The organism is Periweissella fabalis, assembly GCF_012396505.1.
Taxonomy (GTDB): Bacteria; Bacillota; Bacilli; order Lactobacillales; family Lactobacillaceae; genus Periweissella; species Periweissella fabalis.
Genome location: NZ_JAAXPN010000010.1, coordinates 1 through 57,671, shown reverse-complemented (window position 1 = coordinate 57,671; position 57,671 = coordinate 1). Strand labels below are relative to the sequence as shown.

Here is a 57,671-nt window from a genome sequence, read left to right as displayed (position 1 = left end):
ATTACGACTTACTAGCTAAATTGGCATCATCGTTTTTGACTTCCTTAGTAACTAATTCACCAAAATCCATAATAAATTCTAAAATGTCTTCAGCTCTTTCCGTCCCGAAAACATCAATCCAACCATTAAAGCGATCACGCATCCGCTTACTAATAACACGCTCAGCTTCTTTCCCATCAGTAGTTAAGTGTAAAAACATCCGCCGACGGTCATGAACATCTGCTTCTTGAAAAATATAATTGCGTTTTAAAAGCACTTTAATTTGGCGTGAAACTGCAGCTCGTGTTACATTACGTTCGTCAACAATGTCTGTTAATGTAACTTTTTCACGACGCGCAATTTCACGAATAATTAAGTATTGTTCAAATGAAAGATTAAATCGCGCTGCAGAATGTGCAATAATATCGCCCAAATACTTTAAATATACCAAATATGCATCTATGTATTGTTCCAATAGTTCAGTTTTCATCTGCGCCTCCCTTCTTTAAAACACTACCATTAGTTAAAATACCATGAATGTGGTTAATATACTATACTAATTTCTTAACCAACTTTATTTTCAGCTAAAATTGCCTGGATTTCTTGTTCCATTTGCTGATCTTTAGGCCATTCATCCCACGAGGTCATTTCCCACGTTGGCATTTGATGGCGTTGGTTAACTAATTGCTCATATAATTCAACGTGCTTTGAATGCGGAATATTTAACTTTAAGATTCGCACCTCTTTAATGAATCCCTTCTCAGCGGCAGCTTCAGCTCGACCATTATGCGTTAAATTACCAATCTCAATATACTTGGTATTATCTAATCGTGTAATTTCTTCAATTAAATCTAATACTTCATTCAAGCTACTATCCTCCGTATTATACTCATTTATTATTATACCACGACAACACAAAAACCTTCCGTCAAAAGACGAAAGGTCGGCATAAGAGAGAAAGAGAATTGATTAGAAGGTAAGAATTACTTCTTACTGCTATTATAATACAAAATTATGAAAGCGCTGTCAATACTTATTCAATAACATTTTATAATCATTATTTAAGCTAGTAAACTTGCTGCGTCTTCATCAACAATTACTATCACATTATCATGCTTTTGGAGAACTGATGCAGGTACATCCTCAGTAATTGGTCCTTCAATCATTTTCTTAACCGCAGCGGCTTTATTTTTACCAAAAGCCTCAACGATAATTTGCTTTGATTTTAAGATTTCAGCAATTCCCATACTAATTGCTTGTGCTGGAACTTCATCACGACTTGCAAAAAAACGTGAATTAGCTTCAATTGTTGAATCTGTTAAATCAACAACATGTGTATTAGCCTCAAATGATGTCCCTGGTTCATTAAAGCCAATATGACCATTTTGACCAATTCCTAAAATTTGTAAATCAATGGGATGCTTTTCAATAATTTCGTGATATTGCTTAACAAAAGTGTCTAAATCAGGAGCCAAACCATCGGGTAAGAATGTTTGTGCAAAAGGTTTCTTACTAAATAGATGTTTGTTCATAAAGTAATGGTAGCTTTGATCATGATCAGCCGCTAATCCAACATATTCATCTAAATTGATTGATGTTGACTTTGAAAAATCAAGATCACTAGCAACAATTTCAGCATATGTTGTAACTGGTGTACTACCAGTCGCTAACCCAAACGTTGTTGCACCATTTGCTAATGCCTCTTTAAAAATTTCAAAACCAGCTTTCCCACCAGCTTGTTGATCAGTTACTTTAATAATTTTCATGATTGGTACTCCTTCTTTATTGGTATATACCAATAATACAATAAAAGTTAATATCCAGCAAGTGGTATAGACCAAAATTTTAGAATCTTGTAATTATTTAGTTAAATAGATATATTAAGACCGCACACGATAAAAGTCGTCTGCTATTAAGAAACACTACCAAAAATCCCAGGAAAGAATCTTTCCTGGGATTTTTGTATATATTCGAATACATTGGACTTTGGAAACATATTTTAGTAGCAATTTACTGTCACTAAATATTTATATGCTCGCCTATTTAATATTAATATGTTAATTTATATCAAAATTTTTAATACTATTGAACCGTAACTGATTTAGCTAAATTACGTGGTCGATCAACATCAAGACCGCGTCCTAATGATGTGTAATATGATAATAATTGTACGGGAATTGTCGCCAATAAAATTGCTAATTGATCAACTACCACACTATCATCATTAGCACTATCAACAGATGGTAAAACAATCTGATCTTCTGGATGTGCTACTTGATCGGCTGCAATTATTAGGGTATGGGCTCCACGTGCTTGAGTTTCTGCCAAGTTTGAGCGAGTTAATTCAGCTGTTTTAGGTTGCGTAATTAACCCAATAACAGGTGTATTATCTTCAATTAACGCAAGTGTACCGTGCTTTAATTCACCAGCAGCAAAGCCTTCTGTATGAACATATGAAATTTCTTTAAGTTTCAATGCTGCCTCTAAAGCTAATTCAGCATCATTTGCACGACCAATATAGAATGCACTTGAAGCATCTACTAAGTAATCTTGTGCTAAAGCTTCGTAATGGTCTTTATCTTGCAAAATTGCTTCCATTGCAACTGCAATTGCTGCTAATGGGTGTGCTACTGAAACCTTGTTGTCAGCCATAGCCTGTGCTAGGAAAGCCAAAACAGTAATTTGTGCAGTATACGCTTTTGTTGATGCTACCGCAATTTCAGGGCCAGCCAATAGTGGTAAAGCATATGTTGCTTCTCGAGCTAACGTTGAGTTAGGAACATTGGTTAGTGTTAATGACTTAAATCCCTTTGCTGCAATCATTTGTAACACTTCACGTGAATCGGCAGTTTCACCAGATTGAGAAAGGAATACAAAGAACGGATTAGTTTCAGGAATATAGCTATCATAAGCAAACTCTGAAGCAATTTCAACTTGGGTTGGACGATTAGCAATTTTTTCAAACATTCGCTTACCGATTAGCGAAGCATGATATGAAGTACCCGCAGCGACAATATAAATCCGATCGGCATTTTTTAACTCAGCGATAATTTGATCATCAATTTTGGCTTGATTTTTATCATCCAAGTATTGCTTCATTAACGTCCGAATAACATTTGGTTGTTCTTCAATTTCTTTTAGCATGTAGTATGGATAAATACCTTTATCAGTTTCTGCTGCATCAATTTCGATTGTAAAAGGCTCATGTTCAATTTTTTGACCATCAGGATTTACAACTTCAATGTCAGTCCCCTTAATGATTGCCATTTCACCATCATCAAGTGACATAAAGTCGTGTGTGTATTCCAACATTGCAGCTGCATCAGAAGTTACAACTGTAAAGTCTTCACCAAGCCCTAATAACAATGGGCTCTTATTACGAGCAACATACAATACATCAGGATTTTGATTATCAATCAATACAAAGGCATATGATCCAGCACCAATTAATGTTAAAACTTTGCGGAAAGCCTCTGCAACCGTCAAACCATCTTGTTCCACAAGTTTTGCGACTAATTGTACTGCTACTTCAGTATCTGTTTCTGATTTAAATTCAACGCCTTGAAGATATGTTTCTTTTAGTTCACGGAAATTTTCAATTACTCCATTATGAACTAAAAAGAATCGACCAGATGCTGAGACGTGCGGGTGAGAATTATGCGCACTTGGAATCCCATGAGTTGCCCAACGTGTATGTGCAATCCCTGTATTTCCATGAATATCTTTATCTGCTACTAATGCTTCTAATTGTTCAACACGACCCTTCTCTTTGAAAAAAAATTCTTGTTTAGCTGCACTATCATTTACATACACGCCAGCTGAATCATAGCCTCGATATTCAAGCTTTTGTAAGCCACGTAATAGAACAGGTAAGGCCACACGTTTTCCAGTAATTCCGACAATTCCACACATAATTTCACCTCTTGTTTTAATGGTATAGGTAGATAATACACTCACACAAAAGGGTTTGTCAAACTTTTTATAAATTGGTATAGATGTTTAATAGGATGTATTCATTTGTTAACTTCGCTATATTCCAAGTTTTAAAATAAATACAGCAAAACGAATTGTGACATGCCTCTTCTCTAGTAGTAATACGCTAATGGCAGCATATCTCAAAAGTCAGATAATTTTATAAAATACAAAAAGAGCTGTGACCGAAGTCGGGCGATATCGAGAAATACACTAAAAATCCTCTATGAAGAAAATTCTTCATAGAGGATTTTGTCGTATTTCGAATATATCAGACTTCTGGAGTGCGTTTTGGTAGTAATTTAGTACTCGAAAGGCGTTATGTCACAACCCCTTTATTAGTGTTATTAATTATCTGGGGGCATTTCTCACACGCCCATTTATGTTGGATCTTATAAAAAGAATTTTAATAGCAAATTACACTATAAAATAGCTATACAGCTTTTTAATTTTATTATTTAATTCCAACCTCAGCTTCAACAACAGCTACAATACGAGCAACGTATTCCTTTACTGCCTCTTCTGTCTTAGCTTCTGCCATAACACGCAGTAGATTTTCTGTCCCACTTGGTCGAACTAACACACGTCCCTCACCACGCATTTCAGCTTCAACTTGAGCAATTACATTTTGAATTGCTTGGTTTTCAAGCGCACTTTTTTTATCAGTAACGCGCACATTAACTAACTGTTGTGGATACTCTGTTACTTCGGCAGCAAGGACAGAAAGCTTCTTGCCACTTTCTTTTAAAATGTGTAATAACTGGATTGCCGTTAGCATACCATCCCCAGTTGTATTCCAATCCAAGAAGACAATATGTCCTGATTGTTCACCACCAACATTGTAACCATTCTTTAGCATTTCTTCTACTACATAGCGGTCACCGACAGCCGTTTTAACTGATTTCATATCATTTTCTTCAAGTGCTTTATACATCCCGATATTTGACATCACTGTAGTAACAACGGTATTTTTCTTCAAGCGGCCATGCTCGTTCATATATTTACCAGTAATAAACATAATTTTGTCACCGTTAACAATATTACCAAGTTCATCAACGGCAATTAAACGATCACCATCACCATCAAAGGCAATCCCAACATCAGCACCTTTTTCTTGAACAAAGGCTGCTAAAGCTTCTGGATGCGTTGACCCAACCCCATCATTTATATTAGTTCCATTTGGGCTAGTTGCCATTGTGACAAAATCAGTTCCTAAGTCAGCAAATAAATGTGATACCAAGCCTGAAGTTGCTCCATTAGCAGCATCAATTGCTACATTCAAGCCTGCTAAATCATCGGGAATTGTATCTTGTAAAAATTTAGTGTACTTTAAGGCTCCTTCAGGATATTCGGATACTGATCCTAAACCAACCGCAGCTGGCCGTGGCAATGTATCAGTATCAGCATCTAGTAATTGTTCGATTTCAAATTCAAGTTCATCTGATAATTTAAAACCATCATTTCCAAAGAACTTAATTCCATTATCTTGGGCTGGGTTATGTGAAGCGGTAATCATTACCCCCGCATCAGCTGATTGTGCCCGTACTAAATACGCAACTCCAGGCGTCGTCATTACACCTAAGCGTAATACTTCAATCCCAACAGATAATAGACCAGCAACAAGTGCGTGCTCAAGCATTTGACCAGAAATCCGAGTGTCGCGTGCTACTAAAACACGGGGTTGTCGGTCTTGTACTTGTGCATGTTGAGTCAAGACATAACCACCTGTTCGACCAAGCTGAAAAGCTAACTCGGGTGTAAGTGTTTGATTAGCAATTCCACGGACGCCATCAGTTCCAAAATATTTTAAATTAATTTCTGACATATTTATATTCCTTATTTGTTGTTTTTAGTCGTTACTTGTGCCGAGTCATTACTGACATTTTCATCATGACTAACGGCACTTTTACCATCAATGCTTGAGGTACTACTTTTATTATTTATACTACTTGAACTGCTTGCACTACTTGCACTACTTGTACTACTTGTACTACTGTCTGTGCTAGTCTGTGTTGCTTTTGGTTGAATGTTAACCATTATTGTTGTGGGCTCAAATTGCTTAACACCTTCAAAACTTTGAATATCAACTTTTTTAGTAGTATTAGTAGTTATTCCTGACACATCAACTTGAACGATCACTTGTTTAATAGTATTTAATACTTGTTGTTTACCAAATAAGCTAACCTCATTAACATTAGCAGTTAAGGTATAACCATTAGCATTAGAGCCAATTGCTTTTAGTTGCACCGGCACTGATTTCTTACCATTTCCGGGTGTAATCGGCAAGGTAACATTAGTAATTTGTGGTGTCATCACAACATCTACTAAATTACCATTAGAATCCAATGCTTGCAACTGAACACGTTGATTTATTGTTTTTTTAGTATTATTTGGAATTGCTAATTGGGCAACGACTTGCTGAACACGCGCAACTTGTTCAGCAGCCCCTGTAATCTGCACCGTCTGAATTGATGACTTAGCATTCCCAATGTCATAACCATCTGCAATATTTTCAGTATTATATTGAACTTTTACCGGAATATTACGCGTTGCCCGTTGTGCTAAGTTAATTGAAATTTTACTTGGAATAATTTGAAATGAAATATCTTTACTCAACCCACGAACCTTTAACGCCACAGTATGATTTCCTAAGGTCAAATCACGCAGGTTAGCGTAAACCTCAAAATTTTTAGTATTAACCGCGGCTGTTACTAATGCACTTGGTCCACTAAGTTGCACAGTTACACTTTCAGGGGCCCCAGTTACAAAATACCGAATATCATTAACATCTAGTTGTAATGGCAAGTTAACTTTCGCTTTACGTTGTGATGCTAACGACGATAGAAAATTACCTGAATTATTTTGCTGCTGGATTTGATTATTTTGTGATCCCTGGTTAGTTGATGAGACATACACAAACAAAGAAATTGATAAAACCAATGATCCAATTAAATACAAGCCTTGATTTCTTAAAAATTTAACTAATCGCATTATTTATGCCCTCCTTGAAATAACTTTTCAAAGAAAGTAATAAAAGGCGCCTGTTTGATTGGGTCCTTACTTACCAATTGCTTTCTGAGCATATTTAAATAATCATCGCGCTCTAAATCACGAATTAACTCATTATTTAAAGTAAATGAAACTTCACCTGTCTCTTCAGAGATAACAATCGTTAATGCATCGGTGACTTCACTAATTCCCACAGCGGCCCGGTGACGTGTTCCAAGTTCTTTTGGGATAGTACTACTTTCAGAAAGTGGTAAGTATGCTGCTGCAACAGCAATACGATTACCTTCAATAATCACTGCCCCATCATGTAAAGGTGTATTGGGAATAAAGGTATTAATTAAAAGTTGTCCGGTTACATAAGCATCCATTTTAATTCCTGTTTCAACAAATTCCTCTAAACCAGTATTGCGTTCAATCGCAATTAGTGCTCCTATTCGTCGTTTAGCCATATATTGAATTGCAAAATCCAATGACTCAACGACGTGTTCTGCTGCCTCAGTTTCTTTATTAGTCCGTGTAAACACAGAACCACGTCCAAGGTGCTCGAGTCCACGCCGAATTTCTGGTTGAAAAATTACAACTAATGCAATAACTCCCCAGTTAATAATTTGATTCATAATCCATGAAACAGTATTAAATCCAACCCAAGCACTAAATAATTTGATAATAATAACAATTGCTACCCCACGCATTAATTGCACCGCACGTGTTCCTCGCAGCAAAAGCATTAATCGGTAAATTACAAACCAAACGACTAATATATCAATTAAATTAATCGCATTTCGGAACGTTATTAAATTTTCGATTGCCACATTCAATCCTCGATTCCCAAAATTTTGATATCAACATTATATCACGATTGTAACGTTTAATAAGTACTGACTCCAAGCAACATTGCTAGCAAACTTACTAATTAATGCAAAGTAAAAGGCAGTAAATACAAAAAACGAGTGAAATTAACCCCTCACTCGTTTTCATATGCTTATTAAGTATTATAAATCTGCTGATGAGGCCATCACCTTATCAACTAGCCCATATGCCAATGTTTCTTCAGCATCCATCCAGTAGTCACGCTCGATATCTGCTTCAACCTTTTCAAGACTTTGATTTGAGTTATCAGCCAATACTTGTGCCAATTTGCGACGAGTTTTGGTGATTTGTTGGTATGCAATTTCAATTTCTGTTTGTTGACCTTGCGCACCCCCCATTGGTTGGTGAATCAAGTATTCAGCATTAGGCAAAATAAAGCGTTTACCTTTTGTTCCTGAAGATGCAATAATTGTTGCCATCGAAGCAGCCAATCCAATAACAACAGTTTGAATGTTTGACTTGATGAAGTTCATCGTATCAACAATTGCCATACCTGCTGTTACTACACCACCAGGTGAGTTAATATACATATAAATATCTTTTTCTGAATCTTGAGCGTCTAAGAAGAGGAGTTGCGCTACAATGGCATTAGCCATCCCATCTTCAATTTGACCACTAACCATAATAATCCGGTCTTTTAAAAGCCGTGAGTAAATATCGTAAGCACGTTCACCACGGGCTGACGTTTCAATAACTGTAGGTACTGGATACATAATTGATCCTCCTTAAATAATTCTAGCAATCAAATATTATGACTGCTAATATACTGTTTAATATTACCGCAAAGGTCAAAACAGGTCAAACAATAATCTTAGATTAATTTATCGCTTTTTTGAACCTGGTAAAGGTAGGCCTTCACGAATTGCTTGAGCGTATTCATTAATTTTTCGAAGACGATGATTAACCCCTGACTTTGAAATTGGTCCATCTAGCACAAAATTACCTAGTTCACCCAGACTAACATCTGGATGATTTAAGCGTGCTTCAGCAATTTGACGTAACTTTACCGGTAAGGCCATCAAACCAATTTGATCATTAATTAGATTAATATTATCAATTTGGCGAGCACTCGCATCAGCAACCTTATTGGCATTTGCTTCTTCAGCATTAGTTAGCCGATTAACAGAATTTTTAATATCTCGCATAATTCGGACATCTTCAAATTGAAGCATACTATTCGTTGCTCCAATTAATTGTAGGAAATCAGCAATTTTCTCAGCTTCTTTTAAGTACACAATGTACCCTGAGCGCCGTTCTGTTGTTTTTGCATTTAATCGGTATTCATTCATTAAATCTGCTAATTGCTCATTATGTGCTTGATATAGCGAATAAATTTCTAAATGATATCGACTTTTCTCTGGGTTGTTTACTGATCCCGCTGCTAAAAAAGCTCCGCGTAAATATGAACGGCGTTCTGAATCACGTTTTAATAACGCCTTGGGCATATCTTCATTAATCTCAAAACCTTTCATAATCTGTAAGTCATCTAAGATTTGTTGGACTTGATATTTCAATCGTACAATATATACATTATTTTTTTTTAGTTTCATTTGACGACGAATAACTACTTCCGCCTCTACCCTGTAGAATTGCTGTAATAAACTATAAATTCGTCGAGCAGTTGCCGCATTTTCTGTTTGAACATTTAAAATAAATTGTCGATTACTTAACCCTAAAGCACCATTCATACGAATTAAAGCAGACAGCTCTGCTTTACCATTACGTTCATGAACTTCTAAGCTCGTCAGCTCTTTTTTCACGTCACTTGCATATGACATTACGTATTTCCTTTCATTACTTTTGTGCAAGAATTTTCATTAATTCTTGCACTACTAATTCACCATTATGAAAAGCACCATTATCGCGTAATTCAAGTAAATTAGCTCGTATCTCTTGCGCCTTCATCCCAATAAATTCGCAACTATCATGCCTAACCTGTTGGGAAACTTCATTCCAACGTTGCCAATCAATATAATCATCTGGAACCTCGGTCCCATTAACGATAACATGCGTAATTAAATCACCACCTAAATGTTGATTTAATACTTTAACATGATCAGCATCTGAAAAATTATCAGTTTCGCCTTTTTGTGTCATAATATTTGAAATATAAACAATATCTGCACGTGTCGCACGTAATGCAAGTGCGACATCTGGAATAGTCAAGTTAGGTAAAATACTCGTATAAAGCGATCCTGGGCCTAAAATGACTTGATCAGCTTGTGCAATGGCTGTAATAACTTGTGGCACCGCTTGTGCAATTTTATTCTGTGATGATTCCAGTGGTTCGACCCATACTTTTTTGATAACTTTATGAGCTTCCGTTATTTCTGCTTCTCCTACCAAAGATGTCCCATCCGTAAATTCAGCATGGAGCTCCAATGGTTCGTTAGCAACCGGATAAACATGTCCTCGAATCGCCATCATTTTGCTTAATTTTTGCACAGCTTCAAAAATATTTAAATTCATCTCTTGCATCGCTGCAATAATTAAATTACCAATGCTATGGCCTGCAAAGAAATCATCCTCCGACTTAAATCGGTATTGAAAAACATTGATAAAATTTTCATCTAATGTTGACATCACAGCCATCACGTTGCGAATATCCCCCGGTGGCACAACGTTAATATAATTACGTAAAATACCTGACGAACCACCGTCATCAGCAACTGTTACCACTGCAGTAATATCTACTTGTTGTTTGCGTAAAGCTCGTAGGACTACTGGTAATCCTGAGCCTCCCCCTATTATTACGACTTTTTTCATGACTTAACACTCGATTCCTTCCGCAATTCGATATCTCGATGAGTAACTCGAACTTGATAATTAGCTTCAAGAGTACGCCCAATCCGTTCTGCAAAGGCCACTGACCGATGTTGCCCCCCCGTACAACCAATCGCGATTACTAAGGATGTTTTACCTTCGGCGATATAGCGTGGAATAGTTAATTTTAGCAACTTCATATAGCTGTTAAAGAATTCTTCAGCACCATCAGTTTGCATCACATAATCATAAACTGGTTGATCTAAACCTGTTAAATCACGTAACTTTGGATCATAAAATGGATTGGTTAAAAACCGTACATCCCAAACTAAGTCTGCATCAAGAGGCAACCCATATTTAAAACCAAAAGACATAACTTGGACGTTAAATGGTGCCCGATGATTTCCATCACTAAATTTAGTAAATAACATCTTTCGTAACTGGCGTGTTGATAAATCATCAGTATTAATTAGCATATCTGCATGATTTTTAATTTCTTCTAAAACACGCCGTTCTTTTTCAATTCCTTCCAACACTCGTCCCGACGGTGCTAAAGGATGTTGTCGACGAGACTCCTTATAGCGTGCAACTAATTCTTGGTTGTTAGCATCTAAAAACAAAATTTTCGTTGTTGTTTGCCTATTACGCCACATTTCATCGATACTACCAACTAATTCAATCGAACGCGCATCTACAACTAATGCGACTTTTTGAACTGATGTATTAGCTTCTAACATTTTAAAAAATTGCCCTAATAATGCAATTGGAAGATTATCTGTTGTTAAAAAACCCATATCTTCAAATGCTTGCATAGCAATAGTCTTACCCGCACCACTCATTCCTGTGATAATTACAATTTCTTGCTCATTTGTCATTGCTTTAACCTCCAGTCATCAACCTTTTTCATTTTACTTATATAGATAATTAAAATCCGATAGCTTAACTTATCGCTGCTACCGGATTTATATGTTCGTCTACGCTTAAAGTTCGTAGTCTATTATATCAAATTATTTAACTAAAATGTTCTTATTTAAATGTTGATCCCGCAAGGTTTTCATAAAATACTGTACGCGTCATATTAATATATGGCATTACCCAAAACCATGCGAGGCCTAAAGTTACAAAAACCAAAATATACCAACCAATAAAGCTAACTTCTAACCAAAATAATTGGGCTTTGTGACCTTGCATTAACCGCCGACTAGCTGTAACATACCATGCCCAACTAGTTGGTACATTATCCTTACCATGTTTATCAACCATATCTTTGTAAATGAATAACGTTTGTGAGTATGAAAATACTTTAATACACCCCGGAATAATAAATAAGCACGTCCATAGAATTTTGAACAGTGTCATCACTAAAATTAACATAAAGTTAGCTAAAATATTGCGGCTATTAAAACCATCAAAAGCATCAATAAATTTAACAGTTTCTTTTTTACCACGTAACCAATCAAGTGACGTCCAGTAAATACCTGTTGAAACCATTGCAATAATAATTGACATCAATACTGAACTCAATTCGTTACCATAAGATCCCATAAAAGTAGAATTAGCACCCTGATTAGCAGATACTTCTACACTTGATTTAATCGCATTGTTCACTTCACTATTTGCCTGAGTATTTCCAAATGCAATTATAAGGATTGTAATTACCCCTATTATTAGTAAAGCGGCCAATATTGTTCCAACAAACTTTAAGGCTGCCGGAAAAGCATTTAAGCGGATTGCAGCTCCCCAATTTCCTTGTAACTTTTGACGTGCTTGTCGTTTATAGTCACCAATTGTCATTGTTTGCATCGTTTCCCTCACTTTATTTATGTAATTATTAAATTGTATCATAATATAATCAATTTTTGCGATTTCCCTATTATCTAACCGAAAAAGTGAATACGACAAAAGACGTCCAGATAAGGAATATAACTAAAAAAGACTGAATTTTTTACAAATTCAGTCTTTTTGGTATTTTAGAAAATTATTTATCTTCTTACAACACATCTAGTAACAAATTACTACTAAAAATGGATCTATCACAAACCCTAAAAATTAAATATATTGAATGATTGTCATTAAAATTGGTACAACAATAATGAACAAGACTGTTGAAGTTGTAACAATATTAGTTGCAAATTTAACATCACCATGTGCTTCAGCTGCTAAGATTGGTAAAACAGCCAACATTGGCGTTGCTGATTGTACAATCAAGGTTTTTTGTAAGACTGGTGCTAAGTTCACGCCATGACGTGCTGTGAAATACACAATTGCAATCATAATAACTGGTGATAGTACAAACCGGCCAAGCAATGCAACAATCGTATCACGATCAAAAGTAATACTCTTTAAACCAGCATCCGCTAATACAATCCCGATATAAATAAGTGATAATGGTGTTACCAAACTACCAACATAATTCATGCTTTGTTGTAAAAATGTGATCTTTAAAATTGGAATATTTAATAATAAAAATACTAATGCAACCACGAATCCAACTAAAGGCATTGGAATAACTTGCTTCCAATTGATTTTTTTCTTTTCACCAGTGTTGGCAGTCTTAGTTGGATCATCGTTACTAATTAAGAAAACCCCAAAGGCCCAAGTTGAAACGGTATTAACAATATAATAAACCAAGAAATACGTTAAACTATCGTTACCAAACAAAGCAATATTTAAAGGTAACCCAATAAATATAGTGTTAGCATTAACGATTGCATTAACCATGATTCCACGACGGCCAGGTCGAACTTTTAATACTTTAACTAAAATAAATGCAATTACATAACCAATAATTACGGCCAAGAATCCCCAAATTAAGTAACTTGAAAATGATACCAATGTACCACGAGTCAAACGTTGTAATACTGAAACAAAAATTGATGCTGGCAAAGCAATATTTTTAATAAATTTAGAAATATTCTTACCAAAACTATCTGCAAACCAACCTTTAACTCGTAAAATGTAACCAAGTGCCATAATGATTACGACAACCAAAACACTTTGTATGGAACTCCATAAAACTGCCATTATTCCTACCTCAAAATTTCTAAAACTTAAAATTCCTGTATATATATTTGAAAATATCTTTAAATAATTAAGTCACCAAAACATCCCCACCTAATTAATTTTTATCTCTGTTTGCCGTGTCCTTATACGTGTCAACTAAAATCAATGGTACAATATAAGTAATTAAAATTTTATTGACAGCGTAATTGTCACTGTACTCAGAGTGATAAAAACAATTAAATGTTTTTAAAGATGCAACAAATTTTTAAACATATTTTCTTATATAACTATTCATTGTCATCTAATATAATGCTTTTATAATGGTATAGTCAAATTAAATATGAGCTATAAATGATTTTTATATCATCATTTAAATAACAGTCATAGCAAGGAGTAACCATGTATATTCGTGACCTAGAATATTATCAGCAATTAATCTTGCAAAAAAACTTTTCAAAAGTTGCCGCTTTTTTTAATGTTAGTCAACCAACCATCAGTGCTGCTATTAAACGTTTAGAAGAGGAACTTTCAACCCAATTAGTTATACGCGACCATTCACATAACGATCTTTATATTACTTTGGCTGGTGAACAATTAAATAAACATGCCAATCAGATATTAAATGAATGGTTAGTAACTAAAGATGAAATAAGTCGCCTAAATAATGATCAAATTACATTAGGCCTACCACCAATTATTCGCAACTACTATTTTACGAAAATTGCTAGCCAACTCAGTTCGTTAGATTTATTGCACAATATTCAAACAATTGAAAGTGGTTCAAATGATTTACGTAAAGCATTATTGCACGGTAAAATTGATATTGCCTTACTTGGTTCAGATGAGCCATTATCATATAAATCATTAATTACCCAAGAATTCGATCGCCATCCTTTCCAAATATTTGTCGCAAAAAATCACCCTCTAGCTAATAGGCAGGCCATTCATTTTGCAGATTTAAAAGGCTTACCTTTTATATTACTAAGTGAAGGATTTGTCCATACTCAAGCAATAAATAAACTCGCCAATCGTAATCATATGCGCTTAAACCCTATTTTCCGCTCCACAGATGTTAATTTAGTCCTTAACATGGTTGCAGCTAACTTAGGCATTTCTTTTTTAGCTAGTATTACTAATGATCAAAGAAATGATATTGTCGCTCTTGATTTACTAGATGATGATCAACCTGAGTTTATAACTAGTATTGCATATCGTACGGCACATGTCTTAACTCCGGCTCAGAAAAATATTTTAATCCTCTTAAACAAAAATTTAAGAGGTATTTAATGCAATTGAATGGTATTGTAGCAGATGTCACTACCAAGTAGAATTTCGCGAAAAAAGATAGTGTGACAAAAGACTCATCGATAAGGTATAAAACTAGAAAATCCCGACTAAATTTTAAAAATTCAGTCGGGATTTTCTAGTTTTATGCTAGCATCTGCCTTTTGTCAGACATTCTATAAGTGAACTACTACTAATTTTTAGTTATACCACAGCTACTTTTAGTGTACATTTAGAATATATTTGACCTTTTTAAGCGTGTTTTAGTAAATTAATCATGAACGCGTCCTAAGAAATACTTCTTCTTACCACGCCGAACAATCACAAATTTACCATCATACATTGCACTCGGATCAATCATTGCTGCAACATCCGTAATTTGTTGCCCATTAATTCGAATTGCTCCATTGGTTACATCTTCACGTGCTTGACGTTTTGAACTATCAACACCAGCATCAACAATGAAGTCTACGATATTTTTAACTTCACTAGTTAATTCAAATGATGGCATATTAGCAAATCCTTGGGCAATTTCAGTTGCTGTTAAATCTTGAACATCACCTGAGAATAACGCTGCTGAAATTCGTTCAGCTTCATCAACGGCTGCTTGTGAATGTACAAAGCGAGTCACTTCTTGAGCAAGCTTACGTTGTGCTGCCCGAGCACGCGGATTTTCTTTAGTTGCTACTTCGAGTGTTTCAATTTCTTCTTTTGATAAGAATGTAAAGTATTTCAAATATTTAATAACATCTGCGTCTTCTTGATTAAACCAGAACTGATAGAATTCATATGGTGATGTCTTTTTAGCATCTAACCATACTGCACCACCAACAGTTTTACCAAATTTAGTTCCATCAGATTTAAGCATTAATGGAATTGTTAAACCATAGGCCTTCGCATCATTACCTTCCATCCGGTGAATCAAGTCAATTCCGGCAGTGATGTTACCCCATTGGTCAGCACCACCAACTTGTAATTGGACTTCTTCTCGTTTGAATAGTTCAAGGAAATCAACTGATTGCAAGATTTGGTAAGTAAATTCTGTAAATGAAATTCCAGTTTCTAAACGTGAAGCCACGACATCTTTGGCTAACATCGTATTAACTGAAAATAACTTACCGTAAATACGCAAGAAATCAAGCAAACTAATCTTACCTAACCAATCACGGTTATTTACCACACGGAAGTTTTCTGTACCAAATAAGTGTACCATTTGAGCAGTCAAAGCTTCCTCATTATGCATAACTTGTTCCATCGTCTGTAAAACCCGTTCTGAGTTTCGGCCTGATGGATCACCAATTGAACCGGTTCCACCACCAATTACAATCACTGGTTTGTGACCAGCTAATTGGAAACGTTTTAACACCATAAAGGGGATTAAGTGCCCAATATGCATTGAATCTGCAGTTGGGTCAATCCCCGCGTACATACCGACTTGTTTTTCATTTAAAAGCTCTTGTAAGCCTTCTTCATCTGTTAATTGGTTAATGGCCCCGCGCCATTTTAAATCAGCAAAAATTTCCATTTGAGTTCTCCTTTTTTCCATAAAAAAAGTCCTCAAGTGTATGAAGAATATACACTTAAGGACGAATTAATTCCGTGGTACCACCTTAATTTACTACGCTTATGTAGCCTTAGGCGTCGATAACGAGACGAATCGTTTGTGCTCCATAGATGTAACTTCGTTAAATAAATACTGGTTAGTTCACAACAACCACTAACTTTCTGAATCAGATATCTATTCACTACTTTGTCTATATCATTGCTTAAATTATTTTAACATGTTAGTTAGTACTTGAGTAGCCATTTTGATAGTTAATATTTACGCCCGATTGAACATTAAAGATGTACAAGTTAAAACGAATTGTTTGACTACCAATTGATTCAGCTTGCATTTGAACTCCACGTGGGACCAATTCTTGAGCTCGATAATAAGGAGTGACTTGATAACGAACATAATCATTTGGGTGACTCTTTAGGTAACTTGCAACCATATTTTCATAATAAGACATTCCCGGATCATTTAATGATCGCGTCCCAGTCACTAAGTTTTGTAAGTTATTATTTTGACCAGTAAACTGATAACCAATTAAATGTGACCGATTATATAACCATTCAATATGCCCATTAATTGGTACTTTACGATTTTTAAATCCTGTTGGATTAACAGTTAATCGTTGTCGCTTAGCATGCGGCATCAAACTTTTATTTAATAATGCGCTTGCCCCAGTTGCTCTTCCTAAATTATCCAATGGCTGATAAGTTGCCCACGCACCATGTGTCGTGTTTAATTGTTCTGCCGTAAAGTTCGGTTGGCCATTGTTAACTTGAATAATTTGTTGGCCATTAAAATTTAGTTGTGCTAACCCAGTTTGTGCTTGATTAGTATCTGGTTGGCCTTTTTGGGATGCTGTAGTTGCCGGCTGTGATACCGAATGTTGACTATCTCGAATAGCTTTTGATGTTGCCGTATTAGCATTATATTGCTGGTGTTTATTACTAGTGGAACTACCTGTAAACCAACTTGCTGCCAATGCCACTAAGATAATTAAGCCAATAATTGATATAAAGCCCGATTGAGGTACTTGCTTTTTTGAGGCCATTTGATTCTCCTATTTAATCAATCGTAAAAACACTTCGTTGGATGCGGCCTTTAATTTGGCGCCGCCGTGCTTCACGATAATAATAAAAAAATTTTTGTTTTGCTAATGCAGTCTGTGCTTGAATTAACCGACCATCGTAATTGCTTTCCGTCATAGCTTGTTCAGAAGCTTTAGCTAAATTCCAGTCGATTTTTGCTTCATCAACTTGATCCATTAGCATACCATCGTATGCCAAATGAGTTAACGGTTCTCTTTTCTTACTTAGACGCTTCATAGCTCAGTTCTCCCCTCAACAGCCTTAATCAAGGTCATTTCATCGGCATAATCAATATCACTTCCCACTGCTAAGCCATGTGCTAATCGAGTTACTTTAATTCCTGCCGGCTTTAACATTCTTGCCAGATACATTGCCGTAGCTTCACCCTCGGCATTCGCGTTAGTTGCCACAATTACTTCAGTAATGACTTCATTTTCTTGGAGCCGTTTGATTAAGCTAGCAATGTTAATATCATCCGGTCCCTTACCATCCATCGGTGAAAGGACACCATGTAAAACATGATACAATCCGTGATATTCACGAGTATTTTCCATTGACATGACATCTTTAGATTGTTCAACTACTAAAATAGTAGTTTGATCTCGACTAGGATCTTGACAGATAACGCATGGATCAGCTTCTGTGATATTACCACATACACTGCAAAACTGTAAATCACGCTTGGCAGCAATGAGAGCTTGGGCAAAACCAGTCACATCCTCCTCATCCATACCAAGGGTATAAAATGCTAGGCGAGTGGCTGATTTTTGTCCAATCCCCGGCAATTTCATATAGCTTTCTATTAATTGGGCGATTGGTTCTGGATATTGCATCAAACTCTCCTTTAAAAAATTATTTAAAATCCTAAACCACGGGTATATTTACCCATAGTTTGTGCAGTTTGTTCGTCAATTTTTGTCATAGCGTCATTAATAGCAACTACTAACATATCTTGTAACGTATCAACATCCTCTGGGTCAACAATTGCTGGGGCTACCACAACGTCTTTTAACTTTCGATCACCTGTAAAAGTAACTTTTACTAGATCACTTGGTGCAACTCCTACAAATTCAGTTGCTTCCAACTCTGCTTGCTCTGCTTGCATTTGCTTTTGCATCTTTTGCATTTGCTTCATCATGCCTTGCATATTTCCACCCATCATATTATCATTCCTCGTTCTTTCATTAATTAATTATTTTCAATTGTTACAATATCACCAAATAAAGCTTTGGCTTGTGTAATCAGCTCAGGTTCATCTATTTTTACAGGTTCACTTGGTATCTCAACTGCCATACTTACTGGTTTATCAACAGGTGGTTGGGTTTCCACTGCTAATTCTGAAAGTTGTGGTACAGTCATATCTGTAAACGCAATCTTTTCTTTGTACTGATTTACATAGCTATTTCGTAGCTGATTCCATTGATCATCAGTAATCAAAACCACCATTGGTGTCTCACCAGTTAGCCGATTTAAATTCTGCAAAATATTATTTTGGAGCGTTTCATCTTGCTGTGCTAACCGATGAATATATGGTTGATTAAAAGCCAATACAATTCCATTAGGACTAGCAGCTACTGGCTTAGCTTGATTTAATTTTGCCATTTCAACTACACTTAGCATATTAAGCAAATCCGCATAGTTATCTTCGATTGCTCTTAAAGCAGCTTTTGTTGCCACATGTAAAATATCAAAAACACTTTGCCCGTCAAAGGCTACTTTCCCAGTCAAAGTGTTTTTAGCTACTGGTGCAATCGGACCGCTACTAATCGGAATATTACGAGCAGCTTCGATTGGCGGTGCCACTAATGGTTGACTATCAGCTGTTTTAGCAGCTGATACGTGTTGCTTATTAGCTGTAATTGCCGCTTCATCACTAGGTTGCTCTATTTTGGCTGCCACTGCAGTGGATATGTTTGGCTTATCCACTTGCGGTTTTGTTTTAGTCGATGCTGGTACTACTAGCGTGTCTGTTTGCAGATTAAGACTTGCTAACTTTACAGTCAATACTTCTAAATAGACATCCGGATGTGTTGTAAATCTTAATTGTTGTTGGACATCATTTAGTACATTAATTACATTATATGCATAATCAGGTGTTACTTGCTTACTAAGTGTTACAAAAACTTCATCCGGTGTAACTGTCACCATATCTGGTGCTTGATTAGCTAATAATAAATCACGAATATAACTAATCAAATCCTCAATAAAGCGATGTGCATCTTTTCCTTCTTGTAAAATTGATTCTAATACTTGTAAGCTAGTTGGTACATCTTCAGCTAATACTGCTGTGACATACTCATTTAATAAGCTTTGCTTCACTGCCCCAGTCACTAACAAAGCATTAGCTAATGTTACTTGATCATCCCCAAACGATAACGTTTGATCCAAAATACTTAAAGCATCGCGCATTCCACCTTCAGCGGCATTGGCAATCACCTTTAAGGCTGGAGCTTCATATTGGTAGCCTTTTTGCTCCAAAATATACTCCATACGCGTAATACTACCAGTGGTTCCAATTCGACGAAAATCAAAACGTTGCGTACGTGAGATAATCGTCAATGGTATTTTATGTGGTTCAGTTGTTGCCAGAATAAAAACGACTTGTGTAGGTGGCTCTTCTAATGTTTTTAATAAAGCATTAAAGGCCCCTGTTGATAACATATGCACCTCATCAATGATATAGACCTTAAATGGTGCTTGAGTTGGAGCATATTTAACTTTATCACGAATATCACGAATTTCTTCAACTCCATTATTTGAAGCAGCATCAATCTCAATTACATCATTTAAAGATCCATTATTAATCGCTTGGCAATTGATACATTCGTTACATGGTTCACCATCTTGCAAATTCAAACAATTTAACGCCTTCGCAAAAATTTTAGCCGCCGATGTTTTACCTGTCCCACGTGGCCCAGTAAACAAATACGCATGGCTCGTTTGTCCCGTAATAATGGCATTTTTCAATGTTTTAGTGATAATTTCCTGTCCTACCATATCGCTAAATTTCTGTGGACGCCACACCCGATATAGTGCTTGATAAGCCATTTGTTTACCTCCCGCTGATTTCATAATACTCTATCAATATTACCACATTAAAAACACCTATCGCTGATTTATAACCACAATTTTAGATAAAAAAAACGAGGCCATTTCTGACCTCGTTTCCTAAGCTATGTATGTAAAGCACAAATTGCAGCATTCTTAGGGCTGCTTCCTTCCAGACCTGACCCGGTTCGAAGTACAACCTTGCCTTACAGGTTATAATTATACATGTTATAACAATAAACTTCAAGCATCTTTTGTCTGTTGTGCTTTAATTGCTTTTTTACGAGCTTTTTGTTGTGCTCGAATATCACGGAAAAACTTTTGTAACAATTCACCCGATTCCTTAGCTAGTACTCGTTCATGAACTTCAACTTGATGATTAAAACGTTCATCAGTTAACAAGTTATGTAAACTTCCTACGACCCCTGCTTTAGGATCACGTGCTCCAAAATAAAGTTGTGGAATTCGTGAGTTAATAATGGCACCAGCACACATTGGACAAGGTTCTAATGTCACAAACATCTGGCAATCCTCTAAGCGCCATGACTTTAAGCGCCGATTAGCTTCTTGAATTGCCATAATTTCAGCATGGACGGTTGCATCTTGTGTATGTTCGCGCAAGTTAAAGCCCCGACCAATAATCTCACCGTTATGAACAATTACAGCCCCGATGGGTACTTCGCCAATTGCCTTAGCTTTACTCGCTTCTTTTAAGGCCGCTCGCATATAATTTTGCTGTTCTTCAATTGTTAATTCTTGCATGCTATTTATCCTCTAGGCTTTAACGGCTTCTAAAATATAGTAGCCCTTATCTTTACGAATAATTTCGCAATTACCAAAAACTTCTTCCATTAATTTTTTGGCTGATGGTGCACCTTGCTTTTTTTGTAAGACAACGGTTAAAGTCCCACCAACTACTAAATATTGTATTGATTTGGCAATCATTGCTTGGACAACTTCTTTACCTGCTCGTACAGGTGGATTGGTTAAAATAGCAGCATATTGATCAGTTACGTCTTCATACACATTAGAATGAAATACTTTAACTTGTTCCGTAACTTGATTCGTTGTTGCATTACGTTGTGCTAAACTTAAAGCTAAGTTGTTGACATCAACCATATCAACTTTACGGTTTGGATATGCTAAGGCTAGTGCGATTCCTACTGGTCCATAACCAGTACCTAAATCAAGAATTTTTCCAGCCGGAGCGTGGTCTTCACGAAATGCTTCGAGCATAACACGTGTCCCATAATCAACCGTTTGCTTTGAAAAGACACCATTATCCGTGGTAAACTTAATCTCGTTATTTAATAAAATAAATGGCCACGTTTTTTCATCGTGGACAATATCTGGGTTCTCAGTGTAGTAGTGATTATTCATGGGCATGGCCCCCTTCATTTTGCTTCTCTATAATAATAACTGTTAAGTAAAAACTTTTACACCCTTTTATAAATTTTTTCTCTTTGCTACTCTAAGGCAAATAAACAATTTATTTCCCACAGTACACTATATATAGTTTTTTTTATTGCACCGGCCACTACATATTGTTATACTAATCGATGAAATAAAAAGGGACAGGGGTATTATAATATGAATAAATTAACTGTATTTACTAAAGATAACTGCATCCAATGCAAGATGACAAAACGTTTCTTAGAAGCTCGTGGCATCGCATTTGAAGAAAAAAATGTCAGCACAAACCCAGAATATGTCGACTATTTAAAAGCTCAAGGCTTTCAATCAGTACCTGTTGTTGAAGGTGCTAATATTGATTCAATCGCTGGCTTCCGTCCAGATGCTTTGCAACAATTAGCCTAATTATTCAATTAAAAGTCGCGTGCTAAGGCAACATCTTGTTTCAAAAAACAACAGGGTGTTGTTTTTTATTTTTAAAGTACATACACGCTAGCTTAATCGTCATCTAAAAATTTAAGGGGAGCCTACACATGAGTTTAAAAGACTTAAAAGACGTCACATATTTTGATTTAAATAATCAAATTAATATTCCAAAAAATAATCGAATCCAATTAGAAAAGGATCACGAAGCTTTAGTAGCTTTTTTTGCTGAAAATGTTGAACCAAATACCATGAAGTTTGCAACCCTTCGTGACCGTTTTGACTACTTACTTGACAACGATTTCCTTGAACCAGGATTTGTTGCTAAATATGATTTTAGTTTCATCGAGAAATTATATGATTATCTTTTAGAGCAAGATTTTCAATTCAAGTCATTTATGGCCGCTTACAAATTCTATGCCCAATATGCTTTAAAAACAAATGATAATACAACTTATCTAGAAAGTTATACTGATCGAGTGGCCATTAATGCGCTTTTTTATGGTGATGGAAACGAAGAATTGGCTATGCACTTAGCTGACGAAATGATTCACCAACGCTACCAACCTGCTACCCCTTCATTTTTAAATGCCGGTAAGTCACGCCGTGGAGAACTAGTTTCATGTTTTGTTATTCAATCAACTGATGATATGAATTCAATTGGTCGAGTTATTAATTCAGCACTTCAACTTTCACGAATTGGTGGTGGTGTTGGAATGAATCTTTCTAACTTACGTGAAGCTGGTGCGCCCATTAAAGGAATCGCTAATGCCGCCTCTGGGGTTGTACCTGTCATGAAATTGCTGGAAGATTCATTTTCTTACTCAAATCAACTTGGCCAACGTCAAGGGGCTGGAGTTGTTTATTTAAATGTCTTCCACCCTGATATTATGAGTTTCTTGGCAACTAAGAAAGAAAATGCTGATGAAAAGATTCGTGTTAAAACTCTTTCATTAGGTTTAACAATTCCTGATAAATTTTATGAATTAGCTAAGGCTAACGAACCAATGTATACTTTCTCACCATATGATGTTGAGCGTGCATACGGTACCCCATTTAACTATGTTGATATTACAGCTGAATATGATAATTTAGTTGCTAATCCTGAAATTACTAAATACAAGATTAATGCACGTGATCTTGAAACTGAAATTTCTAAATTACAACAAGAATCAGGTTACCCATACATTATCAACATTGATATGGCTAATCGTGATAGCGCAGTAGCTGGTAAAATTGTTTCGTCTAATTTGTGTTCTGAAATTCTTCAAATTCAAGAGCCATCAAAAATTAATGATAAACAAATGTATGATCATCTTGGAACTGATGTTTCATGTAACTTAGGTTCTATTAATATTGCCAATATGATGGAAACCACAGATTTTGGTCAATCAATTGACAGCATGATGCGGGCACTTTCATTTGTTTCAGATATGTCAAAACTTGACATCGTCCCATCAATTCGTAAGGGTAACGATGAAGCACATGCAGTTGGTCTAGGTGCCATGGGCCTTCACGGATACTTGGCTAAGAGTCATATAATGTATGGTGATGAAGATTCAATGGACTTCACAAACGTTTTCTTTATGATGGTTAACTACTATACTTTAGTATCATCAAACAAGATTGCTCGTGAACGAAAAGAAACCTTTAAGGATTTTGAATTATCAAAATACGCTGATGGGTCATACTTTGAGAAATATATTAATGGCGATTGGCAACCTAAATCAGAAAAAGTTGCCGCACTTTTTGCCAATCATCATATTCCAACGGCCGAGGATTGGCGTCAACTTGCTGCTGACGTTAAGCAATATGGTCTATATAACCGTAATCGTATGGCAGTTGCCCCTACCGGATCAATTTCATACATTAACGATGCAACTTCATCATTGCACCCAATTGTAAACCGTATTGAAGAACGTCAAGAAAAGAAAATTGGTAAGATTTACTATCCAGCTCCATACTTGGCTGATGATACTATTCCTTACTATGTTTCTGCTTACGATACTGACATGCGTAAAGTTATTGATATCTACGCAACAGCACAACAACATATTGACCAAGGAATGGCATTAACGCTCTTTATGCGTGCTACTTTACCTGAAGGTTTATATGAATGGAAGAACGGTCGGACTGATAAGATGACAACTCGTGATTTAAATATCTTACGTAACTATGCTTATAAGCGTGGTTGTAAATCAGTTTACTATGTTCGAACATTTACCGACGATGACACTGAAGCTGGTGTTAATGAATGTGTAAGCTGTTCAATTTAATTGCATAACTCAAAGATGAAGATATGAATTGCGATAAATTCGTAATTCATATCTTTTTTGTAACACCTCACTTATTTTCTTAAATTTTGGTGCGGTTGACATTGTCTAAAACCCGGGCTAAAATTTAGTGAATCAATTAACAACGGAGAAGAATATCTAATGGCAAAAGAATACATCGCAATTAATTGGAATAACATTGAAGATGCTATCGATAAAGCAACTTGGGAAAAATTAACTGAACAATTTTGGTTAGATACCCGAATTCCATTATCAAATGATCTCGACGATTGGCGTCAAATGGATCAACAAGAAAAAGATCTTGTTGGCTTAGTTTTTGGTGGTTTAACGCTGCTTGATACCGTTCAATCGCAAGACGGAATGTCAGCACTTAAAGAAGATATTCGTACTCAACATGAAGAAGCTGTTTTAAATAATATTGAATTTATGGAATCAGTACATGCTAAATCATATTCTTCAATCTTTGAAACATTGAATGCCCCTAAAGAAATTGAAGCAATATTTGAATGGACTAATACTAACGAGTTTTTACAATACAAGGCCCAACGTATTAATAATATTTATCAAACAGGTACCCCATTACAAAAGAAAATTGCATCAGTATTCTTAGAAACATTCCTATTCTATTCTGGTTTCTATACGCCACTCTATTATTTAGGCCACAATAAACTAATTAATGTGGCAGAAATTATTAAATTAATTTTGCGTGATGAATCTGTTCATGGCACATATATTGGTTACAAATTCCAAGTAGCATTTAATGAATTAAACGCTGATGAGCAAGCGGAAATTAAAGCTTGGATGTATGATTTATTGTATGAATTATATGAAAACGAAGAAAAATACACACATGAATTATATGATGGTGTTGGTTGGACTGATTCAGTGCTCACTTTCTTACGTTATAATGCTAATAAAGCCTTGATGAACTTAGGACAAGATCCATTGTTCCCAGATACAGCAGATGATGTTAGTCCTGTTGTTATGAATGGTATTTCAACTTCAACTTCAAATCATGACTTCTTCTCACAAGTCGGTAATGGTTACCGCCTTGGTCAAGTTGAAGTTATGGATGATAATGATTATGACATTTAAAGATAATTAGCTAAAAAGAGCTGTCATAGAAGTTCTATTTTAATATGCACCCCAAAAGTTGACCTTTTTTGGTCTAACTTTTGGGGTGTTTTATTATACAGGTATATCTTTAAATAATGCATAGCCGCCTCTATTAGAAGCTATTTGCACAGTTTAAGTACAATAACTTAGATTATTATTTTAATTAGTATAAACAAGCTTATAAAGAGCAGATAGCTTGTATCATTTGATTATACCCAATTCGAAGTGCACAAAAAAAGAGTTAGCAAGGATAACCTTACTAACTCTTTTATACTTTGTAATTTAAAATTACTTAGCAGCTGCAGATGCACCAGCTTCTTCAAGCTTAGCAACTAATTCAGCAGCATCGGCTTCTGACAAGCCTTCCTTAACGATTGATGGAGCACCATCAACCAAGTCCTTAGCTTCTTTCAAGCCAAGACCAGTTGCTTCACGAACTGCCTTGATAACCTTGATCTTAGCTGAACCAGCTGAAGTCAATTCAACATCAAATTCAGTCTTAGCAGCAGCATCGGCACCAGCAGCACCAGCAGCAGCTACAGGAGCAGCAGCAGAAACACCAAATTCTTCTTCGATTGCTGAAACAAGGTCAGCAAGTTCCAAGATAGTAGCGTTTTTAAGTTCTTCGATAATAACGTCTTTGTTTAAAGCCATTGTAAAATCCTCCAAAATTTTTGTTTTTAATTTAAATTAATTAAGCAGCAGGTTCTTCGTCTTTTGCATCTGAAACTGCTTTAACAGCGTATGCAAAGTTACGAACAGGTGCTTGTAATGTTGAAAGCAACATTGACAACAAGCCTTCACGACTTGGCAATGCAGCAAACTTGTTGATTTCTTCAACAGAAGCAATGTTACCTTCGATAACACCACCCTTGATTTCAAGGGCTTCAACTGAATCAGCAAACTTCTTCAAGATACGCGCTGGGGCGATAACATCTTCCTTAGAAAAGGCAACAGCTGATGGTCCAACAAAAAGGTCGTTTAAACCTCCAAGGTCGGCTGATTCGGCTGCGCGTGTCAAGATCTTGTTCTTGATAACCTTCAATTCAATGTTTTCTTCACGAAGTTGCTTACGTAATTCAGTTGATTGTTCAACAGTTAAACCACGAACGTCAACGACAACAGCAGATACTGATTCGTTAAACTTAGCGGCAACTGCTTCAACTTCAGCCGCTTTAGCGGCGATGGTTGCTTCACTCATGTTTTTTACCTCCTTATTTATTTTGATTTCTCAAAAGAAAATCCCTCGTCTAAACCGAAGTTTAACCGAGGGAAATAAAGTCGTTGTAAACTTCCTCGGCAGGATTTAACTATTAAGGCTGATGCCTCCTGAGTCTTAGGTAGAAATCGTATTTAATTAACTACAATATGATACCAATAATCCTGCCAAAGGTCAATCAATTATTTAAAATAATTGATTACAATGAGTCAACAGCAACGTTAACTGATGGACCAAAAGTAGAAGCGATTGATACGTGCTTCACGTAAGTTCCCTTAACAGCTGCTGGACGAGCACGTACAACAGTTTCAGCAATAGTCTTCAAGTTTCCTACAAGAGCAGCATCATCAAATGATACTTTACCAACAGGAACAGAAACGTTACCGTCACGGTCAGTACGGTAAGTTACCTTACCAGCTTTTGATTCTTGAACGGCTTTAGTAACGTCCATAGTAACCGTACCAGTCTTAGGGTTTGGCATCAAACCTTTAGGACCAAGGGCACGACCAATACGACCAACTTGAGCCATCATGTCTGGCGTAGCAATTGCTACGTCAAAGTCCAACCAACCATCTTGGATACGTTGGATTAAGTCCATGTCACCAACAACATCAGCACCGGCAGCTTCGGCTTCCTTAGCTTTGTCACCCTTGGCGAACACAACTACAGTTTGATCTTTACCAGTACCATTAGGTAAAACTACGGCACCACGTAATTGTTGATCAGCTTGACGAGTATCAACGTTCAAGTTGAAAGCAATTTCAACTGTTGCGTCGAAACCAGCAAAATCGATTTCTTTAACTAATGCAACCGCTTCTGATAAAGTGTAGTCCTTAGTTTGGTCTACCTTTTCAAGAGCAGCAACATATTTCTTACCATGTTTCTTAGCCATTTTTAGCTATTCCTCCTTGCAAATGCGGTCAAACGGCGTCGCCACCTCCCGCTTGATCTTGCGTATTTTCATACGCGATCCGACTGTTCGTTATAGATTAATCTTCAACAACGAATCCCATTGAACGTGCAGTACCTTCAACCATGCGCATTGCTGCTTCAATAGAAGCGGCGTTTAGGTCTTGCATCTTAGTTTCAGCGATTTCTTGGACTTGTGCCTTAGTAACCGTTGCAACCTTCTTAGTGTTAGGTTCTCCTGAACCCTTTTCAACACCAGCAGCCTTCTTAAGAAGAACTGCAGCTGGTGGAGTCTTAGTGATGAAGTCAAATGAACGATCTTCATATACTGAGATAACAACAGGGATGATCATACCTGCTTGATCAGCAGTACGAGCATTAAATTCTTTTGCGAACCCCATAATATTGATACCAGCTTGACCAAGGGCAGGACCCACTGGTGGAGCTGGAGTTGCCTTAGCGGCAGGAATTTGTAACTTAACAACTGTTACGACTTTTTTAGCCACGATACATTACCTCCGTTTCGTGTTGTGGTATGAATGGAGATAAGATTTCTCCTCCCACATATACTATAACAAGCATACTATGGTATAGTACCACCACATAATTTTAATTTCAAGTATAAAATTTGATTTATTTAAATTTATTATGCTGTATGCTTCATTAGATTTAATTTTCTTAGTTCACTAATGAATTTTACACATGGCCAAAGCATAATTAACACCGATGCTGTCCAAGCAAGAGGATTAGCAAGCATTGCTCCAAAATAACCCCAATGTGGTGCTAATACTAAACCAGCAAAGACACGGGCAATTAATTCCCCAATTCCGGCTAAGGTTGGAACTAAACTATTTCCTGACCCTTGTAAAACATTTCGAACAACAAATAATACGGCCAATATCATGTAGGTAGTTCCAACTACTTGGAAGTAATTACGAGCCATTGCAAAAATCTCTTCATTTCCTTTAGGATCGATAAACCAGCCAATCATTGGATCGGCAAAAATAATTTCAATTGCTCCAAATACTATTGCTGACACTAACCCAGCAATCATAATATATTTAGTACCATCTAAGATACGTTTAAACTCTTTGGCCCCGTAGTTTTGTGCTGTATATGTGGCCATCGTTGTTCCTAGTGAGATAAATATTAGAACGGCAAATTGATCGATCTTTGAAGCGGCAGTTGTAGCTGTAACTGCTTTAGGTCCTAAAATATTAAGTGACATTTGTAAAATAACTGAACCAATCGCAATAATTGATGTCTGGAATGCTACTGGATAAGCAATGCGCGCATGTTCAACAAAATCAAATTTAGTAAGTTTAAAATCAGCTTTTGTTAAAGCCAACTCTGGTAAATGACGAGGAATCCACATAATTAATAAAATTGCTGATGCTAATTGTGCAATGCCAGTTGCATATCCCGCACCGGCTACCCCCATATGAAAGCCTAAGATAAACCAAAGTTCGAGAATAACATTTAAAACTTGTCCAAAAATCAAAAATACTAATGGAATAACTGAATTACCGACCGCTCGATAAATATTTGCAAGTAAATTGTATGCCATTTGTGTAAAAATACCTGCAAAAATTACAAAAATAAACGCATATGTATCGTCATATAATACTTTAGGTGTTTGCATTAAGTGTAAAATTTGTGGTAAAAAGCCTAAAGCTAAGATAGTTACTACAACTGAGGTTGCTGCGGTAATTAAAATACTCATCGCAAAACTGCGTTTAACACCGGCAATATCCTTAGCACCAAACTTTTGAGCCGTTATAATTGCCAGTCCGACTGTTAAACCGTTAGCAAAACCTAAAACTAAAAATTGTAAACTACCAGTAGATCCTACTGCACCTAGAGCATTTTCACCTAGTGTTCGTCCAACAACTAATGTATCTGAGAAACTATACATTTGTTGAAAAAAATTCCCAATTAACAAAGGAATTGTAAAAAGCATAATTTTTTTTAATGATGATCCGTTTGTTAAATCCATCTATTTATCCTCTATATGTTAAATATAACCATAAAACTACAAAATAATATAAAAAAGATCAGCAAATTCAACGAATCTACCGACCTTTATTGGTTGTTGCAACTACTTTAATTTATTAAAGTACTACTTCGTAAATAATAAATTAAACTTCTTCAAGTTTATCTACGTCATCATAGGCAAGTTCAGTTGGTGTTTCACGACCAAACAATTCTACATTAACGCTTAACTGTTGCTTTTCTTCATCCAATGCGGTTACGATTCCTTGCATGCCTGCAAATGGACCAGCAACAATGTTAATTGTTTCGCCGAGTTCAAGCTCAAGCTTTTCTTCACGGCGGGCTGTAATACCCATACGACTCATCAAGTTCTCAACTTCATCTGGCAATAATGGTGTTGGTTTTGAACCACCACCGTGTGAACCAACGAAACCAGTTACTCCAGGAGTGTTACGAACAACGAACCAAGCTTCATCACTCATAACCATTTCAACTAAAACGTATCCTGGAAAATCATTTTCGATAATTGTTTTTTCTTCACCATCTTTAACAGTGGTAACTTCGTTTTCAGGCACGACTACACGGTAAATATAGTCTGTCATATTCATTGTTTCAGTACGTGATTCAAGATTATTTTTAACCTTATTTTCATATCCTGAATACGTATGTAATACGTACCATTGTTTTTCAATTGAATCCATTGTTTTCTCCTCGTAGCGGTCGGTATAAATTTTTCAACAAAAAAAACTTCGTTGCAAACGAAGTTTTCTGTAACTGTACTAATTATAGCAAATCATGTTTCCATGAGCCAATGAAATTTACTTAGATAATAATGCTAAACCAGTTTGAATCAACCAGTCGATGCCACCTAAGAAAAGGGCAAAGAAAATTGCAGTGGCGATAACAGTAATTGAGTCACGCCGATTTTCTTTTGCGGTTGGCCAAGTAACGATTTTCATTTCGTGGATAACACTTTTCAAAAATTTCATTTTTCTCTCCAATAATTAGCGAGTTTCGCGGTGCAATGTGTGTTCACCACAGAACTTGCAAAACTTTTTAACTTCTAAACGTTCTGTTCGGTTAGGATTTGCCGCAATGGTGTAGTTCCGTGAAGCACAGACACTACATGCAAGGGCGATTTTCTTTTGTGCCATAATTTGAAACCTCCAAATTTACCCACTAATGACGATAACGGGTAAACAATTCTCTCAATAGGCTATCACTATTCGAGCAATTCTTCAAGCTTTTTTCTTAGGTGTGCTCTTGAACGAGTTAACATCCGGCGATTAGCTTGATTATCAGTTTTAGTAACATTTTGATAATCTACAACTTGTACTAATCCAACTAATTCATTTAAAACATACCGCTCTCTACTAGTAAGTTGACCATTGGTGAATTGTTCGACTGCCTCACGAACAAGCAATAAGTCTTGTGCTGTACCATAGCGTGTGACTCCATCCTCAAAAGGTATAACAGTTGTATAAACACCAGCTATTTTATCTAAGTCGCGCAGCTTAGCTTTTTGACGGCGCCATTCATCAATACACCGAAAATTAATTGCACAACGTAAATAATTACCAAATGAGCGCTTAAATTCGCGAGTTTTAAACGACAACACACATTTATATGTAATCATTTGCATCTCTTGGAACCAATCATCTTTTTCAATTTTTAAGTTACGAAACTTAACCCATTGCGCTAAGTACAACGGGCGAAACTGGGCACAGATTCGTCCAAAAGCATCTTCGTCACCCTTTTGTGCTTGCTCAATAAGTGTTAGCAAATCAACTTCGATATATTCTGTCATCCTTAATATTCCTCCTAACATTTAATAACATTAAGATAATCAATATCGCAGATTTACAAAATCGAACATTTGTACGTTTTCAATAATTAGTACATAACCTACCAGCCTAAAAACTTGCTATCACTTGCTTTTCACTAAATTAAATAGAATTTAAAAAAGCAAATATAATGAAAAATATAATTTTAATTATATTTTGTGTCGTGAACTAAAACCTTGATAGATTAATAATGAAGCAGCTACTGATGCATTTAATGATTGAACATGGCCAATCATTGGGATAGTTAGCATCTCATCAACATTTTGTTTTAATAATGGTGCTACACCGCGACCTTCATTACCAATAATTAATGCAACTGGGCCATTAGCATCCCAGCGTCGATAATCAGTACCATTCATATCTGTACCAAAAATCCATAGACCACGTTCTTTAAGTTCTTTAACTGTATTCACAAGGTTTGTTACTCGTACAACTGGCACGTGTTCAATCGCACCAGTTGAAGTTTTAGCGACTGTTGCCGTTAATTGAACAGCTCGTCGTTTTGGAATAATAATTCCATGTGCCCCAGCCGCATCTGCTGTCCGCATAATTGAGCCTAAATTATGGGGATCTTCAATTGAATCGAGAATCAAGAAAAATGGTGCTTCATCTTTTTCGGCAGCTTTAGCAAATAAATCATCCAATTGTGCATATTCAAAAGCTGAAATTGATAAAACAACTCCTTGGTGATTTTGGCCATCACTTAATTCATCTAACTTACTCTTAGGTGCATTTTGAACAACAAGTCCACGTTCTTTAGCTAACGCAAGCACCTCACTAATTGCGTCGCTATGAATACCATCTTGCAGCCACACTTTGTTAATTGTCTGTTCCGTTGACTTCAAAGCTTCAACTGCTGGATGACGTCCAATAACAAAGTCCCCTAATGGTGCTACAGTTAACTTGTCATCTGGCTTCCCATTAGTTCGTTCTGGCCGCTTGGTATTACGCGGACGTCCATTATCTTGTTCTCGTTGTGGTGCCCGTCGTTTTGGCTTGCGTCCTCCACGGTAGTCATTGTTATTTTGCATTTACTTTTGTCCTTCCTGATTCAACTTGCTCAATACACCAAGCAGCTAATTGTTCAATTCGTGCCGTTTGATTACTTAAATATAGATAACCAAATAATGCTTCTACACCGGTTGAAATCCGGTAACTCACAATATCAGTATTTTTAGCACCTGTATGTGATTTAGCGTTTCGGCCACGTAAAAAATACTGTTTTTCTTCATCTGTCAAAAGATCATCAGCTTCCATCAATCGATATAATGCTGCGTGTGCTTTAGCTGAAACATAACGTGTTGCGGTATGGTGCAAATGTGTTGGCTTAACCATACCTTTAGCTAATAAATGTTGCCGAATATAAATTTCATAAACTGCATCACCCATATAAGCTAATGCAATCCCATTCATTTGTTGGTAGTTTCCCATTTTTATTCTTTCTTCCATCGAGTTCCTTGTGCGGTATCTTCTAATATGATACCTTGTGCTTTTAATTCTGCCCGAATCATATCTGCTTGTGCGTAATCTTTAGCTTTTTTAGCAGCATCACGAGTTGCAACCTTTTCATCAATCCATTTAGTATTCTCTTCATCTAGACTAGGTTGAACATTGACACCAAGTACCATAACCTCAGCTGCAAATTCACGCAATGCATCGTGACCAGTTAAGCTACTAACATTTGTTGCTTTCGCATAGACATTTAAAGCAGTTGTAAAATCATTAATTACTGTCATTGCGTTAGCTACGTTAAAATCATCATCCATAGCTTGCATAAACTTTAATTTAAATGCCGTAACTTGTGCTGCCAAATTACTATCCTCAACTGGACTAGCATCATCTTGTTGCAAGCGAAAATCCAAGTTTGTATAAGCTGTTTGCAGGCGTTTAACAACCTGAGTGGCTTCGGCAATTGCAGTTTTAGTATATGCTAATGGTCGCCGATAATGGGTCGTTGCCATCATTAATCGTAATGCCTGTGGCTCTACTTCATTTAATAAATCGTGGACTGTTACAAAATTACCAAGTGATTTTGACATTTTTTCATTATCATCACCAACTGTTACAAAACCATTATGCAACCAATAATTCGCAAATTTTTTACCGGTATGTGCCTCTGATTGAGCAATTTCATTTGTATGGTGTGGAAAAGCTAAATCCTGACCGCCACCATGAATATCAATTGTATCACCTAAATACTTAATTGCCATTACTGAACATTCAATATGCCAACCAGGTCGACCAGGTCCCCAAGGTGAATCCCATGTAATGGCTTCATCAGGATTAGCTCCTTTCCATACTGCAAAATCAACTGGATCTTCTTTACGGGCTAATTCACCATCATCAAGTCGTTCTGAAGCTCCAATTTCTAAGTCATCAATATTTTGATGTGCTAGATGGCCATAATCAGGAAATTTACGTGCACGAAAATAAACATCTCCTTTAGCTACATATGCATACCCTTGCGTAATTAAATCAGCTACAAACTTGATAATTTCATTAATATGCTCTGTTGCTAATGGACGTACTGTTGCGGGCTTAATATTAAGTGGCAATGTATCTTCAATGAAAGCTTGTTCAAATTTAGTTGTTAATTCATGCTCAGAAATTCCTGCTGTACGTGCAGCTTTGATAATTTTATCATCAACATCAGTAAAATTTGAAACATAATTAACTTGATAACCAGCGTATTCAAAATAGCGACGAATCGTATCAAATGCAATTGCTGAGCGGGCATTACCAATATGAATGTAGTTATAGACGGTTGGACCACACACATACATATTTACAATTCCAGCTTGAAGTGGCTTAAATAATTCCTTTGTACGGGTCATCGTATTAAAAACATGAATCATAGTGTCTTACTCCTCATTCATTCCCATTTCGTAATTTAATAAGTTATATCATAGCATAAAATCAGTACGGCCGCTTAGTTCATCTAAAGTAATCTTTAACGCAAAAATCCTAATAGTGCTATCACCATTAGGATTTTTCATGTTCATTTAAATTATTACTTTAATTTTTCGATTAAAGCTGTCACATTGGCAATAACCTTTTCTTTACCAAGTAATTCAAGTACTTCTGGTAAAGCCGGACCATGTGTTTCATGTGAGGCAGCAATTCGAATTGGCATAAAGAGCTTACGTCCCTTAATTCCAGTTTCTTTTTGTACCGCCTTAATAGCTGGTGAGATTGAAGCAGCTACGAAGAATTCAAGTTTTTCAACTTGGGCTTTAAAGCTTTCAAGCACTTTAATAACGTCTTCTGTATCAGCAATTTCTTCCTTTGCTGCAGCATCAAGTTCAGCTGGCATATCGAAAAATACATCTTTAGAAAATTCGTTAATTTGGTTAGTAAATGACATTTGATCCTTATAAAGTTCTGTCATCTTAAATAACCACGTCAACTTTTCTGGTGTTAATTCAGCTTGTTCGACCATTCCACCAGCTACTAGTTGATGTAAGATTGATGGGAAAATATCGCTAGTTGGAACTTTCTTCAACCATTGATTATTAACCCATTCAAGTTTTTTAGCATCAAACTTAGCTGGACTCTTTGATAAGCGTTTTTCATCAAACATCTTAACAAATTGATTTAAGGTAAAGATTTCTTCTTCACCAACTGGTGACCAACCAAGTAACACAATAAAGTTCAATAAAGCTTCTGGTAAGTAACCAAGTTCACGATATTGTTCAATAAATTGTAAGATTGATTCATCACGTTTTGACAATTTACGCCCAGTCTCAGTATTAATAATTAATGTCATGTGGCCAAATTGTGGAGCATCCCAATCAAAAGCTTCATAAATCATTAATTGCTTAGGAGTATTTGAAATATGATCATCTCCACGAAGAACATGTGATATTTCCATCATGTGATCATCAACAACTACGGCAAAATTATAAGTTGGCATCCCATCACGCTTTTGGATAACCCAATCACCACCAACTTGTTCAGCACCAATTTCGATTTCACCTTTAACAATATCATTCCACTTGTAAACTTTACCAACTGGAACCTTAAAACGTACAACAGGTTCTAAACCAGCCGCTTTTGCTTCTGCAATTTTTGCTTCGCGTTCTTCATCAGTCATACCAGCGAATTCATATTCATAGCGTGGTGTTTCACCATTTTCAATCTGGCGTTCACGTTCAGCAGCTAATTCTTCTTCAGTTTTGTAAGATTCATAAGCAAGACCACGATCTAATAAATCTTGAATTAATGGTTTATAAATTTCCATCCGTTCTGATTGACGATATGGCCCATACTCACCTGGCTTATCAGGACCTTCATCCCAGTCCATCCCAAGCCATTTTAAATTTTCCAATTGACTACGTTCACCATCAGCAATATTACGTTTTAAATCAGTATCCTCAATTCGGATAATAAATTTACCTTTATTGTGACGTGCGTAGAGATAGTTGAATAATGCCGTACGAGCGTTACCAATGTGTAAATGCCCTGTTGGACTTGGTGCATACCGCACCCGAAGCTTCTTATTTGCCAATGTGTTAGCCTCTTTCATTTTTTCATTTTTTTATGCACTTGTGATAATACACCAAAAATGCCTATTTTTAAAGTATCTCAGCTTTTTTTCTTACGAATTTTATAATAAATTTTTACTTTATTCGATTGGTTTAGTTGCGTGAGTGGGCTTTGCAAAAATCATGCGCCCAGCATCAGTTTGTAGAGCTGATGTGACAGTAACATCAAGCTTTTTATTCATGAAGTATTGTCCATCTTCAACAACTACCATTGTACCGTCATCAAGATAAGCAACCCCTTGTTGTCGCTCTGTCCCTTTTTTAACCACCATAACATGCATCGTTTCACCAGGTAATACCCGAGGTCGTAAAGCACCAACTAATTCATTAATGTTAAAAATGGTAATATTTTGAAATGATGTTACTTTATTAAGATTAAAATCATTCGTAACTAGAACTGCATCAAGATCTTTTGCTAACTGCACTAATTTCTCATCGACTTCCTTAATATCTTCATAATCACCTTCATACATTTCAATTGGGATAATTTGTTCTTCACGTAACTTATTAAGAATATCTAAACCACGACGCCCGCGAACCCGCTTAACTGAGTCAGCTGAATCAGCAATATATTGAATCTCGTACAAGACAAAATTAGGTACTAGCAACGTTCCCTCAATAAAGCCTGACTTTACTAAATCATAAATTCGACCATCAATTAAAATATTAGTATCTAAAATTTTATAATGATGGTAATTAGGCTCTAACTGTTTGTCGCCTATCACTTCACCTTCTTGTAAAGGTTCAATTTTCCCACGAACCCGGTTAAAGCCAGGAATTAAATTTTTCCATTCATCCGTTCGCGTCGTCCCTAATCGAAAACCTAAATATCCAAATAACAACATCAAAAGAATCGGAATAACTGTATTAATCAAAAAAATACGTGAATTAACAAATAAACTTGAAATTAAAACTGCAATTAATAACCCTAAAATTGTCGTAATACTACCAATTAATAATGATAGTGGGTTTTTCTTTGATAAATAATTTTCAATATCGCCAAGCTTATGATCAATATAATCAACTAAATAGAATGAAACAAATAATAGCAATAACGCGCCGATTATAAAGTCTGTGATATTATTATCAATCCATTGATAGTTCACGTGGATTAGATGCCAAAAACTTGGTAACACTAGCAGACCAATTGCCCCTCCCACCAAGGCTAATGCTGCTTGAATGATTTTCTTTCGCATATAAATATCCTTTCCTACTTACTATATAATCTATCTTACTATTAATTTTAAATTCAGCAATCATGTTAACCAAAAATTTTTAAATTTAGTCATTTTTCATATTTATTCGGTATTTACTCTGTTGATCATTGAAGGCTTTTTGCAATGCTTCACTAATCGTCGCTACCCCTACAACTTCAATTTCACCAGTAGGTGTCCAGCCTTGTAGATTGTTTTTGGGAATAAAAACTCGATTAAATCCTAATTTCTCAGCTTCGGCAACACGTTCTTCAATCCGATTAACACGTCGAATTTCACCAGTTAATCCAATTTCACCAATAAAAGCATCACCTAACTGGGTTTCCTTATCCTTATATGATGATGCAACGGCAACAGCCACAGCCAAATCAATTGCCGGTTCATCTAGTTTAACTCCGCCGGCGGCCTTTAAAAATGCGTCCTGGTTTTGGAGTAACATGTTTGCACGTTTTTCAAGAACTGCCATAATTAAAGCTACTCGATTCCGATCTAACCCCGTTGCTGTACGTTGGGCATTCCCAAATACGGATGGTGTAATTAAAGCTTGCATTTCAACTAAAATCGGCCGTGTTCCTTCCATTGAGACTACAATCGCTGATCCAGTTGCACCATCAATTCTTTCTTCCAAAAAAATTTGTGACGGATTAGAAACTTCTGTTAGTCCATGCGTTTGCATTTCAAAAATACCAAGTTCATTAGTTGAACCAAAACGATTCTTAACAGCCCGTAAAATTCGATAAGCGTGGTGCAAATCACCTTCAAAATATAAGACTGTATCAACCATATGTTCTAACATTTTGGGCCCAGCAATCGATCCTTCTTTAGTTACGTGCCCCACAATAAATACCGTAATACCATTAGTTTTGGCAATTTGGAGTAATTCAGCAGTTACCTCACGAACTTGAGATACTGAACCTACTGCTGATTGGACATCAGGTTCTTGCATAGTTTGAATTGAATCAATAATCAAGAAGTTAGGTTTTAATTCATCAACTTGTTTGCGAATTAAACTCATATCAGTTTCTGGATAGAGATAGAAATCATTGGCCCCCACCCCTAATCGTTCCGCACGCATTTTAATTTGCACGGCACTCTCTTCACCTGATACATACAACACAAGCCCGCCAGTTTGGGCTAATTGGCCTGACATTTGCAATAGTAGTGTTGATTTACCAATTCCTGGATCACCACCAATTAAAACCATTGAGCCTGGAACAACCCCGCCACCTAAAACTCGATTTAACTCGGATAATTGTACCTTTACTCGCGGAGTATCTTCAGTAGAAACATCCCCAATTTTGGCCACTTTAGCGACTTCGCCATCTAAACTAACCCGACTTTTTCGATCCGGTGTATCAGGTTGAATACGTTCTTCCACTAATGTCCCCCACTCGCCACAATTGGGACACCTCCCCAAATATTTAGGCGAAATATAGCCACAATTAGAACATAAAAATTGCGTTTTTATTTTGGCCATTTATATACCTCCTTTTTATTTAATACCAGATGAACCAAACCCACCATTACGTGTCGTCTTAATTGTTGAAGCATCATGATCAGCTAATAAAAATGGCATGAAAATTCCTTGTGCAATTCGTTCACCCTTTTGAATATGGCAATCAAATAAACCAAAATTCAGAATTTGTACAAAAATAGCACCTTCATTTTGTTCATTATTGTAGTAATCAGCGTCAATTATTCCTACTCCATTAGGTACTAATAAACTACGCTTCAATGGATTACTTGACCGATTTGCAATCATCAAAAATTCCTCTGGCTGCATAAATGCTTTAACACCAGTTGGAATTAAAAATGGTTTTAACACAGCTTGTGCAGCTGCCAAATCCGCTTCACTTACCTTTTCTTCATGTTTAATCTGCCATAAAGCCTTTAAAAAAGACCATTTCCAAATTGACGGGATAACAATATCTTCTGCTGCTTGAAAATCATATCCTGCTGCTTGATTTGTTGCTCGTTGAGGTAATTGTAAGCCTGCCTTAGCATATTTACTTATAATTTCAAATCCGCGTTTCATTAATCAATATCTCTTTTCTTAAATTTGTTATATTCTATTATACCAATAACTTACTAATTTTTTAGACCAGAAGCAATTTTAAATTTGACTATTCCTGCTAATAACATGAAAATAAAACTAGATAGTAATTAACTAAATAAAAAAGGAGCCTACTTATGGAATTTATACGTGAACCAGAACGTCTTTATCAAGTTGCCCCCGATGGTCAGTTATTAGCCGAAATTAAATTTCCTAAAATTCCTAACCACAACGTCATCGTAATCACCCATACTTTTGTTGATCCTAGTTTACGTGGTCAAGGAATTGCCAACCAATTACTAAACGAAGTAATTACATTTGCTCAACACAATAATTTAAAAATTAAGCCTGAATGTAGTTTTGCAAAAAAGGTTTTTGCAGTGACACCAGCTTATCAAAGCTTGCAATATACTGAATAGCTTTTAAACTTTTTTTTAGGTATAATTATTTAATGCACAGTTTACACAAGGAGAGCTCTTGAAGTTATGAATCAAATTGAATTAAAAAAACAAGTTGGAGAACGTGCCGCCCAATATGTTGAAGATGGTATGATTGTTGGGCTTGGGACTGGTTCTACTGCCGAGTTTTTCGTGGCGGCTCTTGGTGAACGCGTCAAGAATGAAGGCCTTAATATTGTCGGGGTCCCTACTTCTGATCGAACAAGAAATCAAGCGACAGCTCTCGGTATCAAAATTAAAAATATTGATGATGTCGACTACATTGACTTAACAGTTGATGGTGCTGATGAAGTTGATGAAAACTTCCAAGGAATTAAAGGTGGCGGTGCCGCTCATCTCTGGGAAAAAATTGTTTCTTCAAATTCAAAACGTAACATCTGGATTGTTGATAATTCTAAAATGGTCAAGACATTAGGTGCTTTCCCACTGCCTATCGAGGTTATTCCTTTTGGTAGTAAGCACGTGGTGGATAAATTAATTGCAGCTGGATACAAGCCAAAAATTCGACGTGATGAAAATGGTAATCCTAAGTTAACGCATTTCCACAACTATATTATTGATTTACAAGTTGATTCGATTCCTGATCCCAAACAGTTAGGTACTGAGTTAATCAATATGGTTGGGGTTGTTGAACACGGTTTATTCCTTGATCATGTAAATACTTTGATCATCGGTCGACCAGAAGGTCCACAAGTTATTGATAATATTCGATAACTGTAACTCTTTGCTACTAGTAATGTGCTCCAAAAAACAGATAGTTTCATAAAATACGAAAAAAGACTGAATTTATAAAAATAAATTCAGTCTTTTTTTCTATGCTTTAGTCATTATCTGAGGTTTTTTTACCACATCTCATTTAGCGTTATTTAAACATTTAACTATTTAATTCACGCTGTATCGTCATTTGAAATAAACTTAGTAGCATCTATTTGATCTAATAATGACTGCACATCCGTCCCTGTAGCAACAAAGTGTCCAGAAACATCATGTAATAATTGTCCTGCATTATGGTAAAAAGAAAAATGCCAATTATCTTTAATCAGCCACTGCGTCCGTAGCTTAGTATCATCAATATCAGAAAACGGTACTAACACTGCTGGCCAAGCTGCTGTAACCACAGATAAAGGCAGTCCAGCAATGGCTCGGATGTGTTGCTCGTATACTGATACATTTGTCACCTGATCAAAAATTGCACTTGCTTGACTTAGTGTCGCTACTAGTCGTTTGACAATTAAATTTCCCGTTGCAGTGACATAAAAATCAAGTTGGAATAAACCACGATAATTAATATTTTCACCAATGCGCTCTGTAATTCGATACATTTCAAATTCAATCTCATCAGGTAACTTAACCGGTGTAACGGTCTTTATTAACTTACCACCTGTATAAAAATTTTCAATAATCGGATACGTACTGATTTTACCATCCAATGCTCGCGCAGCCACCACTGAATATTCACGAACATTGCTTAACCATGACTCAATAATGAATGTTCCAGTATCAATCATTTCAGCAACTTTACCAATTGATGCTTCATTTTCAACAATCACTTCTTTTTCGATACCCGTTACTTTAGGAATTGATTTTAAAACTACAGGATATCCCAATGATGCCGCAGCATTGACAACATCCGTTAAATCAACAACAGTCATATATGGTAAACAATTAATATTTAAATCTTCAAACAAAGTCCGTTCCATTAGGCGATCCATTGAAATTTCTAATGTATTAATACCTTGTGGTAAGTCAGCATATTGCTTTATATATTCCAATGTTTGCGTGCTTATATTCTGACTTTCATACGTTACAAAGTCACAACTTTCAGCAAACGATCGTAATTCTTCCCAATTATCATTTGCACCAACAAAGCGTAGATCAGCGACATGTAAGACCTCTGCTTCCACATCAGAACTATAGGCAGCAACCCGAAAACCCATTCTCCGCGCTGTTTGCGCCAATATAGGCCCATTGATGCCTTCTCCAATAATTCCTAATGTTTGGCCTGGATAAAATTGTGTTGCCATTAATAGTGCCTCCTAAATCCGACTAGCTTTTATCGGTCAAATCGATTCAAATGATACATTTCAATAATTTTGATTAACTTTTGGGCATACTCCGGATCGGTAGCATAACCTGCCTGATACAATGCATTAGCTGCTGCAACATAGTTTGTTGCATGAATAACTTGATTGTATCGTTGATGATTTTCACTAGTACCTCGAACTAGTAACTGTGCATGATCTAGCATTGAGCCCTGTACATTATCATATACTTTAAACGGTGCCCTAACTGTCACCCACTGTCCTTTTACAAATTCACTTGTTGGTAGCAAAATAGATTTTTGCCCAGGTGCAGCCTTAATACCATAGAAATTGTAGTATTTTTGTGAAAGTTGACTATTATTCCAATTAGATTCATGTGCGGCTTGTGCTAATGTAATACTAGCCAAAACACCATATTGACGTTGTAGCTGTTGTGCATATGGTGCTAATGAATTTAGCCACTTAACTCGCTGTTGATAGATACTCGATGGTGCCGTAACGGTATTTGTAGCTTCTTGACGTTGATTTTGCCAATGGAGCGCCATTACACATAGTAATAATACACCAATGATAAAGAGCACGGTATTACGACGCTTAAGTTGTCCATTTTTGACAAAAAAATCTTGAATACTAAATTTACTATTCATTTTACGCTTACGATTGCGTCGCTTTTTAACTGCCATGACTCTCCTTTATATATTTCTAATTAATCATCCCCGTATCCAAATCTAAAAGTTGCTTAAAATGCTGATTATGAGCATATAAAGCTTGTGGTGATCCACTCATTGTAAAATTACCATTATCTAGGAAATATACTTGATTAGCGAAATTAATACCTGTTAAGTGGTGTGTTACCCAAATAATTGTTTTATCAGCTAAAAGTTTGAAAATAGTTGTTAAAACTTCATTCTCAGTAATTGGATCTAAACTTACTGTTGGCTCATCCAAAATAATAATCGGTGCATCTTGTAACAAGATACGAGCTAATGCAAAGCGTTGCCGTTCTCCACCTGAAAAACGTTGGCCACCTTCTGTCATCACAGTATTATAACCATCAGGTAATTTTTCAACTAATTCACGTAAACCAACAGCCGCAATAGCTGCTTTTACATCATCATCAGTTGCCGTTAAATTTCCTAAACGTACATTATTCATAATTGAGGTATTAAATAGGTATGGTTGTTGATCTAATACGCCGAATAAATCATGGCGATATTCTTGCAACGTTTCTAAATCATAACCGTCAATTTTAAAATGCCCCGAAGTCGGTTGTAAATCACCTAATAATAACTGTAACATAGTTGATTTTCCCGCTCCAGAAGGTCCTAAAAGAGCATAGGTCCCTTTTCGATCTATTTTTAGATTAATGTGGCTTAAAACTGATTGCTCTTGATTAGGATAATGGAAGGTAACATCTTCAAAAATAATTTCCTTAAAATCCAATACTTTTGCTTGATCCACTGTCGCCGTTTGCGGTGCTGTAACTGTTAAATCATCGTAGCTATTCATACGTTCTAAAGAAGCCTGATGCGTAGGTATTTCCGTTAATCCGGCTGAAATCCCCTGAAAAGCATCAATCATCGGGAAAATAGCTAGTGTAAAGGCAGCAATGTAATTGACATTAAAAAAAGAATCACCAAACTGAACTTTTCCAAAATACAACATTACAAATGTAATACCTGCCACAATTAAATTCAAAATAAAGTCGCGCCACCAAGTGAATTGCATATCTTGACGTTGAATTTTGACTTGTTGCTGCATTAATACGGTTTGTTTTTCCACAAATTCTGCTTGGCGCCCAGCTATTACCCAATCAGTCAATCCCAGTACACCGTCAGTTAAACTAACATAAACTTCATGTTGTAATTGTCGATTTTTAAAGCTACGTGCTCCGTTTAAAGCTACTGAAATTAATGGCAATAAAATTGTAATAACTCCAAATAATAATACCATTAATAAACCAAAGGCCCAGTTAAAGTAACCTACAAAAATTGTGAAACTTAGATATAACAACCAACCAATTACGACTGGGAATATCGTCTTTAAATAAAGATTTTCAATATGTTGAATATCATCTGCCAACAATGCTAAGACATCACCTGTTTGTTTTTCTTGGCGAATTGTAGTAGCCCGTTGTTCAACTTGTAAATACAATTTCTTACGTAAATCAGATACTAAGCGTAAAACCCAATTATGTGAGGTTAAACGTTCGACATAACGAAATACGGGCCGGCCAATTCCAAACGCACGCGTCAAAACAATTGGTACGTAAACCAGCAAGATATTGCTTGGATGTTGAGCCGAGCGTGAGATTAAATAACCTGAAACAAACATTAAGGCTGTCCCACAAAAAACTGTCATAAACCCTAAAAAAATTACCAGTGCTAATAATTTTTTGTAGCGTCGTAGGTAAGGTAAAACCCATTTATCGGTATTAAACATTTTAATAATTGTTTGCATTATTTAACACCTCCTAATTGATTGACATCTGCTACCAAGCGTACAAATGCCCCACCACGACTTGCTAATTCATCTGGTGTACCTTGTTCTACGATTTTACCATCTTCAATTACTAATACATAATCCATTTGCTTAACCCAATGCAAACGGTGTGTAGCAAATAATACTAAGTGATTTTCAAATAAAGGGATAATCGCTTTCTTAATATTCATTTCAGTTTCGATATCTAAGTGTGCCGTTGGTTCATCAAATAATAATACACGACGTTCTGGAGTTAGAAAAGCACGTGCAAGTGCAATCCGTTGGGCCTGCCCACCAGAAACCGCTTGCCCACCTTCACCAATTAAAGTCGCCAAACCATTGGGAAGATTTTGCCAAAATGTTGCTAAACCGGCTGCTTCAAGGGCTAAAATTATAGCTTCTTCACTAGCATCTGGGGCATAAAAAGCAACGTTTTCAGCTAAAGTTGCATGAAATATATATGGTGTTTGCGGAATATATTGGAATTGTTTTTGCCAAGCTTGTAGCTGTAAATGCTCAACAGGTTGTTTATTCAACATAATTTTTTGTTTTTCATTATTAGTTGGTGCCAAAAAACCACCTAATAAATTAAGTAAGGTTGATTTACCAGAGCCTGATCGACCAATTATTCCCACTTTTTGATATCCCTGTAAGGCTAAATGTTCAATCGTTAAAGTTGGTTCATCGTTATCATTATAAGCGATAGTAACATTATCAAGCGTTAGATGACTTTCAGTATTCCATTGCTCTAATTTGAGCTGTTGGTTATCAATTAAGGTTGGTCTTGACAATAAATCAAGTACATCACCTAAAGCATTTTTACCATCCAATGTATCATGATAATCATTAGCAAAATTGCGTAATGGCAAGAAATATTCCGGTGCCAATACTAACATCGTCAAAGCTGGCAATAAAGCTTTCGTTCCATCAATTAAACTAAAGCCCAAAAAAACTGCAACAATCGCAATTGATAGTGTTGTAAAGAAGTCTAAAGTAAATGTTGATAAAATCGCAATCTTAAGTGTTGATAAGACTGATTTACGATAGTCTTCTGAAACACGATGAATATTAGTAGCATAGCGTCGGCTCAAGCCTAGTTGTTTTAATGTTGGTAATCCACGTAATGCGTCCACGAAATGATTACTTAGTCGTATAAAGTTAGCGTATTCCTTATCGGCTTTAGCCTGGGCTGCATAACCTAAAATAATCATAAAGATAATTACTACTGGATAGATAGCAAGCATAAAGGTTGCTTCCGGCCATGAAACAGTAAATAAATAAGCTAATAAAATCCATGGAATGATCATCATATCAAACATTTTAATTAATACCAGCATCAAATATGTTTGTGCTTTATCGATTCCTTCCAATGCTAAGGTAACCGTATTTCCAGTTCCCTTTTCTTGGATAATTTTAGGCCCTAAAGCACCAACTTGCTTCAAGACATCATGTCGAAGGGTTGTCACAGTCTTTTCAACCCAGTGGCCAACTACATAGTTTTTTAAGACAGTTAATAAATGCCGGCAGACGAATGCTACCAAAAAGAACCCAAAAGTTTGTAAGACAGCAACGAATGGCTTTTGCTGCCACAACGTTACAATACTCATACTTAAGTATTTTCCTTGGAATAATACACTAAATGCTTGCAGTGTTATTAGCACTGCAAGCATTCCAAGTGTTTTACGAATTCCCGGCATTGTGAATAAGCGCCGATCAATCATGTAAATAAATCTCCCTTTAAATCCGATCAGAGGAGCCTAATGTGCGCTACCTGCTTGACCTACAGTTATCCGTTTCCGGAAGACATAGTAACTCCAAATTTGGTACGCCAACACAATTGGTAAAATTGAAACCACAATCCAAGTCATAATTGTTAATGTGTATGGTGAACTTGAAGCATCTTTAATTAGTAATGAGTGTGCTGAGTTATTGCCAACAATTACACGTGGGAATAAACCAACAAAAAGTAAAGTAACAAGGCCAACTAAATTGATTCCTGTAGCAATGAAACTCAAAATTTCTTTATCCTTTAATGTTGCAACATATGATACCACAGTTGCCAAAACAATTACTGCCAATAAAATAATTGTAAGCATTGGTTTGTTTTGGAAAAAATCAGTATAGATAAAAAGTAAAATTGCAAAGACAACTTCACCAGCTAAAAGAACTGGGTAAAGTACCTTAGCAACCTTAGCTGCACGGTAACGAATATCACCATGGGTCTTCAAACGAATAAAGTTCAAACCATGGATGTAACTCATCAACACTAAAGCAACCCCACCAACGATGGTAAATAAATTAACAAAATCAAAAAAGTGACCGCGAATGTTAAAGTTAGCATCGACTGGCATTCCCTTTACAAGGGCTGTAAAAATCATTCCAAACAAGAATGGAGCAAAGAATGAACCAATGGCAGTTGCCCATTCCCAAATATTTTTAGCTTTATTGAATTTAGCCATAGCACGGAATTCAAATGAAACTCCACGGAAAATCAAAGCTATTAATATTAAAAATAATGGAATATAAAAACCTGAAAAGAGACTGGCATACCAGATGGGCATTGCTGCAAACATTGCACCACCGGCAGTAATTAACCAGACTTCATTGGCATCCCAGTTAGGTCCAATTGATCCAATTAAAGCGTCACGTTCATGTGCATCTTTGGCGAGTGTCTTAACAGCCATACCAACACCGAAGTCAAAGCCTTCAAGGAAGAAGAATCCGGCAAATAAGATGCCAATTAGGACAAACCATAAAATTTGTAATGTTGACATTAGTTAAAAGCCTCCTCTGCAAATGGGTCTTTTACGACTGTTTTTGCTTTCATAACATCATCTGGCCCTTCACGAAGCACACGTGCTGCGTAATAAACCATAACTCCACCAAGTGTGCAGAATGTTAAGAAGTAAACAATGTTAGAAAATAACATCGATGCAGCAGAAACATTAGGTGATACGGCATCAGCAATTGTCAAGTAGCCGTAAACTACCCAAGGGTAACGACCTAATTCAGTAACTAACCAACCACCTGTATTAGCAGCAAATGGTAAGAAAGTCACAATTGACATAATACACAACCACCACTTTTGATTCATAAGGAACTTATCAGAATGTTTTTTGCGGTTAAACCATAGTCCAACAACCGCAACCATTAGAAAGGCTCCCGCAGAAACTGCCATTACACGGAAAGCATAGAAGATGGCATTGAAAGGAACGTAGTAGTTCATATCTTTACCAAACTTCTTGTCATATTTTTCATGCAATTCCTTATTAATAGTGTTAGCACCCTTATTTTCACCAGTAAGTGAATGGTGAGCTAGAATTGATAGTACATAAGGTACATTAATTTCAAAATCAGGCTTGTGTTCTTTTTCATTATACCAACCAATTACAGCCCATGGTTCTGATTTATTTTTACCACCGACATTTTCGTATAATCCTTCAGTTGCGGCAAATTTCATTGGTTGATCGTCTTGTAAAAATAATGAGTGGCGATCACCAGTAAATAACATTCCAAATGTTGTAACTAAACCGACAATCAAACCAACTTTCATTGATTTACGGAAGAAATCCGTATGTTGTGTTTTACGTAATAAAGCCATTGCTGACATCCCAGCAACCACAAATCCAGCTGTTAAAAATGCTCCAATTAAAACGTGTGGAAATTCCAACCAAACTTGGTGGTTTTTAAGTAAATCAGCAAAGTTTACTAATTGTGCCCGACCAGTTTCTTTGTTAAGGATAAAACCAGTTGGATTTTGCATAAATGAATTAGCAATTAAAATCCAAAGTGCAGATAAACTTGAACCAATTGTTACCAACCAGACAAAGGTTACGTGTAAAGCAGGTTTAACCTTATCCCAACTAAACATCCAGAAACCAAGGAAAGTTGATTCTAGGAAAAAGGCAACAAGTGCTTCAACAGCAAGTGGTGCCCCAAAGATATCACCTACAAATCGTGAATATGCTGACCAGTTCATTCCGAATTGGAATTCTTGAATGATCCCTGTAACAACCCCTACGGCAAAACTAAGTAAGAAAATCTTACTCCAGAATTTTGTCATATGCTTGTAGACTTCGTCTTTCTTTATCACATACAGGGTCTCCATAATAGAAACAATTAAACCCATCCCAATTGAAAATGGCACAAAGAAAAAGTGAAAAATTGTGGTCATTGCAAATTGGAAACGTGCTAAAGAAACAACAGATAGTGCTAAATCAATCATTATGTTATTTCCTCCAAAAAATTGCGATTAAAAAATCTAAACATAAATATTACTTAGCCTATTTTACACATAGTTAGGCAGTACTTTCAAATTTTTTGCGTAAAATTTTGTGAAACTTAAAACTTTGTGCTATAAATCACTTGTAAGCCCTTTTAAATTAAATTAAAAAAAGATATTGACATTTTTTTAATCACGCTTTAATATTATCCTCATAGTTTGATATGCAAACAAATTGATCAGGAAAGTAAATTGGACTGTTATTATACAGAAAGCGTCGGTTGTTGAGAAGACGTCATTAACATTCTTTTGAAAATGGCCTGTGATTGGCATAAATGAGTAATGTAGTTATGAATTTATGATGGGGTGGCGACCATTACCAACGCACACGGATACTATTTGTCCGTTAATGAGGATATTTTGGCAACACAATATCGAAGTAGAATGGTTCACGACGAAGCTCGTTTCTATGTTTTTTAACATAGGAGCGAGCTTTTTTATTTTCAGGATTAATTTGTAACATATTGACATGAATGAAATTTTATTTTTAGGGAGAATTTATTATGAAAAAGAAATTATTAATTACCGTAACTGCTGTCTTAGCAGCATTTACCCTGGCTGCATGTGGTAACTCAAACAAATCAAAATCTGCGGATGGTAATACCATTGTAAAGGTTGGAGTAGTTGGAACAGATGACCGTATTTGGGATAATATCGCTAGCCGAGCTAAGAAGGAAAAAATCGATATCAAATTAGTCCACTTCACAGATTATGATCAACCGAATGCAGCTTTGAAATCAGGACAAATTGATTTAAATGCTTTCCAACACTTTTATTTCCTTGATCAATGGAATAAAGCTAATAATGGTTCAATCAAATCAATTGGTAAAACTGTTTTAGCACCAATTCGTCTTTATCCTGGTAAAGGTGTTTCTAAACTCAGTGATATTAAAAAAGGTGCTCAAATCGTCATTCCAAACGACCCAACTAACGAAGGCCGTGCGTTAACTTTGCTCCAAACAGCGGGCCTAATTAAATTAAAGAAAGCTGCATTGCCTACCCCAAACGATATTAAAGAAAACAAATTGGGATTAAAAATTGTTCCTGTTGATGCTGCTCAAACTGCACGCCAATTAAGTTCTGTAGCCGCTGCCGTTGTTAATGATTCAACAGCTCAAGATGCAAAATTAAAAGAATCTTCAGCAATTTATATCGAGCCAGTCAACAAAGCTTCACAAGAATGGATTAATATCATTGCTGCTAATTCAAAAGATTTAAACAATCCTACTTACAAAAAAGTTGTTAATCTCTATCAAACGCAAACTACTAAAGATTTACTAAAAAAAGTATATGGTGATACTGAAATTCCAGCCTGGGACATCAATTTAAAGTAGATACAATTGAATTAATCAAACAAGTTGATCAGATTAAATACTAAGTCTTTTGTTTATAATAATGTCCTTTGATGAAAAGACATAGCAAAACATTTAAGCAGATAATCTGTGATTTGGTATCGGTCAGCCGATGATGGGGTTGCACTCATTACTAGCGCACATATGCACACACAAAATCCTATTAATTGGGGAAGTAGTGCTAACAGTAGCTTAAAGTAGCATGATTCACGCCAAAGTTCGTTTCTATGTTAGAACATGGAGACGAATTTTTTAATAGTCAAAATAATATATTACAAACAATTGACTTAAATACTTTTCAACATTATTAATTTTTAAAGCAATGGAATAGCGATAAGCACACTATTTTAAAATAATATGAGCACATATACTAAAAAAAGAGGTACTCGGGATGACTGAAATACAACCAATTATTCGTTTAGAAAATATTGATGTTACATTTGAACAAAAAAAACAAAGCGTTAAAGCTGTAAAAAATGTCTCACTTGACATTTTACCCGGTGATATTTATGGAATCGTTGGCTACTCAGGTGCTGGTAAGTCAACCTTAGTTAGAACAATTAATCTACTACAAAAGCCCACACATGGTAATGTTGTCATTAATGGGACATACTTAGCTAAAACTACCGATAACAAAGAAAATTATATTGCTAGCAAAGAACTCAGACAGCAAAGAAAAAAAATTGGTATGATTTTTCAGCATTTTAATTTAATGAATGAACGTACTGTAGCCGAAAATGTTTTATTCCCAATTAGCCATTTAAAATTAAGTAAGTCACAGCGCAAAGATAAGGTAAATGAGCTTCTTGAACTTGTCGGTTTGGCCAATCGTGCCAATGCCTATCCAAGTCAGTTGTCTGGTGGTCAAAAACAACGGGTTGCCATTGCTCGAGCATTAGCTAGTGAACCTGAAATTCTAATATCAGATGAAGCAACCTCTGCATTAGACCCTAAAACTACTAATTCGATTCTACAACTACTAAAGAAACTAAATATTGAGTTGGGCTTAACTATTGTTTTAATCACACACGAAATGCAGGCTGTTAAGGAAATCGCTAATAAAATTGCTGTTATGGAAGATGGTGAAATTATTGAACGCGGTAGTTTATTAGAAATATTCACTGCCCCTCAAAAGCAATTAACCAGAGATTTTATTGATACTGCAACAAACTTAGAAGATGGTTTACGTAAAGTTAAAAGTCAAACTGCAATTAAAAACTTGCAAGCGCCTGATATTTTCGTTCAATTATCATACGCGGGTGCCTCTACAGATCAACCTTTGATTACATCGCTTTTCAAAGATTTTAACGTGACCGCAAATGTCTTATTTGGAAATGTTGAAATTTTACAAGAAACACCGGTTGGAACTTTATTAGCGATTTTAAGTGGTAAGGATACTGACTTAACTGCTGCTATTAATTCCATCAAAAAACAAAATGTTAAAGTAGAAATCTTGAAAGGAGAACTTGCATAATGACATGGATTAATCGAACTTTCCCAAATGTAATTCAATTAGGTTGGTCATCAGATCTTGGTTGGGGGACCGCTATTTATCAAACCCTTTACATGACTTTCGTATCTGCTATTATCGGTGGCCTTTTAGGCTTAATCTTTGGATTCGGTTTAGTTTTATTTGCAGAAGACGGTATTTTAGCTAATAAACCTATTTACTGGATTCTTGATAAAATTGTATCAGTTTTCCGGGCAATCCCATTTATCATCTTATTAGCATTTATTATGCCTTTTACAAACTTTTTAGTTCACACCACAATTGGTGTCAACGCAGCTTTAGTTCCATTGTCTCTTGGTGTATTTCCTTTTTACGCACGCCAAGTACAAAACGCATTAGTCTCTGTTGATGATGGTATTATTGAAGCCGCCCAATCATTTGGGGCAACAACCTTTGAAATTATTTTTAAAGTGTACTTCCGAGAATCACTGGCAGATTTAATTCGTGTTTCGACAGTTACTTTAATTAGTCTCGTTGGATTAACTGCTATGGCTGGTGCAATTGGTTCTGGTGGTTTAGGTAATATTGCTATTTCTGTTGGTTATAGTCGCTTTGAAGCAGACATTACATTTGTTGCAACGCTTTTAATTGTTATTTTTATTTTTATTATTCAATTTGTCGGTGATTTTTTAGCTAAAGTTTCAAGTCATAAATAATTTCCCTTAATTGAGATAAAAGATTATGCACAATAAGGATATTCGAATATACACAAAAATCCCAGGAAAAAATTTCCTGGGATTTTTGCTAGTGTTTATCGTATTGCAATGTTTTATTATTTTTCTAAATAAAATTCAAACCTTGCACCAACATATTGAGTTCTAACGTATTCAAATGGCTTACTATCCTTTAAAAAGGATACTTGGCGTAAGTGTAAAACAGCATCTCCTCGCCGAATATCCAGGTACTCAGCAACTTTTTCAGTTGCTAATTGGGCTGTTACAGTTTGCTGTGCATGACCTACTTCTAACCCTTGTGTTTTTAAAGCCTGATATAATCCTTTAGTGATTGCCTTACGATCAAGATTCTCAACTAATCTGCTAGGAATCGTTGCTGTCTCCAACGAAATTGGTTCATCATTTCCGTATCGAATACGTTCCATCCGTAAAACACGTTCACCCGCATTTAATTGTAATTGCTCAATTTCGCTCAGTGATGGTTGTACTGCATTATGATAAGCGATAACTTTACTACTAGGTATCTTACCTTGTGCTCTCATCAACTCAGTAAAACTAGTAATACCAGCCATTTTTTCTTGGACCTTTTGATTAGCAACATAAGTTCCATCGCCTACTCGACGTTCTAAAATACCTTCATCGGCTAATGTTTGAACTGCTTGTCTTAAAGTCATGCGGCTCACACCAAATTCTACAGCTAAATCTCGTTCTGCAGGAATTTTATCGCCAACTTTGTATTTACCAAATTCGATTTGGCGTTTTAATTCGTTATGAATTTGTAAATATATTGGTGATCCCATAATCGATACCTCGTTTATTACTTAGATAGCAATTCTCCATATGAATATGTTGCTTTTAAACCAAGACCGCGATCAAATAAATTAAAGTCAGCATCTTTACCAACACTAATACTTCCCTTTTGCGTTAAGCCAAATTCACGAGCTTGGTTTACAGAACTCATTAGAACTGCCTGTTCAATATCAACTTGTGCGTAATCAATAATATTACGAAAGGCATCGTCATATGTCAATACAGAACCAGCCAAGTGCCCGTTTTCCAATCGTGCTTGCTTATCCTTAACAATAACCTTTTGTCCCCCCAATTCAGAAATTCCCTCAGGCATTCCCTTTGAGCGCATTGAATCCGTGATTAATTCAATACGATCACTTCCTTTAACATTAACTGCAAATCGCAACATATCTGGTGCAATATGGAAACCATCTGCGATTAATTCCGCATACATATTTTTCTCCAACATTGCATGTCCGGTCACACCAGGTTCACGATGACCAAGCCCTCGTTGGGCATTGTATAAATGCGTTACATGAGTAGCGTGTGCTTCTTGCATTTGTGCACGAGTAGCATCGCTATGTCCGACTGAAGGTACGATGTTATGATTAAGTGCAAATTGTTCAAATTGTCGGGCTTGATGCCGTTCTGGAGCATAGGTAACTAAACGAATGCGATTACCTGAAAGTTCATTCCAATGTGTCAATAGCTCAACTGATGGATCTTGCATATATTGTTCTGGTTGCGCCCCTTTATAAATTGGATTAACAAATGGCCCTTCAAGATGAACTCCGCCAATCAACTTATTTGTTTTTGCAACTTGATTTACTGCTGTCATTGCTTTGGCGATGGCATCATTAGATTGCGTCATTGTTGTTGGGAAAATAGTTGTTACCCCTTCATTTTTAGCAATTAAATTTACCATTTGCATAATCTCATCGGGATTACCATCCATCGTATCAAAACCATAAGCTCCATGGGTATGTACATCAATAAATCCTGGTACAAGTAAATAACCGTGGGCATCTGTTACTTCATCATTAGCTAAAAGTTTAAATTCATCCATTGAGCCAATTGCTTCAATCGTTGATTCAAATCGAACAAATCCATCTTTAATAACTTCTGATCCTGTATAAATATCTGCATGCCGAATTACTTTACTCATTGTATCAATCCTCCAAAATATTTTTAATCTACTGCTTGATCTTTTGCAATAGTAGCATCAATCCCTTTAACAATTGCAGTTGGTAGTCCATATTCTTCCATTGCTAAAAAACCAGCAATTGTTGAGCCACCAGGAGATGCAACAGCCGCTGCCAATTCACGGGGTGTTTGATTACTATTTTGTACTTGTAATGCTGTACCAAGCATTGTTTGTGTCACAATTTTAATTGCTTGATCCTTAGGCAAACCATATTTGACCCCCGCTTGAGCCATTGCATCAATAAATAAATCAATAAATGCTGGACTTGAACCAGCTAATGCACTAAAAATACTAAATTGATCTTCAGATACTTGATAAATACTACCCAGTTGCGCCAAAAACTTTTCAACCGTTTCTTGAGCGTTTTCTTGATTAAGCAAATATTGATTATGTGCATACGCAATTGTACCCGCGTTAACATTAACCGGAGTATTAGGTAAAACACGGCTAATAGCCACCTGATTACCTAAATGAGCTGCTAAACTAGCAAGACTTACCCCACCTAGCACAGAGATAATAGTTTTATTACTCAATGCTTGTTTAATTTCATCTGCTACTACTGATAAATGTTGTGGTAAGCAAGCTAAAATGATTACATCACTTTCCTTAGCTACCAGTTCATTGCTAGTTACATAATTTAAACCACGTACTTGCGCATAGTTCTTTGTGCGACTACTACCACCATGAATATTAATTATTTGTTTGGAATCATTTGTCAACAAACCATCAATCATAGCTTGAGCCATTTGACCACCACCGATAAACCCAATTTTCAAAATTTGAGCCTCCTTGTTTATTAGTTATACTTACTATACCAATTTATATACCAATTTTCAAAATTTATATAAATAAAAAAGCACCTACGACTTAAATCGTAGGTGCTTTTTTGAGTTAAATTACTGGGCTAGCTGGATTCGAACCAGCGCATGACGGTACCAAAAACCGTTGCCTTACCGCTTGGCTATAGCCCAATAAATGGGGGAGAGTGGATTCGAACCACCGAACCCGAAGGAGCGGAGTTACAGTCCGCCGCGTTTAGCCACTTCGCTACTCCCCCGAAGCAATTAACTTAATAAGTATACCTTATTAGCATTAACTGTGTCAAGAGTTATTTTAATTTAAATAAATACTTTCAAAGCTTATTTAAATTTGTATCAATCAACTTAAACTATAATACAGTAATATTGATAATTTGACAACACTTTTTTTACTATTTTTTCACTTATTTGATTGGTTTTTATTATTTATTATTTCTTGATATATTAACTCAGTACTTGGAATATAAAAAGCATGTCACTAAATTAAATTTATAATTCTGTGACATGCCCTATTTAAATTTTACAATTAGTCGATGCCAACCATCGCATTACTAATTTTTTTAATCTGCGTTAGTAACAACAATCCCGCTATAATTGTTATACCTCCAACCAAACTAAAGTACTGAACTTCTGTATTAATTGCATAATATTGAACAATTTGCGCATTGATTGCTGAAGCTGCCGCATCCGAAAGAAACCACATGCTCATCATTTGAGAACGAAAGGCTCGGGGAGCTAATTTAGTTGTTGCTGACAAGCCAACTGGTGAAATTAACAACTCTGCTACTTCAACGAGAGCCCAACTCATAATTAACCAGATTGGGCTAAAAAGATTACTTGTACCAAATAATAAACCTGGCAATGCCATTACCAAAAATGAAGCACCTGCAAAGAGTAATCCAATTCCAAACTTAGTAGGAGTCTTGGGCTGTCGTTTTCCAAGTTTTATCCACAGTAGTGCAAAAATTGGAGTATATAACATAATAAACATAGGATTTAACGATTGAAACCATGTCGCGTTTAACCATCCAGGTAATTGAACTTGATCATGCGCAAAAAGAGCCAAAACCGCTGCTCCTTGCTCTTCAATTGACCAAAAAAGCATTGCCGCTAAGAATAGTGGAATATAAGCTCGTACACGTGATCGCTCTTCTCGCGTTGTTTTACGACTAGTCAACATTTTAATAAAATAAATGACTGGCACCATCACCGCTAATACCGATAATAATAAAATAATTGATTTTAAATTCAAAGAATCATATAGTGACATTAAAATAATGACTAATATTACTGCAACTATTCCATACGTTGATTTAAATATCAGTGGTCGAATATCTTCTGGTTGTAATGGGTCCGTTGGATAATAGGTTGCTTTACTTAAATTTTTGCGACTATCAATTCTAAATACAATCAATCCCACAAACATACCAATCGCTGCTAATAAAAAACCAATATGATAATTAAAAGTTTTAGCTACTTGACCAACTAACAATGGTGCAATAAAAGCACCAAAATTAATTCCGAATATAAAAATTGAAAAGCCTGCGTCACGTCTAGGATCATTTAGACTATATAATGAGCCCACCATCTCTGAAACATTAGGCTTTAGCATACCTGTTCCCATAACAATTAATGCAATCGAAACAAATAATGCCGGCTGCCCAAAGGGTAGTGCTAACACAATATGGCCAAACATAATTAGAATCCCACCAATAAACACGGTCCGCCAAGCACCTAGTATACGATCACTAAGGAACCCCCCTAAGATACTTGAAAGATAGACCATAGAACTATAAATCGATACAATCGCTAATCCAATTGAATGGTTCATCCCAAGACCACCATCGCTAATCTTAGCAATAATATAATACAGTAAAATAGCACGCATCCCATAATAGCTAAAACGTTCCCACAATTCTGTAAAAAACAGAGTTGAAAGGCCACGCGGTTGTCCTAAAAATGATTTTTGTTGTTTAATCTGCAAAATACGTTTCCTCCATTTATCTTAATCTAATGGGAATACTTAATAAGTGTAACATTGTAGCACTAAATTTTTAATCTATTTTAATAATTTTCTCATTTATTTCTTAAAAAGATAATCACTTATTATATGTCTAGTAAAACGGCCAGGAAAATAAAATTTTCCTGGCCGTTTTACTTATTTAACAAATAATATTGGAAATTTAATATAAGTTATTATAAAACTTATATTTCCTTATAATGCCGCTTAGGTGACTCGAACACCTGACCCTCGGTTTACGATACCGATGCTCTACCAACTGAGCTAAAGCGGCATTGGTTCAATAAAAGCGATGATTCCAAGGGAATACATCGCTTTTAGTAAAACTCCGGCAGGCGGGCTCGAACCGTCGACAACCTGATTAACAGTCAGGTGCTCTACCAACTGAGCTATGCCGGAATAATATAAGCATGGCGACGTCCTATCCTCGCAGGGAGCGATCCCCCAACTAC

The 57,671-nt window shown here is 36.1% G+C and carries 56 protein-coding genes, 4 tRNA genes, 1 other RNA gene and 2 other annotated features; of the genes, 9 read left to right on the top strand and 52 right to left on the bottom strand.

Translation table 11 applies throughout. The features are described 5' to 3' along the window. Window position 1: 1 nt before the first annotated feature. The 13 genes from HF964_RS08595 to HF964_RS08535 form a co-directional block, all read right to left on the bottom strand. Window positions 2-469, bottom strand: a complete 468-nt coding sequence (locus HF964_RS08595; protein WP_168722642.1) for a MarR family winged helix-turn-helix transcriptional regulator — start codon at window positions 467-469, stop codon at window positions 2-4. A gap of 74 nt (window positions 470-543) precedes the next feature. Beyond that, on the bottom strand, window positions 544-846 hold the full coding sequence (locus HF964_RS08590; protein ID WP_168722641.1) for a hypothetical protein: 303 nt from the start codon (window positions 844-846) through the stop codon (window positions 544-546). 194 nt (window positions 847-1,040) lie between these two features. Beyond that, window positions 1,041-1,745, bottom strand: coding sequence for a glucosamine-6-phosphate deaminase (locus HF964_RS08585; RefSeq protein WP_168722640.1), 705 nt, complete (start codon window positions 1,743-1,745; stop codon window positions 1,041-1,043). A gap of 316 nt (window positions 1,746-2,061) precedes the next feature. Further along, window positions 2,062-3,891: a glutamine--fructose-6-phosphate transaminase (isomerizing) gene (gene glmS, locus HF964_RS08580; RefSeq protein WP_168722639.1), complete on the bottom strand. Its 1,830-nt coding sequence runs from the start codon at window positions 3,889-3,891 to the stop codon at window positions 2,062-2,064. A gap of 514 nt (window positions 3,892-4,405) precedes the next feature. Continuing rightward, window positions 4,406-5,776 carry a phosphoglucosamine mutase gene (glmM, locus tag HF964_RS08575; protein WP_168722638.1) on the bottom strand — a complete coding sequence of 457 codons (1,371 nt, stop codon included), beginning with the start codon at window positions 5,774-5,776 and terminating at the stop codon, window positions 4,406-4,408. A gap of 11 nt (window positions 5,777-5,787) precedes the next feature. Continuing rightward, window positions 5,788-6,942 (bottom strand): CdaR family protein, encoded by a 1,155-nt coding sequence (locus tag HF964_RS08570; RefSeq protein WP_168722637.1) that lies wholly within the window; start codon window positions 6,940-6,942, stop codon window positions 5,788-5,790. Next, a complete protein-coding gene (gene cdaA / locus HF964_RS08565) occupies window positions 6,942-7,778 on the bottom strand; it encodes a diadenylate cyclase CdaA (protein WP_168722636.1) in 837 nt (278 codons plus the stop codon). The genes HF964_RS08570 and cdaA overlap by 1 nt, the downstream gene beginning before the upstream one ends. Before the next feature lie 174 nt (window positions 7,779-7,952). Next, on the bottom strand, window positions 7,953-8,543 hold the full coding sequence (locus tag HF964_RS08560) for an ATP-dependent Clp protease proteolytic subunit (protein ID WP_168722635.1): 591 nt from the start codon (window positions 8,541-8,543) through the stop codon (window positions 7,953-7,955). Between the two features lie 108 nt (window positions 8,544-8,651). Then, window positions 8,652-9,608: a DNA-binding protein WhiA gene (gene whiA / locus HF964_RS08555; protein WP_168722634.1), complete on the bottom strand. Its 957-nt coding sequence runs from the start codon at window positions 9,606-9,608 to the stop codon at window positions 8,652-8,654. 16 nt (window positions 9,609-9,624) lie between these two features. Then, window positions 9,625-10,596, bottom strand: a complete 972-nt coding sequence (locus tag HF964_RS08550; protein WP_168722633.1) for a gluconeogenesis factor YvcK family protein — start codon at window positions 10,594-10,596, stop codon at window positions 9,625-9,627. After that, window positions 10,593-11,468: an RNase adapter RapZ gene (rapZ, locus tag HF964_RS08545; protein WP_168722632.1), complete on the bottom strand. Its 876-nt coding sequence runs from the start codon at window positions 11,466-11,468 to the stop codon at window positions 10,593-10,595. Before rapZ ends, HF964_RS08550 begins: the two co-directional genes overlap by 4 nt. A gap of 151 nt (window positions 11,469-11,619) precedes the next feature. Further along, on the bottom strand, window positions 11,620-12,396 hold the full coding sequence (locus HF964_RS08540) for a DUF975 family protein (protein WP_168722631.1): 777 nt from the start codon (window positions 12,394-12,396) through the stop codon (window positions 11,620-11,622). Window positions 12,397-12,642: 246 nt separating this feature from the next. Beyond that, window positions 12,643-13,617: an AEC family transporter gene (locus HF964_RS08535; RefSeq protein WP_168722630.1), complete on the bottom strand. Its 975-nt coding sequence runs from the start codon at window positions 13,615-13,617 to the stop codon at window positions 12,643-12,645. Between the two features lie 378 nt (window positions 13,618-13,995). Between HF964_RS08535 and HF964_RS08530 the strand changes: the two genes are divergently transcribed. Then, window positions 13,996-14,883, top strand: a complete 888-nt coding sequence (locus HF964_RS08530; RefSeq protein WP_168722629.1) for a LysR family transcriptional regulator — start codon at window positions 13,996-13,998, stop codon at window positions 14,881-14,883. 268 nt (window positions 14,884-15,151) lie between these two features. Here the strand turns inward: HF964_RS08530 and tyrS are convergent, their stop codons facing one another. From tyrS to HF964_RS08485, 9 genes are all read right to left on the bottom strand, one after another. Further along, window positions 15,152-16,405 (bottom strand): tyrosine--tRNA ligase, encoded by a 1,254-nt coding sequence (tyrS, locus tag HF964_RS08525; protein ID WP_168722628.1) that lies wholly within the window; start codon window positions 16,403-16,405, stop codon window positions 15,152-15,154. 54 nt (window positions 16,406-16,459) lie between these two features. After that, window positions 16,460-16,652 (bottom strand) — a binding site (T-box leader). A 12-nt stretch (window positions 16,653-16,664) separates the two neighbouring features. Then, a complete protein-coding gene (locus HF964_RS08520) occupies window positions 16,665-17,483 on the bottom strand; it encodes a DNA/RNA non-specific endonuclease (RefSeq protein ID WP_168722627.1) in 819 nt (272 codons plus the stop codon). Window positions 17,484-17,496: 13 nt separating this feature from the next. Further along, entirely contained in the window at window positions 17,497-17,757 is a 261-nt protein-coding gene (locus tag HF964_RS08515; protein WP_168722626.1) for a YaaL family protein, read from the bottom strand. Then, window positions 17,754-18,353: a recombination mediator RecR gene (gene recR, locus HF964_RS08510; protein WP_168722625.1), complete on the bottom strand. Its 600-nt coding sequence runs from the start codon at window positions 18,351-18,353 to the stop codon at window positions 17,754-17,756. Before recR ends, HF964_RS08515 begins: the two co-directional genes overlap by 4 nt. A 23-nt stretch (window positions 18,354-18,376) precedes the next feature. Further along, a complete protein-coding gene (locus HF964_RS08505; protein WP_168722624.1) occupies window positions 18,377-18,682 on the bottom strand; it encodes a YbaB/EbfC family nucleoid-associated protein in 306 nt (101 codons plus the stop codon). 26 nt (window positions 18,683-18,708) lie between these two features. Next, window positions 18,709-20,568, bottom strand: coding sequence for a DNA polymerase III subunit gamma/tau (dnaX, locus tag HF964_RS08500; RefSeq protein WP_168722623.1), 1,860 nt, complete (start codon window positions 20,566-20,568; stop codon window positions 18,709-18,711). Window positions 20,569-20,695: 127 nt separating this feature from the next. After that, window positions 20,696-20,781, bottom strand: an RNA gene (gene ffs / locus HF964_RS08495) — signal recognition particle sRNA small type. A gap of 30 nt (window positions 20,782-20,811) precedes the next feature. Continuing rightward, window positions 20,812-21,330, bottom strand: coding sequence for a tRNA adenosine(34) deaminase TadA (gene tadA / locus HF964_RS08490; RefSeq protein WP_168722622.1), 519 nt, complete (start codon window positions 21,328-21,330; stop codon window positions 20,812-20,814). A 12-nt stretch (window positions 21,331-21,342) separates the two neighbouring features. Beyond that, window positions 21,343-21,948, bottom strand: a complete 606-nt coding sequence (locus tag HF964_RS08485; RefSeq protein ID WP_168722621.1) for a class I SAM-dependent methyltransferase — start codon at window positions 21,946-21,948, stop codon at window positions 21,343-21,345. A 210-nt stretch (window positions 21,949-22,158) separates the two neighbouring features. Here HF964_RS08485 and nrdH point away from each other — a divergent pair, with 210 nt between their 5' ends. The 3 genes from nrdH (at window position 22,159) to nrdF (ending at window position 25,793) form a co-directional block, all read left to right on the top strand. Beyond that, window positions 22,159-22,386, top strand: a complete 228-nt coding sequence (gene nrdH / locus HF964_RS08480; RefSeq protein WP_168722620.1) for a glutaredoxin-like protein NrdH — start codon at window positions 22,159-22,161, stop codon at window positions 22,384-22,386. Between the two features lie 128 nt (window positions 22,387-22,514). After that, on the top strand, window positions 22,515-24,680 hold the full coding sequence (nrdE, locus tag HF964_RS08475; RefSeq protein ID WP_168722619.1) for a class 1b ribonucleoside-diphosphate reductase subunit alpha: 2,166 nt from the start codon (window positions 22,515-22,517) through the stop codon (window positions 24,678-24,680). 159 nt (window positions 24,681-24,839) lie between these two features. Further along, window positions 24,840-25,793: a class 1b ribonucleoside-diphosphate reductase subunit beta gene (gene nrdF / locus HF964_RS08470; RefSeq protein ID WP_168722618.1), complete on the top strand. Its 954-nt coding sequence runs from the start codon at window positions 24,840-24,842 to the stop codon at window positions 25,791-25,793. A 309-nt stretch (window positions 25,794-26,102) separates the two neighbouring features. On the opposite strand, the gene rplL is transcribed toward nrdF, so the two are convergent. The 16 genes from rplL to HF964_RS08390 form a co-directional block, all read right to left on the bottom strand. Next, complete coding sequence (gene rplL, locus HF964_RS08465) at window positions 26,103-26,468, bottom strand: 50S ribosomal protein L7/L12 (protein WP_168722617.1); 366 nt, start codon at window positions 26,466-26,468, stop codon at window positions 26,103-26,105. 40 nt (window positions 26,469-26,508) lie between these two features. After that, the gene (gene rplJ, locus HF964_RS08460; RefSeq protein WP_168722616.1) at window positions 26,509-27,015 is read right to left on the bottom strand and encodes a 50S ribosomal protein L10; all 507 of its coding nucleotides are present in this window, start codon (window positions 27,013-27,015) and stop codon (window positions 26,509-26,511) included. Between the two features lie 26 nt (window positions 27,016-27,041). Then, window positions 27,042-27,173 (bottom strand) — a sequence feature (ribosomal protein L10 leader region). Window positions 27,174-27,232: 59 nt separating this feature from the next. After that, window positions 27,233-27,925 carry a 50S ribosomal protein L1 gene (rplA, locus tag HF964_RS08455; protein ID WP_168722615.1) on the bottom strand — a complete coding sequence of 231 codons (693 nt, stop codon included), beginning with the start codon at window positions 27,923-27,925 and terminating at the stop codon, window positions 27,233-27,235. A gap of 97 nt (window positions 27,926-28,022) precedes the next feature. Beyond that, window positions 28,023-28,448 (bottom strand): 50S ribosomal protein L11, encoded by a 426-nt coding sequence (gene rplK, locus HF964_RS08450; RefSeq protein WP_168722614.1) that lies wholly within the window; start codon window positions 28,446-28,448, stop codon window positions 28,023-28,025. A 140-nt stretch (window positions 28,449-28,588) separates the two neighbouring features. Beyond that, window positions 28,589-29,938: an MATE family efflux transporter gene (locus HF964_RS08445; RefSeq protein WP_168722613.1), complete on the bottom strand. Its 1,350-nt coding sequence runs from the start codon at window positions 29,936-29,938 to the stop codon at window positions 28,589-28,591. Between the two features lie 142 nt (window positions 29,939-30,080). Next, on the bottom strand, window positions 30,081-30,635 hold the full coding sequence (gene nusG, locus HF964_RS08440; protein ID WP_168722612.1) for a transcription termination/antitermination protein NusG: 555 nt from the start codon (window positions 30,633-30,635) through the stop codon (window positions 30,081-30,083). 117 nt (window positions 30,636-30,752) lie between these two features. After that, window positions 30,753-30,923: a preprotein translocase subunit SecE gene (gene secE, locus HF964_RS08435; RefSeq protein ID WP_168722611.1), complete on the bottom strand. Its 171-nt coding sequence runs from the start codon at window positions 30,921-30,923 to the stop codon at window positions 30,753-30,755. A 15-nt stretch (window positions 30,924-30,938) separates the two neighbouring features. Continuing rightward, window positions 30,939-31,088: a 50S ribosomal protein L33 gene (gene rpmG / locus HF964_RS08430; protein WP_168722610.1), complete on the bottom strand. Its 150-nt coding sequence runs from the start codon at window positions 31,086-31,088 to the stop codon at window positions 30,939-30,941. 68 nt (window positions 31,089-31,156) lie between these two features. Beyond that, entirely contained in the window at window positions 31,157-31,741 is a 585-nt protein-coding gene (locus HF964_RS08425) for an RNA polymerase sigma factor (protein ID WP_168722609.1), read from the bottom strand. A gap of 186 nt (window positions 31,742-31,927) precedes the next feature. Continuing rightward, window positions 31,928-32,809: a 23S rRNA (guanosine(2251)-2'-O)-methyltransferase RlmB gene (rlmB, locus tag HF964_RS08420; protein WP_168722608.1), complete on the bottom strand. Its 882-nt coding sequence runs from the start codon at window positions 32,807-32,809 to the stop codon at window positions 31,928-31,930. Continuing rightward, window positions 32,799-33,209 (bottom strand): Mini-ribonuclease 3, encoded by a 411-nt coding sequence (locus HF964_RS08415; protein WP_168722667.1) that lies wholly within the window; start codon window positions 33,207-33,209, stop codon window positions 32,799-32,801. Before HF964_RS08415 ends, rlmB begins: the two co-directional genes overlap by 11 nt. Window positions 33,210-33,211: 2 nt before the next feature. Further along, window positions 33,212-34,633, bottom strand: coding sequence for a cysteine--tRNA ligase (gene cysS, locus HF964_RS08410; RefSeq protein ID WP_168722607.1), 1,422 nt, complete (start codon window positions 34,631-34,633; stop codon window positions 33,212-33,214). Between the two features lie 155 nt (window positions 34,634-34,788). After that, window positions 34,789-36,285, bottom strand: a complete 1,497-nt coding sequence (gene gltX / locus HF964_RS08405; protein WP_168722606.1) for a glutamate--tRNA ligase — start codon at window positions 36,283-36,285, stop codon at window positions 34,789-34,791. Between the two features lie 117 nt (window positions 36,286-36,402). Beyond that, window positions 36,403-37,518 carry a PIN/TRAM domain-containing protein gene (locus tag HF964_RS08400; RefSeq protein ID WP_168722605.1) on the bottom strand — a complete coding sequence of 372 codons (1,116 nt, stop codon included), beginning with the start codon at window positions 37,516-37,518 and terminating at the stop codon, window positions 36,403-36,405. Window positions 37,519-37,603: 85 nt separating this feature from the next. Beyond that, window positions 37,604-39,013 carry a DNA repair protein RadA gene (gene radA, locus HF964_RS08395; protein ID WP_168722604.1) on the bottom strand — a complete coding sequence of 470 codons (1,410 nt, stop codon included), beginning with the start codon at window positions 39,011-39,013 and terminating at the stop codon, window positions 37,604-37,606. Window positions 39,014-39,028: 15 nt separating this feature from the next. Further along, complete coding sequence (locus HF964_RS08390) at window positions 39,029-39,571, bottom strand: dCTP deaminase/dUTPase family protein (RefSeq protein WP_168722603.1); 543 nt, start codon at window positions 39,569-39,571, stop codon at window positions 39,029-39,031. A gap of 155 nt (window positions 39,572-39,726) precedes the next feature. On the opposite strand from HF964_RS08390, the gene HF964_RS08385 reads away from it, so the two are divergent. Beyond that, the gene (locus HF964_RS08385) at window positions 39,727-40,008 is read left to right on the top strand and encodes a GNAT family N-acetyltransferase (RefSeq protein WP_168722602.1); all 282 of its coding nucleotides are present in this window, start codon (window positions 39,727-39,729) and stop codon (window positions 40,006-40,008) included. Window positions 40,009-40,074: 66 nt separating this feature from the next. Beyond that, window positions 40,075-40,761 carry a ribose-5-phosphate isomerase RpiA gene (gene rpiA / locus HF964_RS08380; protein ID WP_168722601.1) on the top strand — a complete coding sequence of 229 codons (687 nt, stop codon included), beginning with the start codon at window positions 40,075-40,077 and terminating at the stop codon, window positions 40,759-40,761. 173 nt (window positions 40,762-40,934) lie between these two features. On the opposite strand, the gene HF964_RS08375 is transcribed toward rpiA, so the two are convergent. Genes HF964_RS08375 through HF964_RS08350 form a run of 6 tightly spaced genes read right to left on the bottom strand, consistent with a single transcriptional unit; the run spans window position 40,935 to window position 48,795 of the window. Further along, window positions 40,935-42,071: an ATP-grasp domain-containing protein gene (locus HF964_RS08375; RefSeq protein ID WP_168722600.1), complete on the bottom strand. Its 1,137-nt coding sequence runs from the start codon at window positions 42,069-42,071 to the stop codon at window positions 40,935-40,937. 29 nt (window positions 42,072-42,100) lie between these two features. Then, a complete protein-coding gene (locus HF964_RS08370) occupies window positions 42,101-42,772 on the bottom strand; it encodes a glycoside hydrolase family 73 protein (RefSeq protein WP_168722599.1) in 672 nt (223 codons plus the stop codon). 19 nt (window positions 42,773-42,791) lie between these two features. Further along, complete coding sequence (cydC, locus tag HF964_RS08365) at window positions 42,792-44,549, bottom strand: thiol reductant ABC exporter subunit CydC (protein ID WP_168722598.1); 1,758 nt, start codon at window positions 44,547-44,549, stop codon at window positions 42,792-42,794. Further along, entirely contained in the window at window positions 44,549-46,291 is a 1,743-nt protein-coding gene (gene cydD, locus HF964_RS08360; protein WP_168722597.1) for a thiol reductant ABC exporter subunit CydD, read from the bottom strand. The genes cydC and cydD overlap by 1 nt, the downstream gene beginning before the upstream one ends. A 36-nt stretch (window positions 46,292-46,327) precedes the next feature. After that, window positions 46,328-47,344 (bottom strand): cytochrome d ubiquinol oxidase subunit II, encoded by a 1,017-nt coding sequence (cydB, locus tag HF964_RS08355; RefSeq protein ID WP_168722596.1) that lies wholly within the window; start codon window positions 47,342-47,344, stop codon window positions 46,328-46,330. Next, window positions 47,344-48,795 carry a cytochrome ubiquinol oxidase subunit I gene (locus HF964_RS08350; protein WP_168722595.1) on the bottom strand — a complete coding sequence of 484 codons (1,452 nt, stop codon included), beginning with the start codon at window positions 48,793-48,795 and terminating at the stop codon, window positions 47,344-47,346. The genes cydB and HF964_RS08350 overlap by 1 nt, the downstream gene beginning before the upstream one ends. Window positions 48,796-49,355: 560 nt before the next feature. On the opposite strand from HF964_RS08350, the gene HF964_RS08345 reads away from it, so the two are divergent. The 3 genes from HF964_RS08345 to HF964_RS08335 all read left to right on the top strand — a co-directional run bounded on the left by HF964_RS08345 (window position 49,356) and on the right by HF964_RS08335 (window position 52,370). After that, complete coding sequence (locus tag HF964_RS08345) at window positions 49,356-50,186, top strand: MetQ/NlpA family ABC transporter substrate-binding protein (RefSeq protein WP_168722594.1); 831 nt, start codon at window positions 49,356-49,358, stop codon at window positions 50,184-50,186. A 409-nt stretch (window positions 50,187-50,595) separates the two neighbouring features. Beyond that, entirely contained in the window at window positions 50,596-51,678 is a 1,083-nt protein-coding gene (locus HF964_RS08340; protein ID WP_168722593.1) for a methionine ABC transporter ATP-binding protein, read from the top strand. Further along, the gene (locus tag HF964_RS08335) at window positions 51,675-52,370 is read left to right on the top strand and encodes a methionine ABC transporter permease (protein WP_338091106.1); all 696 of its coding nucleotides are present in this window, start codon (window positions 51,675-51,677) and stop codon (window positions 52,368-52,370) included. Before HF964_RS08340 ends, HF964_RS08335 begins: the two co-directional genes overlap by 4 nt. Window positions 52,371-52,486: 116 nt before the next feature. On the opposite strand, the gene HF964_RS08330 is transcribed toward HF964_RS08335, so the two are convergent. The 8 genes from HF964_RS08330 to HF964_RS08295 all read right to left on the bottom strand — a co-directional run bounded on the left by HF964_RS08330 (window position 52,487) and on the right by HF964_RS08295 (window position 57,618). Further along, window positions 52,487-53,188 carry a GntR family transcriptional regulator gene (locus HF964_RS08330; protein ID WP_168722591.1) on the bottom strand — a complete coding sequence of 234 codons (702 nt, stop codon included), beginning with the start codon at window positions 53,186-53,188 and terminating at the stop codon, window positions 52,487-52,489. 17 nt (window positions 53,189-53,205) lie between these two features. Next, window positions 53,206-54,342 carry an N-acetylglucosamine-6-phosphate deacetylase gene (gene nagA, locus HF964_RS08325; protein WP_168722590.1) on the bottom strand — a complete coding sequence of 379 codons (1,137 nt, stop codon included), beginning with the start codon at window positions 54,340-54,342 and terminating at the stop codon, window positions 53,206-53,208. Window positions 54,343-54,365: 23 nt separating this feature from the next. After that, entirely contained in the window at window positions 54,366-55,157 is a 792-nt protein-coding gene (gene proC, locus HF964_RS08320; RefSeq protein WP_168722589.1) for a pyrroline-5-carboxylate reductase, read from the bottom strand. 123 nt (window positions 55,158-55,280) lie between these two features. Further along, window positions 55,281-55,352, bottom strand: a tRNA-Gln gene (locus HF964_RS08315). Between the two features lie 5 nt (window positions 55,353-55,357). Next, window positions 55,358-55,438, bottom strand: a tRNA-Tyr gene (locus HF964_RS08310). A gap of 287 nt (window positions 55,439-55,725) precedes the next feature. Further along, window positions 55,726-57,183, bottom strand: a complete 1,458-nt coding sequence (locus HF964_RS08305; protein ID WP_168722588.1) for a peptide MFS transporter — start codon at window positions 57,181-57,183, stop codon at window positions 55,726-55,728. A gap of 237 nt (window positions 57,184-57,420) precedes the next feature. Then, window positions 57,421-57,493 (bottom strand) — tRNA-Thr (locus tag HF964_RS08300). 52 nt (window positions 57,494-57,545) lie between these two features. Continuing rightward, window positions 57,546-57,618 (bottom strand) — tRNA-Asn (locus tag HF964_RS08295). Window positions 57,619-57,671: the final 53 nt, after the last annotated feature.

Excerpts from the sequence above, each read along its gene's own strand:
- tyrS (WP_168722628.1), bottom strand. The coding sequence starts at position 16,405 with ATGGAAATTTTTGCTGATTTAAAATGGCGCGGGGCCATTAACCAATTA.
- nrdF (WP_168722618.1), top strand. The coding sequence starts at position 24,840 with ATGGCAAAAGAATACATCGCAATTAATTGGAATAACATTGAAGATGCT.
- cydC (WP_168722598.1), bottom strand. The coding sequence starts at position 44,549 with ATGCAAACAATTATTAAAATGTTTAATACCGATAAATGGGTTTTACCT.
- radA (WP_168722604.1), bottom strand. The coding sequence starts at position 39,013 with ATGGCCAAAATAAAAACGCAATTTTTATGTTCTAATTGTGGCTATATT.
- HF964_RS08535 (WP_168722630.1), bottom strand. The coding sequence starts at position 13,617 with ATGGCAGTTTTATGGAGTTCCATACAAAGTGTTTTGGTTGTCGTAATC.
- glmM (WP_168722638.1), bottom strand. The coding sequence starts at position 5,776 with ATGTCAGAAATTAATTTAAAATATTTTGGAACTGATGGCGTCCGTGGA.
- nagA (WP_168722590.1), bottom strand. The coding sequence starts at position 54,342 with ATGAGTAAAGTAATTCGGCATGCAGATATTTATACAGGATCAGAAGTT.
- secE (WP_168722611.1), bottom strand. The coding sequence starts at position 30,923 with ATGAAATTTTTGAAAAGTGTTATCCACGAAATGAAAATCGTTACTTGG.
- rpmG (WP_168722610.1), bottom strand. The coding sequence starts at position 31,088 with ATGGCACAAAAGAAAATCGCCCTTGCATGTAGTGTCTGTGCTTCACGG.
- tadA (WP_168722622.1), bottom strand. The coding sequence starts at position 21,330 with ATGCAAGAATTAACAATTGAAGAACAGCAAAATTATATGCGAGCGGCC.
- rplA (WP_168722615.1), bottom strand. The coding sequence starts at position 27,925 with ATGGCTAAGAAACATGGTAAGAAATATGTTGCTGCTCTTGAAAAGGTA.
- HF964_RS08375 (WP_168722600.1), bottom strand. The coding sequence starts at position 42,071 with ATGGCAACACAATTTTATCCAGGCCAAACATTAGGAATTATTGGAGAA.
- HF964_RS08350 (WP_168722595.1), bottom strand. The coding sequence starts at position 48,795 with ATGATTGATTTAGCACTATCTGTTGTTTCTTTAGCACGTTTCCAATTT.
- nrdH (WP_168722620.1), top strand. The coding sequence starts at position 22,159 with ATGAATAAATTAACTGTATTTACTAAAGATAACTGCATCCAATGCAAG.
- HF964_RS08595 (WP_168722642.1), bottom strand. The coding sequence starts at position 469 with ATGAAAACTGAACTATTGGAACAATACATAGATGCATATTTGGTATAT.
- recR (WP_168722625.1), bottom strand. The coding sequence starts at position 18,353 with ATGCAATATCCAGAACCAATCGCCCAATTAATAGAAAGCTATATGAAA.
- rapZ (WP_168722632.1), bottom strand. The coding sequence starts at position 11,468 with ATGACAAATGAGCAAGAAATTGTAATTATCACAGGAATGAGTGGTGCG.
- HF964_RS08570 (WP_168722637.1), bottom strand. The coding sequence starts at position 6,942 with ATGCGATTAGTTAAATTTTTAAGAAATCAAGGCTTGTATTTAATTGGA.
- glmS (WP_168722639.1), bottom strand. The coding sequence starts at position 3,891 with ATGTGTGGAATTGTCGGAATTACTGGAAAACGTGTGGCCTTACCTGTT.
- HF964_RS08550 (WP_168722633.1), bottom strand. The coding sequence starts at position 10,596 with ATGAAAAAAGTCGTAATAATAGGGGGAGGCTCAGGATTACCAGTAGTC.
- cysS (WP_168722607.1), bottom strand. The coding sequence starts at position 34,633 with ATGATTCATGTTTTTAATACGATGACCCGTACAAAGGAATTATTTAAG.
- dnaX (WP_168722623.1), bottom strand. The coding sequence starts at position 20,568 with ATGGCTTATCAAGCACTATATCGGGTGTGGCGTCCACAGAAATTTAGC.
- HF964_RS08370 (WP_168722599.1), bottom strand. The coding sequence starts at position 42,772 with ATGGCAGTTAAAAAGCGACGCAATCGTAAGCGTAAAATGAATAGTAAA.
- HF964_RS08505 (WP_168722624.1), bottom strand. The coding sequence starts at position 18,682 with ATGATGGGTGGAAATATGCAAGGCATGATGAAGCAAATGCAAAAGATG.
- HF964_RS08560 (WP_168722635.1), bottom strand. The coding sequence starts at position 8,543 with ATGTATCCAGTACCTACAGTTATTGAAACGTCAGCCCGTGGTGAACGT.
- cydD (WP_168722597.1), bottom strand. The coding sequence starts at position 46,291 with ATGATTGATCGGCGCTTATTCACAATGCCGGGAATTCGTAAAACACTT.
- nusG (WP_168722612.1), bottom strand. The coding sequence starts at position 30,635 with ATGGATTCAATTGAAAAACAATGGTACGTATTACATACGTATTCAGGA.
- HF964_RS08415 (WP_168722667.1), bottom strand. The coding sequence starts at position 33,209 with ATGGGAAACTACCAACAAATGAATGGGATTGCATTAGCTTATATGGGT.
- rlmB (WP_168722608.1), bottom strand. The coding sequence starts at position 32,809 with ATGCAAAATAACAATGACTACCGTGGAGGACGCAAGCCAAAACGACGG.
- rplL (WP_168722617.1), bottom strand. The coding sequence starts at position 26,468 with ATGGCTTTAAACAAAGACGTTATTATCGAAGAACTTAAAAACGCTACT.
- HF964_RS08530 (WP_168722629.1), top strand. The coding sequence starts at position 13,996 with ATGTATATTCGTGACCTAGAATATTATCAGCAATTAATCTTGCAAAAA.
- HF964_RS08400 (WP_168722605.1), bottom strand. The coding sequence starts at position 37,518 with ATGCGAAAGAAAATCATTCAAGCAGCATTAGCCTTGGTGGGAGGGGCA.
- HF964_RS08485 (WP_168722621.1), bottom strand. The coding sequence starts at position 21,948 with ATGAATAATCACTACTACACTGAGAACCCAGATATTGTCCACGATGAA.
- rplJ (WP_168722616.1), bottom strand. The coding sequence starts at position 27,015 with ATGAGTGAAGCAACCATCGCCGCTAAAGCGGCTGAAGTTGAAGCAGTT.
- HF964_RS08585 (WP_168722640.1), bottom strand. The coding sequence starts at position 1,745 with ATGAAAATTATTAAAGTAACTGATCAACAAGCTGGTGGGAAAGCTGGT.
- HF964_RS08515 (WP_168722626.1), bottom strand. The coding sequence starts at position 17,757 with ATGAAGCGTCTAAGTAAGAAAAGAGAACCGTTAACTCATTTGGCATAC.
- HF964_RS08385 (WP_168722602.1), top strand. The coding sequence starts at position 39,727 with ATGGAATTTATACGTGAACCAGAACGTCTTTATCAAGTTGCCCCCGAT.
- whiA (WP_168722634.1), bottom strand. The coding sequence starts at position 9,608 with ATGTCATATGCAAGTGACGTGAAAAAAGAGCTGACGAGCTTAGAAGTT.
- HF964_RS08340 (WP_168722593.1), top strand. The coding sequence starts at position 50,596 with ATGACTGAAATACAACCAATTATTCGTTTAGAAAATATTGATGTTACA.
- HF964_RS08445 (WP_168722613.1), bottom strand. The coding sequence starts at position 29,938 with ATGGATTTAACAAACGGATCATCATTAAAAAAAATTATGCTTTTTACA.
- HF964_RS08345 (WP_168722594.1), top strand. The coding sequence starts at position 49,356 with ATGAAAAAGAAATTATTAATTACCGTAACTGCTGTCTTAGCAGCATTT.
- HF964_RS08540 (WP_168722631.1), bottom strand. The coding sequence starts at position 12,396 with ATGCAAACAATGACAATTGGTGACTATAAACGACAAGCACGTCAAAAG.
- HF964_RS08390 (WP_168722603.1), bottom strand. The coding sequence starts at position 39,571 with ATGAAACGCGGATTTGAAATTATAAGTAAATATGCTAAGGCAGGCTTA.
- nrdE (WP_168722619.1), top strand. The coding sequence starts at position 22,515 with ATGAGTTTAAAAGACTTAAAAGACGTCACATATTTTGATTTAAATAAT.
- HF964_RS08330 (WP_168722591.1), bottom strand. The coding sequence starts at position 53,188 with ATGGGATCACCAATATATTTACAAATTCATAACGAATTAAAACGCCAA.
- HF964_RS08425 (WP_168722609.1), bottom strand. The coding sequence starts at position 31,741 with ATGACAGAATATATCGAAGTTGATTTGCTAACACTTATTGAGCAAGCA.
- rpiA (WP_168722601.1), top strand. The coding sequence starts at position 40,075 with ATGAATCAAATTGAATTAAAAAAACAAGTTGGAGAACGTGCCGCCCAA.
- cydB (WP_168722596.1), bottom strand. The coding sequence starts at position 47,344 with ATGTCAACATTACAAATTTTATGGTTTGTCCTAATTGGCATCTTATTT.
- HF964_RS08520 (WP_168722627.1), bottom strand. The coding sequence starts at position 17,483 with ATGGCCTCAAAAAAGCAAGTACCTCAATCGGGCTTTATATCAATTATT.